General features: G+C 52.1%; 54 protein-coding genes, 4 tRNA genes and 4 pseudogenes (2 of these 62 running past the window's edge). 30 read left to right on the top strand and 32 right to left on the bottom strand.

The window, feature by feature from the left end; all coding sequences use genetic code 11:
- From C1192_RS22255 to C1192_RS22220, 7 genes are all read left to right on the top strand, one after another.
- Positions 1–1,174, top strand: the 3' portion of a protein-coding gene (locus tag C1192_RS22255) for an MFS transporter (protein WP_038356019.1). 11 nt of this gene lie to the left of the window's left edge; 1,174 of the gene's 1,185 nt are visible here — the last part of the coding sequence; the start codon falls outside the window, past its left edge; the stop codon is at positions 1,172–1,174.
- Between the two features lie 123 nt (positions 1,175–1,297).
- Positions 1,298–2,035, top strand: a complete 738-nt coding sequence (gene ygaZ / locus C1192_RS22250) for an L-valine exporter subunit YgaZ (protein WP_000254577.1) — start codon at positions 1,298–1,300, stop codon at positions 2,033–2,035.
- A complete protein-coding gene (gene ygaH, locus C1192_RS22245) occupies positions 2,025–2,360 on the top strand; it encodes an L-valine transporter subunit YgaH (RefSeq protein WP_001516926.1) in 336 nt (111 codons plus the stop codon). The genes ygaZ and ygaH overlap by 11 nt, the downstream gene beginning before the upstream one ends.
- A gap of 90 nt (positions 2,361–2,450) precedes the next feature.
- Positions 2,451–2,981: a multidrug efflux transporter EmrAB transcriptional repressor EmrR gene (gene emrR, locus C1192_RS22240; protein WP_000378441.1), complete on the top strand. Its 531-nt coding sequence runs from the start codon at positions 2,451–2,453 to the stop codon at positions 2,979–2,981.
- A gap of 126 nt (positions 2,982–3,107) precedes the next feature.
- Complete coding sequence (gene emrA, locus C1192_RS22230) at positions 3,108–4,280, top strand: multidrug efflux MFS transporter periplasmic adaptor subunit EmrA (RefSeq protein ID WP_038356018.1); 1,173 nt, start codon at positions 3,108–3,110, stop codon at positions 4,278–4,280.
- 16 nt (positions 4,281–4,296) lie between these two features.
- Positions 4,297–5,835, top strand: coding sequence for a multidrug efflux MFS transporter permease subunit EmrB (gene emrB, locus C1192_RS22225; protein WP_001516928.1), 1,539 nt, complete (start codon positions 4,297–4,299; stop codon positions 5,833–5,835).
- A gap of 718 nt (positions 5,836–6,553) precedes the next feature.
- Entirely contained in the window at positions 6,554–9,133 is a 2,580-nt protein-coding gene (locus C1192_RS22220) for an autotransporter outer membrane beta-barrel domain-containing protein (protein WP_370567172.1), read from the top strand.
- Positions 9,134–9,255: 122 nt separating this feature from the next.
- On the opposite strand, the gene luxS is transcribed toward C1192_RS22220, so the two are convergent.
- From luxS to pncC, 13 genes are all read right to left on the bottom strand, one after another.
- Positions 9,256–9,771, bottom strand: coding sequence for an S-ribosylhomocysteine lyase (gene luxS, locus C1192_RS22215; RefSeq protein WP_001516930.1), 516 nt, complete (start codon positions 9,769–9,771; stop codon positions 9,256–9,258).
- Between the two features lie 149 nt (positions 9,772–9,920).
- Positions 9,921–11,477 (bottom strand): glutamate--cysteine ligase, encoded by a 1,557-nt coding sequence (gene gshA / locus C1192_RS22210; RefSeq protein WP_038355656.1) that lies wholly within the window; start codon positions 11,475–11,477, stop codon positions 9,921–9,923.
- A 72-nt stretch (positions 11,478–11,549) separates the two neighbouring features.
- On the bottom strand, positions 11,550–11,978 hold the full coding sequence (locus C1192_RS22205) for a YqaA family protein (RefSeq protein ID WP_001287460.1): 429 nt from the start codon (positions 11,976–11,978) through the stop codon (positions 11,550–11,552).
- Positions 11,975–12,541: a fructose-1-phosphate/6-phosphogluconate phosphatase gene (yqaB, locus tag C1192_RS22200; protein WP_016249107.1), complete on the bottom strand. Its 567-nt coding sequence runs from the start codon at positions 12,539–12,541 to the stop codon at positions 11,975–11,977. Before yqaB ends, C1192_RS22205 begins: the two co-directional genes overlap by 4 nt.
- A 277-nt stretch (positions 12,542–12,818) precedes the next feature.
- Positions 12,819–12,895 (bottom strand) — tRNA-Arg (locus C1192_RS22195).
- A 198-nt stretch (positions 12,896–13,093) separates the two neighbouring features.
- Positions 13,094–13,170: transfer RNA gene (locus tag C1192_RS22190), tRNA-Arg, on the bottom strand.
- A gap of 199 nt (positions 13,171–13,369) precedes the next feature.
- Positions 13,370–13,446 (bottom strand) — tRNA-Arg (locus tag C1192_RS22185).
- 3 nt (positions 13,447–13,449) lie between these two features.
- Positions 13,450–13,542 (bottom strand) — tRNA-Ser (locus tag C1192_RS22180).
- A gap of 315 nt (positions 13,543–13,857) precedes the next feature.
- Entirely contained in the window at positions 13,858–14,043 is a 186-nt protein-coding gene (gene csrA / locus C1192_RS22175) for a carbon storage regulator CsrA (RefSeq protein WP_000906486.1), read from the bottom strand.
- 234 nt (positions 14,044–14,277) lie between these two features.
- Positions 14,278–16,908, bottom strand: coding sequence for an alanine--tRNA ligase (gene alaS / locus C1192_RS22170; RefSeq protein WP_016249108.1), 2,631 nt, complete (start codon positions 16,906–16,908; stop codon positions 14,278–14,280).
- A gap of 129 nt (positions 16,909–17,037) precedes the next feature.
- Positions 17,038–17,538 carry a recombination regulator RecX gene (gene recX / locus C1192_RS22165; RefSeq protein ID WP_038355657.1) on the bottom strand — a complete coding sequence of 167 codons (501 nt, stop codon included), beginning with the start codon at positions 17,536–17,538 and terminating at the stop codon, positions 17,038–17,040.
- Between the two features lie 67 nt (positions 17,539–17,605).
- Complete coding sequence (gene recA, locus C1192_RS22160; RefSeq protein ID WP_001516934.1) at positions 17,606–18,667, bottom strand: recombinase RecA; 1,062 nt, start codon at positions 18,665–18,667, stop codon at positions 17,606–17,608.
- Between the two features lie 79 nt (positions 18,668–18,746).
- Entirely contained in the window at positions 18,747–19,244 is a 498-nt protein-coding gene (gene pncC, locus C1192_RS22155; RefSeq protein WP_000132228.1) for a nicotinamide-nucleotide amidase, read from the bottom strand.
- A 181-nt stretch (positions 19,245–19,425) separates the two neighbouring features.
- Between pncC and C1192_RS22150 the strand changes: the two genes are divergently transcribed.
- Positions 19,426–19,665, top strand: coding sequence for a hypothetical protein (locus tag C1192_RS22150; RefSeq protein ID WP_016249109.1), 240 nt, complete (start codon positions 19,426–19,428; stop codon positions 19,663–19,665).
- Between the two features lie 39 nt (positions 19,666–19,704).
- On the opposite strand, the gene mltB is transcribed toward C1192_RS22150, so the two are convergent.
- The gene (gene mltB, locus C1192_RS22145; RefSeq protein ID WP_010380861.1) at positions 19,705–20,790 is read right to left on the bottom strand and encodes a lytic murein transglycosylase B; all 1,086 of its coding nucleotides are present in this window, start codon (positions 20,788–20,790) and stop codon (positions 19,705–19,707) included.
- 255 nt (positions 20,791–21,045) lie between these two features.
- Between mltB and srlA the strand changes: the two genes are divergently transcribed.
- The 7 genes from srlA to gutQ all read left to right on the top strand — a co-directional run bounded on the left by srlA (position 21,046) and on the right by gutQ (position 26,089).
- On the top strand, positions 21,046–21,609 hold the full coding sequence (gene srlA, locus C1192_RS22140; protein WP_000573320.1) for a PTS glucitol/sorbitol transporter subunit IIC: 564 nt from the start codon (positions 21,046–21,048) through the stop codon (positions 21,607–21,609).
- Positions 21,606–22,565 (top strand): PTS glucitol/sorbitol transporter subunit IIB, encoded by a 960-nt coding sequence (gene srlE / locus C1192_RS22135; RefSeq protein ID WP_038355658.1) that lies wholly within the window; start codon positions 21,606–21,608, stop codon positions 22,563–22,565. The genes srlA and srlE overlap by 4 nt, the downstream gene beginning before the upstream one ends.
- Before the next feature lie 10 nt (positions 22,566–22,575).
- Positions 22,576–22,947 carry a PTS glucitol/sorbitol transporter subunit IIA gene (srlB, locus tag C1192_RS22130; protein ID WP_016242534.1) on the top strand — a complete coding sequence of 124 codons (372 nt, stop codon included), beginning with the start codon at positions 22,576–22,578 and terminating at the stop codon, positions 22,945–22,947.
- Positions 22,948–22,950: 3 nt separating this feature from the next.
- Positions 22,951–23,730 (top strand): sorbitol-6-phosphate dehydrogenase, encoded by a 780-nt coding sequence (gene srlD / locus C1192_RS22125; protein ID WP_001077342.1) that lies wholly within the window; start codon positions 22,951–22,953, stop codon positions 23,728–23,730.
- Between the two features lie 201 nt (positions 23,731–23,931).
- The gene (gene gutM, locus C1192_RS22120; protein WP_000252920.1) at positions 23,932–24,291 is read left to right on the top strand and encodes a transcriptional regulator GutM; all 360 of its coding nucleotides are present in this window, start codon (positions 23,932–23,934) and stop codon (positions 24,289–24,291) included.
- Between the two features lie 66 nt (positions 24,292–24,357).
- On the top strand, positions 24,358–25,131 hold the full coding sequence (gene srlR, locus C1192_RS22115) for a glucitol operon DNA-binding transcriptional repressor SrlR (RefSeq protein ID WP_000804554.1): 774 nt from the start codon (positions 24,358–24,360) through the stop codon (positions 25,129–25,131).
- Complete coding sequence (gene gutQ, locus C1192_RS22110; protein ID WP_016262458.1) at positions 25,124–26,089, top strand: arabinose-5-phosphate isomerase GutQ; 966 nt, start codon at positions 25,124–25,126, stop codon at positions 26,087–26,089. The genes srlR and gutQ overlap by 8 nt, the downstream gene beginning before the upstream one ends.
- On the opposite strand, the gene norR is transcribed toward gutQ, so the two are convergent.
- A complete protein-coding gene (norR, locus tag C1192_RS22105; RefSeq protein ID WP_038355659.1) occupies positions 26,086–27,600 on the bottom strand; it encodes a nitric oxide reductase transcriptional regulator NorR in 1,515 nt (504 codons plus the stop codon). The two genes, gutQ and norR, sit on opposite strands and share 4 nt — an antisense overlap.
- A gap of 186 nt (positions 27,601–27,786) precedes the next feature.
- Between norR and norV the strand changes: the two genes are divergently transcribed.
- Entirely contained in the window at positions 27,787–29,226 is a 1,440-nt protein-coding gene (gene norV, locus C1192_RS22100) for an anaerobic nitric oxide reductase flavorubredoxin (protein ID WP_038355660.1), read from the top strand.
- Positions 29,223–30,356 (top strand): NADH:flavorubredoxin reductase NorW, encoded by a 1,134-nt coding sequence (gene norW / locus C1192_RS22095; RefSeq protein ID WP_001516940.1) that lies wholly within the window; start codon positions 29,223–29,225, stop codon positions 30,354–30,356. Before norV ends, norW begins: the two co-directional genes overlap by 4 nt.
- Before the next feature lie 553 nt (positions 30,357–30,909).
- Here the strand turns inward: norW and hypF are convergent.
- The 13 genes from hypF to hycA form a co-directional block, all read right to left on the bottom strand.
- Positions 30,910–33,162 carry a carbamoyltransferase HypF gene (gene hypF, locus C1192_RS22085; RefSeq protein WP_038355661.1) on the bottom strand — a complete coding sequence of 751 codons (2,253 nt, stop codon included), beginning with the start codon at positions 33,160–33,162 and terminating at the stop codon, positions 30,910–30,912.
- Positions 33,163–33,313: 151 nt separating this feature from the next.
- Positions 33,314–33,841 carry an electron transport protein HydN gene (gene hydN / locus C1192_RS22080; protein ID WP_001078778.1) on the bottom strand — a complete coding sequence of 176 codons (528 nt, stop codon included), beginning with the start codon at positions 33,839–33,841 and terminating at the stop codon, positions 33,314–33,316.
- A complete protein-coding gene (locus tag C1192_RS22075; RefSeq protein ID WP_071985576.1) occupies positions 33,819–34,151 on the bottom strand; it encodes a hypothetical protein in 333 nt (110 codons plus the stop codon). Before C1192_RS22075 ends, hydN begins: the two co-directional genes overlap by 23 nt.
- A gap of 21 nt (positions 34,152–34,172) precedes the next feature.
- Positions 34,173–34,928 (bottom strand): hypothetical protein, encoded by a 756-nt coding sequence (locus tag C1192_RS22070; protein ID WP_038355662.1) that lies wholly within the window; start codon positions 34,926–34,928, stop codon positions 34,173–34,175.
- A 42-nt stretch (positions 34,929–34,970) separates the two neighbouring features.
- Positions 34,971–35,441 carry a hydrogenase maturation peptidase HycI gene (hycI, locus tag C1192_RS22065; protein WP_038355663.1) on the bottom strand — a complete coding sequence of 157 codons (471 nt, stop codon included), beginning with the start codon at positions 35,439–35,441 and terminating at the stop codon, positions 34,971–34,973.
- Complete coding sequence (hycH, locus tag C1192_RS22060) at positions 35,434–35,844, bottom strand: formate hydrogenlyase assembly protein HycH (protein ID WP_001291934.1); 411 nt, start codon at positions 35,842–35,844, stop codon at positions 35,434–35,436. The genes hycI and hycH overlap by 8 nt, the downstream gene beginning before the upstream one ends.
- Complete coding sequence (gene hycG / locus C1192_RS22055) at positions 35,841–36,608, bottom strand: formate hydrogenlyase subunit HycG (protein WP_038355664.1); 768 nt, start codon at positions 36,606–36,608, stop codon at positions 35,841–35,843. The genes hycH and hycG overlap by 4 nt, the downstream gene beginning before the upstream one ends.
- Positions 36,608–37,150: a formate hydrogenlyase subunit HycF gene (hycF, locus tag C1192_RS22050; RefSeq protein ID WP_000493799.1), complete on the bottom strand. Its 543-nt coding sequence runs from the start codon at positions 37,148–37,150 to the stop codon at positions 36,608–36,610. The genes hycG and hycF overlap by 1 nt, the downstream gene beginning before the upstream one ends.
- 9 nt (positions 37,151–37,159) lie before the next feature.
- Positions 37,160–38,869, bottom strand: coding sequence for a formate hydrogenlyase subunit HycE (gene hycE, locus C1192_RS22045; RefSeq protein ID WP_016159605.1), 1,710 nt, complete (start codon positions 38,867–38,869; stop codon positions 37,160–37,162).
- A gap of 17 nt (positions 38,870–38,886) precedes the next feature.
- Positions 38,887–39,810, bottom strand: coding sequence for a formate hydrogenlyase subunit HycD (gene hycD / locus C1192_RS22040; protein ID WP_001516944.1), 924 nt, complete (start codon positions 39,808–39,810; stop codon positions 38,887–38,889).
- Between the two features lie 2 nt (positions 39,811–39,812).
- Positions 39,813–41,639 carry a formate hydrogenlyase subunit 3 gene (gene hycC, locus C1192_RS22035; protein WP_038355665.1) on the bottom strand — a complete coding sequence of 609 codons (1,827 nt, stop codon included), beginning with the start codon at positions 41,637–41,639 and terminating at the stop codon, positions 39,813–39,815.
- A complete protein-coding gene (gene hycB / locus C1192_RS22030) occupies positions 41,636–42,247 on the bottom strand; it encodes a formate hydrogenlyase subunit HycB (protein ID WP_001079169.1) in 612 nt (203 codons plus the stop codon). Before hycB ends, hycC begins: the two co-directional genes overlap by 4 nt.
- Before the next feature lie 124 nt (positions 42,248–42,371).
- The gene (hycA, locus tag C1192_RS22025; protein WP_038355666.1) at positions 42,372–42,833 is read right to left on the bottom strand and encodes a formate hydrogenlyase regulator HycA; all 462 of its coding nucleotides are present in this window, start codon (positions 42,831–42,833) and stop codon (positions 42,372–42,374) included.
- Between the two features lie 212 nt (positions 42,834–43,045).
- Here hycA and hypA point away from each other — a divergent pair, with 212 nt between their 5' ends.
- From hypA to C1192_RS21990, 7 genes are all read left to right on the top strand, one after another.
- Positions 43,046–43,396 carry a hydrogenase maturation nickel metallochaperone HypA gene (gene hypA, locus C1192_RS22020; protein ID WP_001516945.1) on the top strand — a complete coding sequence of 117 codons (351 nt, stop codon included), beginning with the start codon at positions 43,046–43,048 and terminating at the stop codon, positions 43,394–43,396.
- A gap of 3 nt (positions 43,397–43,399) precedes the next feature.
- Positions 43,400–44,272 carry a hydrogenase nickel incorporation protein HypB gene (gene hypB, locus C1192_RS22015; RefSeq protein ID WP_038355667.1) on the top strand — a complete coding sequence of 291 codons (873 nt, stop codon included), beginning with the start codon at positions 43,400–43,402 and terminating at the stop codon, positions 44,270–44,272.
- A complete protein-coding gene (gene hypC, locus C1192_RS22010; RefSeq protein WP_000334875.1) occupies positions 44,263–44,535 on the top strand; it encodes a hydrogenase 3 maturation protein HypC in 273 nt (90 codons plus the stop codon). The genes hypB and hypC overlap by 10 nt, the downstream gene beginning before the upstream one ends.
- Positions 44,535–45,656, top strand: coding sequence for a hydrogenase formation protein HypD (hypD, locus tag C1192_RS22005; protein WP_001212982.1), 1,122 nt, complete (start codon positions 44,535–44,537; stop codon positions 45,654–45,656). Before hypC ends, hypD begins: the two co-directional genes overlap by 1 nt.
- Entirely contained in the window at positions 45,653–46,663 is a 1,011-nt protein-coding gene (hypE, locus tag C1192_RS22000) for a hydrogenase maturation carbamoyl dehydratase HypE (RefSeq protein WP_001059917.1), read from the top strand. Before hypD ends, hypE begins: the two co-directional genes overlap by 4 nt.
- Positions 46,664–46,736: 73 nt before the next feature.
- Entirely contained in the window at positions 46,737–48,815 is a 2,079-nt protein-coding gene (flhA, locus tag C1192_RS21995; protein ID WP_038355668.1) for a formate hydrogenlyase transcriptional activator FlhA, read from the top strand.
- Positions 48,816–48,859: 44 nt separating this feature from the next.
- Positions 48,860–49,288 (top strand): TOBE domain-containing protein, encoded by a 429-nt coding sequence (locus C1192_RS21990; protein WP_001516948.1) that lies wholly within the window; start codon positions 48,860–48,862, stop codon positions 49,286–49,288.
- 40 nt (positions 49,289–49,328) lie between these two features.
- Here the strand turns inward: C1192_RS21990 and C1192_RS21985 are convergent, their stop codons facing one another.
- Positions 49,329–49,673, bottom strand: a complete 345-nt coding sequence (locus C1192_RS21985; protein WP_038355669.1) for a nitrous oxide-stimulated promoter family protein — start codon at positions 49,671–49,673, stop codon at positions 49,329–49,331.
- Positions 49,674–49,704: 31 nt separating this feature from the next.
- A pseudogene (locus tag C1192_RS25350) lies at positions 49,705–49,874 on the bottom strand (hypothetical protein).
- A gap of 75 nt (positions 49,875–49,949) precedes the next feature.
- On the opposite strand from C1192_RS25350, the gene mutS reads away from it, so the two are divergent.
- Positions 49,950–52,511 carry a DNA mismatch repair protein MutS gene (gene mutS / locus C1192_RS21980; protein WP_038355670.1) on the top strand — a complete coding sequence of 854 codons (2,562 nt, stop codon included), beginning with the start codon at positions 49,950–49,952 and terminating at the stop codon, positions 52,509–52,511.
- Positions 52,512–52,552: 41 nt separating this feature from the next.
- Here mutS and C1192_RS21975 read toward each other — a convergent pair whose 3' ends face one another.
- Complete coding sequence (locus tag C1192_RS21975) at positions 52,553–53,086, bottom strand: hypothetical protein (protein ID WP_016249118.1); 534 nt, start codon at positions 53,084–53,086, stop codon at positions 52,553–52,555.
- Positions 53,087–53,178: 92 nt separating this feature from the next.
- Between C1192_RS21975 and pphB the strand changes: the two are divergent.
- Positions 53,179–53,835 (top strand): annotated as a pseudogene (gene pphB, locus C1192_RS21970) (protein-serine/threonine phosphatase).
- A 50-nt stretch (positions 53,836–53,885) separates the two neighbouring features.
- Here pphB and ygbI read toward each other — a convergent pair.
- A complete protein-coding gene (ygbI, locus tag C1192_RS21965; protein WP_016249120.1) occupies positions 53,886–54,653 on the bottom strand; it encodes a DNA-binding transcriptional repressor YgbI in 768 nt (255 codons plus the stop codon).
- A 195-nt stretch (positions 54,654–54,848) separates the two neighbouring features.
- On the opposite strand from ygbI, the gene ltnD reads away from it, so the two are divergent.
- The 4 genes and pseudogenes from ltnD to C1192_RS21945 all read left to right on the top strand — a co-directional run.
- Entirely contained in the window at positions 54,849–55,757 is a 909-nt protein-coding gene (gene ltnD / locus C1192_RS21960; protein WP_038355671.1) for an L-threonate dehydrogenase, read from the top strand.
- Positions 55,754–57,020: pseudogene (otnK, locus tag C1192_RS21955) on the top strand (3-oxo-tetronate kinase). Before ltnD ends, otnK begins: the two are co-directional and overlap by 4 nt.
- Positions 57,017–57,655: a 3-oxo-tetronate 4-phosphate decarboxylase gene (otnC, locus tag C1192_RS21950; protein WP_001278988.1), complete on the top strand. Its 639-nt coding sequence runs from the start codon at positions 57,017–57,019 to the stop codon at positions 57,653–57,655. Before otnK ends, otnC begins: the two are co-directional and overlap by 4 nt.
- Before the next feature lie 4 nt (positions 57,656–57,659).
- Positions 57,660–57,671, top strand: a pseudogene (locus C1192_RS21945) (HPr family phosphocarrier protein); its annotated part runs 690 nt beyond the window's last position; the annotation flags it as partial.

Here is a 57,671-nt window from a genome sequence, read left to right as displayed (position 1 = left end):
CAATCATGAGCTTAGCCCGGCGCTGATCGTGCTGATGTCGATCGCCACCGGTCTGGCAGTCGCCAGCAACTATTACGCCCAGCCATTGCTCGACACCATCGCGCGTAACTTTTCTCTTTCCGCCAGTTCGGCGGGCTTTATTGTCACCGCCGCACAATTAGGCTATGCCGCTGGCCTGCTGTTTCTTGTCCCATTGGGCGATATGTTTGAACGCCGACGCCTGATTGTTTCCATGACCTTACTGGCTGCAGGCGGTATGTTGATCACCGCCAGCAGTCAATCACTCGCCATGATGATCCTCGGAACGGCATTAACCGGTTTATTCTCGGTCGTGGCGCAAATTCTGGTTCCACTGGCGGCAACACTGGCTTCACCAGACAAACGCGGCAAGGTGGTTGGCACCATTATGAGCGGTTTGCTACTGGGGATTTTGCTGGCACGTACCGTTGCAGGATTGCTGGCAAACCTCGGCGGCTGGCGCACCGTCTTCTGGGTCGCATCGGTGTTAATGGCACTGATGGCGCTGGCGTTATGGCGCGGCCTGCCACAAATGAAATCAGAAAACCACCTCAACTACCCACAGTTGTTAGGTTCCGTTTTCAGCATGTTTATCAGCGATAAGATCCTGCGTACCCGCGCGTTACTGGGCTGCCTGACCTTTGCCAACTTCAGCATTCTATGGACATCGATGGCTTTTTTGCTCGCCGCGCCGCCTTTTAATTACAGCGATGGCGTGATTGGTCTGTTTGGCCTTGCGGGAGCTGCCGGGGCGTTAGGCGCTCGCCCGGCGGGCGGTTTTGCCGATAAAGGAAAATCGCACCTCACAACAACGTTTGGTCTGCTGTTGTTGTTACTTTCATGGCTGTCAATCTGGTTTGGTCAAACTTCCGTACTGGCGCTGATTATCGGCATCCTGGTGCTGGATCTCACCGTCCAGGGCGTGCATATCACCAATCAAACCGTGATTTACCGTATTCACCCTGATGCGCGTAATCGCCTGACCGCAGGCTACATGACCAGTTACTTTATTGGCGGTGCTGCCGGTTCACTGATTTCTGCATCCGCCTGGCAACATGCGGGTTGGGCTGGCGTTTGTTTGGCTGGCGCGGTGATCGCCCTGGTTAACCTGGTGGTCTGGTGGCGAGGTTTTCATCGTCAGGAAGCCGCAAATTAAGCAATCAGCAACCGTTTTCGTGGCTTTACACTTATAAGGGTGTTAAGAAGCCCATCAGTCTGATAAGGTTAAGATATTCATTCAGTCTGTTTATAATATTAACAATCGTTAAGCGTACACTCTATGGTAAGCCCTACTCCTCTGCCAGCTTCTGGTCCGGCGACCTTCATGGAAGGATGCAAAGACAGTTTACCGATTGTTATTAGTTATATTCCGGTGGCTTTTGCGTTCGGTCTGAATGCAACCCGCCAGGGCTTCACTCCCCTCGAAAGTGTTTTTTTCTCCTGCATCATTTATGCAGGTGCGAGCCAGTTTGTCATTACCGCGATGCTGGCAGCCGGGAGTAGTTTGTGGATTGCTGCACTGACCGTGATGGCAATGGATGTTCGCCATGTTTTGTATGGCCCGTCACTGCGTAGCCGTATTGTTCAGCGTCTGCAAAAATCGAAAACCGCCCTGTGGGCGTTTGGCCTGACGGACGAGGTTTTTGCCGCTGCAACGGCAAAACTGGTACGTAATAATCGCCGCTGGAGCGAAAACTGGATGATCGGCATTGCCTTCAGTTCATGGTCATCGTGGGTATTTGGTACGGTAATAGGGGCATTTTCGGGCGGCGGTTTGCTGCAAGGTTATCCCGCCGTTGAAGCAGCATTAGGCTTTATGCTGCCGGCTCTCTTTATGAGTTTCCTGCTCGCCTCTTTCCAGCGCAAACAATCTCTTTGCGTTACCGCAGCGTTAGTTGGTGCCCTTGCAGGCGTAACGCTATTTTCTATTCCCGTCGCCATTCTGGCAGGCATTGTCTTTGGCTGTCTCACTGCGTTAATCCAGGCATTCTGGCAAGGAGCCGCTGATGAGCTATGAGGTTTTACTGCTTGGATTACTGGTTGGCGCGGCGAATTACTGCTTCCGCTATTTACCACTGCGCCTGCGGGTGGGTAATACCCGCCCAACCAAGCGTGGCGCGGTGGGTATTTTGCTCGACACCATTGGCATCGCCTCAATTTGCGCTCTGCTGGTTGTCTCTACCGCACCAGAAGTGATGCACGACTCACGCCGCTTCGTGCCCACACTGGTTGGTTTTGCAGTATTGGGTGGCAGTTTCTATAAAACACGCAGCATTATCGTCCCCACTCTGATAAGTGCGCTGGCCTACGGGCTGGCCTGGAAAGTGATGGCGATTATATAACCCACAAGAATCATTTTTCTAAAACAATACATTTACTTTATTTGTCACTGTCGTTACTATATCAGCTGAAATTAATGAGGTCATACCCAAATGGATAGTTCGTTTACGCCCATTGAACAAATGCTAAAATTTCGCGCCAGCCGCCACGAAGATTTTCCTTATCAGGAGATCCTTCTGACCCGTCTTTGCATGCATATGCAGAGCAAGTTGCTGGAAAACCGCAATAAAATGCTGAAGGCTCAGGGGATTAACGAGACGTTGTTTATGGCGTTGATTACGCTGGAGTCTCAGGAAAACCACAGCATTCAGCCTTCTGAATTAAGTTGTGCTCTTGGATCATCCCGTACCAATGCGACGCGTATTGCCGATGAACTGGAAAAACGCGGCTGGATCGAACGTCGTGAAAGCGATAACGATCGCCGCTGCCTGCATCTGCAATTAACGGAAAAAGGTCACGAGTTTTTGCGCGAGGTTTTACCGCCGCAGCATAACTGCCTGCATCAACTCTGGTCCGCGCTCAGCACAACAGAAAAAGATCAGCTTGAGCAAATCACCCGCAAATTGCTCTCCCGTCTCGATCAGATGGAACAAGACGGTGCGGTTCTCGAAGCGATGAGCTAACGCGTCATCTCGCTCAAAAATCCAGATTTATAAAAGAAAAACTGACCGGCCAGCATCGCAACGTGCTGGCCTTTTTGGCAAGCAGGTCGGCTCAGCCGATGAGTTAATAAGATCGTGGAGAATACTATGAGCGCAAATGCGGAGACACAAAGCCCGCAGCAACCGGTAAAGAAGAGCGGCAAACGTAAGCGTCTGCTCCTCCTTCTCACCTTGCTCTTTATTATTATTGCCGTAGCGATAGGGATTTATTGGTTTTTGGTACTGCGTCATTTCGAAGAAACTGATGACGCATACGTGGCAGGGAATCAGATTCAAATTATGTCTCAGGTGTCAGGCAGCGTGACGAAAGTCTGGGCCGATAACACCGATTTTGTAAAAGAAGGCGATGTGCTGGTCACTCTCGACCCGACTGATGCTCGCCAGGCGTTTGAAAAAGCCAAAACAGCACTGGCTTCCAGCGTACGTCAGACCCACCAACTGATGATTAACAGCAAGCAGTTGCAGGCAAATATTGAGGTGCAGAAAATCGCCCTCGCCAAAGCACAAAGCGACTACAACCGCCGCGTGCCGCTGGGTAATGCCAACCTGATTGGCCGCGAAGAGCTGCAACACGCCCGCGATGCTGTTACCTGCGCCCAGGCGCAACTGGATGTCGCCATTCAACAATACAATGCCAATCAGGCGATGATTCTGGGTACTAAACTGGAAGATCAACCGGCCGTGCAACAAGCTGCCACTGAAGTGCGCAATGCCTGGCTGGCGCTGGAACGTACCCGTATTGTCAGCCCGATGACCGGTTATGTCTCCCGCCGTGCCGTTCAACCGGGTGCGCAAATTAGCCCAACAACGCCGCTGATGGCGGTCGTTCCGGCGACTAATATGTGGGTGGATGCCAACTTTAAAGAGACCCAGATTGCCAATATGCGTATCGGCCAGCCGGTCACCATCACCACTGATATTTACGGTGATGACGTGAAATACACCGGTAAAGTGGTCGGCCTGGATATGGGTACGGGTAGCGCGTTTTCGCTGCTTCCGGCGCAAAACGCTACCGGTAACTGGATCAAAGTGGTTCAGCGTCTGCCTGTTCGCATCGAGTTGGATCAAAAGCAACTTGAGCAATATCCGCTACGGATCGGTTTATCCACACTGGTGAGCGTCAATACCACTAACCGTGACGGCCAGGTACTGGCTAACAAAGTACGTTCCACGCCGGTAGCAGTAAGTACCGCTCGTGAAATCAGCCTGGAACCCGTCAATAAACTGATCGACGATATCGTAAAAGCTAACGCTGGCTAATCCAGAGGTGCGTGTGATGCAACAGCAAAAACCGCTGGAAGGTGCGCAACTGGTCATTATGACGATTGCGCTATCGCTGGCGACATTCATGCAGGTGCTGGACTCCACCATTGCTAACGTGGCGATCCCTACTATCGCCGGAAACCTTGGCTCATCGCTCAGCCAGGGAACGTGGGTGATCACCTCCTTCGGGGTGGCGAACGCCATCTCGATCCCGCTTACCGGCTGGCTGGCGAAGCGCGTCGGGGAAGTGAAGCTGTTCCTCTGGTCGACCATCGCCTTCGCCATTGCTTCGTGGGCGTGTGGTGTTTCCAGTAGTCTGAATATGCTGATCTTCTTCCGCGTCATTCAGGGTATTGTCGCCGGGCCATTGATCCCGCTGTCACAAAGTCTATTACTGAATAACTACCCGCCAGCCAAACGTTCCATCGCACTGGCCTTGTGGTCAATGACGGTGATTGTCGCGCCTATTTGCGGCCCGATCCTCGGCGGTTATATCAGCGACAATTATCACTGGGGTTGGATCTTCTTTATCAACGTGCCAATTGGCGTGGCAGTGGTGTTGATGACGCTACAGACCTTGCGCGGACGCGAAACCCGCACCGAGCGGCGACGGATTGATGCCGTGGGGCTGGCGCTGTTAGTGATTGGTATCGGTAGCCTGCAGATTATGCTCGACCGGGGTAAAGAACTGGACTGGTTCTCATCACAGGAAATTATCATTCTCACCGTGGTGGCGGTAGTGGCTATCAGCTTCCTGATTGTCTGGGAGCTGACAGATGACAACCCAATAGTTGATCTGTCGCTGTTTAAGTCACGCAATTTTACCATTGGCTGCTTGTGTATCAGCCTCGCTTATATGCTCTACTTCGGCGCGATTGTTTTGCTGCCGCAATTGTTGCAGGAAGTCTACGGCTACACAGCAACCTGGGCAGGGTTGGCGTCTGCGCCGGTAGGGATTATCCCGGTGATCCTGTCGCCAATTATCGGTCGTTTTGCGCATAAACTGGATATGCGTCGGCTGGTAACCTTCAGCTTTATTATGTATGCCGTCTGTTTCTACTGGCGTGCTTATACCTTTGAACCCGGTATGGATTTTGGCGCGTCGGCCTGGCCGCAGTTTATCCAGGGCTTCGCGGTGGCCTGCTTCTTTATGCCGCTGACCACCATTACGCTTTCTGGTTTGCCACCTGAACGACTGGCGGCGGCGTCGAGTCTCTCCAACTTTACGCGAACGCTGGCGGGGTCTATTGGCACGTCGATAACCACTACCATGTGGACCAACCGCGAGTCGCTGCATCATGCGCAGTTGACCGAGTCGGTGAATCCGTATAACCCGAACGCCCAGGCGATGTACCATCAACTGGAGGGTCTGGGAATGACGCAACAGCAGGCTTCCGGCTGGATTGCTCAGCAGATCACCAATCAGGGGCTGATTATTTCCGCTAATGAGATCTTCTGGATGTCGGCCGGGATATTCCTCGTCCTGCTGGGACTGGTGTGGTTTGCCAGGCCGCCATTTGGCGCAGGTGGCGGCGGAGGCGGTGCGCATTAATGTTGTCAAAGGGAGCTGCGGCTCCCTTTTTATTTGCCTATTCTGCAAACGGTTGTTTTATCAATGCCAAATGATGCCATTATTCAGGGTTGCTTAATAAGCAGTTCATCAATCAAAAAAAACAGACAATATATTTATATTTTTCCTAATAGCGGCATATTTTATCTCATATTTTTATGCATTTTATCGATGTACGGAAAGCATATTTATATTATTTTTTTGACAATAATCCCGGTATTTACCAACTCTAAGTAAATGTGCAAACAATAAACATAAAATTAATTTGCCATCATTATTAAATTCAAGAAAAACATCGACAGAATATATCTTGATGATTTTTCTAACTTTTCTTTTTGTCACTTTTTACCACTTAATGTATTTAAAGATTTTTCCTATGGAAAATTATGCAACTTATTTTTTAGCACAACGCCTAAACCATCAAAACAAATTAATATTAAATTAATTACAAATTAAACTGGTTTATAAACATTGGTTTCACGCACTACTCTTCATTTGATAGAGCAGTAACCCTTTTCAGTGGTCTTAAAAATTAAGTCTTTACGTCGTTACTGTGGATTTGTTATTTATCTTAAAATAAATCATAAGGATGAGAAGGAACTTTATGAACATCAAAAAGCATCCCTTGTCAACGCTGGCAATAGCTATTTCGACCGTGTTATCAATACCCGTTTCACTGGCATGAGCACCACCTACCACTATCAGCAGCGATGTTATAATTAATAATAATGATGTCGTAACATTATCTTCATCAGAAAATAATTCGCCAGGATGGGATCAATTTCATTATCTTAATGTTGGTGCAACAAGTGAAGGAACGTTGAATATCGACGGAAGGGATCTGGCTACTGCTAAAATCACAATCGGTAATGCGACGTCAGGGACAATAAAATTAGAAAATAACTCTCATCTGACACTTAGCCATGCATCGCCTAATGAACGCGATATTTATTTGGGAACCAATGGTGGTTCGGGAACCTTAATGGTGCTTAGCGGCAGTACTATCACCGATTTAAATGAATTCAGAATCGGTGAATTTGATTACCGGGCACAAGGGCAAGTCATTATTGACGGTGCGGGTTCTTCCGTTTCTGCAACGTATGTGATGGTCGGCGATCAGGGAACAGGTAAACTCGAAATCACGCATGGCGGTCGTCTTACAGCATCAAAGGATGTGCTCATTGGTTTTACTGGAAGTACAGGGGATTTTCACGGGACTGGATACGGTGAAACGCTGGTTGATGGCGACAATTCTTCATTAACAGTGAATGAATATATCAACCTCGGGGGATTGAGTTCAGTGCAGAACGAGGCCAAGGGGATACTTACCGTTAGTAATAATGCCACGGTCAGTGCTAATCAATTTATCTGGCTTGGGATAGCAGAAACCAGCACCGGTATTCTAAACATTGGTGGAGCGCAGGGAGAAGCAGAACAGAAAGCGGGGATCATCAAGACGCCGATTATCCATATGGGAAGTAATGCCGGGGATAGTGCTGCACAAATTAATTTTAACCACTCCAGCGAAGATTTTATCCTGGCTGCAGATATAGTTGGCAAAGGCGAAGTTAACCAGGAAGGTTCCGGAGTCACGACGTTGACAGGCGCAAATACCTACTCTGGCCAAACGAATATAAATAAAGGCACCTTGCACGCCGGTGTCAACGATACCTTCAGCCCAAACTCCGATTATGTTGTCGACAGTGAAGGGAATATCGATTTAGACGGTTTTTCACAAACCTTAAATACACTGGATTTGGCGGGTACAGCAACACTATCTTCCTCAAAAAATGGCGACAAATTCACGCCTGCCACACTCACCATTAATGGCAATTACACTGCTAATAATGGTTTGTTAGTTATGCGTACCGAACTCGGCGATGATAATTCCGCGACTGATAAATTAATTGTAAAAGGCAACACGTCTGGTCATACCCGTGTGAGTGTTAGTAATGCCGGTGGTCAGGGAGCCGATACGCTTGAAGGGATCCGCATTATTGAAATAACTGGCGCATCAGAGGGAACGTTTAGTAAAGAAGGTCGTATTGTTGCCGGTCCCTATGACTACAACGTGGTAAAAAGCGACAACCAGAACTGGTTTTTAACCAGTGAAATTCCCGCAGGACCGTATACCCCACCGGAACTGCCCGTCATCCCGGAACCAGACCCTGAGCCACCTGTAACACCAGCCCCCCCTGTAACACCAGCCCCCCCTGTAACACCAGAACCGCCTGTAACACCAGAACCGCCTGTGACACCGGAGCCACCTGTTACGCCATCTGTTCCACAACCAGAACGAAAACATCTGTATCGCCCGGAAATTGGCAGTTATCTGGCCAATATTCAGGCGGCAAATACGCTGTTTAATACCCGACTGCATGACCGTCTGGGGGAAACACAATACACCGACCTGCTGACCGGCGAGCAGAAAGTGACCAGTCTGTGGATGCGTAACATTGGCGGACATAATCGCTTTAAAGATCGTTCGGATGAATTGAGCACCCAGAGCAACCGTTATGTTCTGCAACTGGGCGGTGACCTCGCACAATGGAGCACTAATGACCTTGATCGCTGGCATCTCGGCTTAATGGCTGGCTATGCCAACAGCAAGAGTCACACCCATTCCAACCTGACCGGGTACAGCTCACGTGGGCAAATCGACGGCTACAGTGTGGGGGTGTATGGCACCTGGTACGCTAACGAAGCGGACAAAACCGGGACTTATGTTGATAGCTGGTTGCTCTATAACTGGTTTGATAACACCGTCTCCGGCGAGTACCTGCCGGGTGAGAAATATCACTCTGACGGCATCACCGCTGCCATTGAAGCGGGTTATACCTTCCGTCTTGGTGAAAGCGCCGATGCGCGTACCAGCTACTGGTTGCAGCCAAAAATGCAACTGACGTGGATGGATGTGAAGGCAGACAATCATACTGAAGACAATGGCACTCTGGTTGAGGACAGCACCGAAGGCAACCTACAAACGCGTCTGGGGGTGAAAGCGTATCTGCAAGGCCATAATGCTCTTGATGAGCATAAAGAGCGTTCCTTCCAGCCTTTTGTGGAAGCCAACTGGATTTATAACTCCCGCAATTACAGTGTGAAGATGGATGGCATCAGCGATGAAATCATCGGTGCGCGTAACATCGGTGAGTTAAAAGTCGGGGTGGAAGGTCAGCTTAATCCGCGTCTGCAACTGTGGGGCAACGTCGCCCAGCAGTTGGGTGACAACGGTTACAGCGATACCCAGGGAATGCTGGGCATGAAATATCTCTTTTAATGCCACTTTGCCGCCCGTCGCGGTATACGGGTGGCGCGCTCCCTGCATCAACCTGATAAGCGTAGCGCATCAGGCAAGCCGGACGGTGCTACTGCATGTCCGGCTTCTTCTGCTTAAACTGACTAGATGTGCAGTTCCTGTAATTTCTCTTTCGGCAACGCCAGCTCTTCGTTGCTGTTGATACGCACACCACGTTCCAGGATGCTACGTGCAATATCCTGCGCTTCCTGCAACGAGTGCATCTGGTAAGTGCCACACTGGTAGACATTCAGTTCCGGGATCTGATTCTGATCCTGCACTTTCAGTACATCTTCCATTGCCGCTTTCCAGGCATCAGCGACACGCTTCTCATCTGGCGTACCAATCAGACTCATATAGAAACCGGTGCGACAACCCATTGGCGAGATATCGATGATCTCAACGCCGTTGCCGTTAAGATGGTTGCGCATAAAACCAGCAAACAGATGCTCCAGAGTATGGATACCTTTTTCTGGCATTACTTCTTTGTTCGGCACGCAAAAACGCAGATCGAACACAGTGATTGCGTCGCCATGCGGGGTGTTCATTGTTTTCGCCACCCGAACTGCAGGCGCTTCCATCCGGGTATGATCGACTGTGAAGCTATCTAACAACGGCATTTAGCCACCTCCGGTAATTTTTTTTAAAATATTCTGAACTCTTTGTTCCCAGGCGAGTCTGAGTATATGAAAGACGCGCATTTGTTATCATCATCCCTGAATTCAGAGATGAAATTTTGGCCACTCACGAGTGGCCTTTTTCTTTTCTGTCAGGCGTGTTTTTCCAGCCACACCTTGAACGGTTCGGTATCTGCAGCTTCCATTTCCTGCTGACGGCGTTTAGACGCTTCGCGTTCGGCAATAAAATCCTCTTCACGCAGAATTTCCAACGGCTCTTCACGCAGCAAATTGCGGTAAGTCTCACCAAATGCTTTACCAGTTCCGCCAATGCCAGTATCAATCATAGACCGTAAGATACGGGCAGAGAAAGTCAGATCGGGATTATCAAAGCAGGCTACCAGCTCATCACACACTTTCTGATACGCTTCGCCGCCGTTAATGCTGTCCAGGGTTTGCGCAACACGTTTCAGATCCCGGAACAGATCTTTGCCCACCTGCGGCAGCGGGAATTGTGCAGTTTCACAGCCAATTCCCAGCGTCAGCCCCGGCTTACGCCCTTCAAGGATCACCCGGTTCCAGTTAACGCGTGTACAGGCAAGTTCGCTACTGCTCATTTCCGGCGCGTCAGCTAACGCACACCAGACCATAAACAGGTCGAGGAAACGCACCTGCTGCTCATCAACACCTATCGGTGAGAAGGGGTTGATATCCAGCGAACGCACTTCGATATATTCAATGCCGCCGCGCAACAGCGCATCAGAAGGCGACTCACCGCTGCGAGTAACGCGTTTCGGTCGAATCGGCGCATACAGTTCATTTTCAATCTGCAGTACGTTACTGTTGATTTGCAGTCGCTTGCCGTCTTTCTCAAGACCAATCTTCGCGTACTCTTCCGACGGCGTTTTAATTGCCCGCTTCAGACCAGCTACGTACTCGTAGAGATCGTTAAAGGTAATACCAAGATTACTTTGCGATTTATTGGTATAGCCCAGATCGCTCAAACGAAGAGAGGTCGCATACGGAAGGTAGTACATGCCACTCTCGGTTTTCTCAAACGGTAGCGACGTCGGTTTACCTTGCAGGAAAGAAGAACAAATCGCCGGGGAAGCGCCAAACAAATACGGGATAACCCAACCGAAACGATAGTAGTTACGGATAGCACGGAAGTAGCCCGCTGAGATTTTCTCTTTGGCGTCAACGCCCGAGATATCACCACACTTCGCCTGCCAGAATGCCATTGGTAAAGAGAAGTTGTAGTGTACGCCGGAGATGGTTTGCATCAGCGCGCCATAGCGATTTTTCAGCCCTTCACGGTACAGCGTTTTAAAGCGACCGGTATTGGAAGTGCCATACTGCGCCAGTTCGATATCCTGACCTTCCGCGATGTAACATGGCATACTTAACGGCCACATCCGCTCATCGCCAATGTTACGCGCGGTATAGCGATGCAAATCGCGCATAAAGGTCAGCATATGTTCAATATCGCCATCGACCGGCGTAATAAATTCCAGCAACGCTTCGGCAAAATCGGTCGTGATCCATTTATGCGTCAGTGCGGAACCTAATGCTTCAGGATGACCCGTTGTTGCTAGTGTGCCATCTGGATTAACACGTAAAGTTTCGCGCTCAAGACCGCGCTGTATCCCCGTTAATGCCTGAGGATGTTTTTCCAGCCAGGCCAGCGCCTGTGATACGTCCGGGATCAAATTGACCTCCCGCCTGTCAAAATCGTTTTAATTAGCATAACTGTAATGGTGGCCATGTGTGCAGGCCTACAATTAGTGCCACCACATCATGCCCTGAACGGTGGCTACTGCAACCGCAACGTAGCGCAACGCTTTACCAAGGCACAAAAAAAAGATTACTGGTCCCCACGAGATGCGCATCCATCCCGCTAACAGACACAGTAAGTCGCCAATCACTGGCATCCAGCTTAATAAGAGTGTGACTGCGCCATAGCGTTTCAGCCAGCCAATGGCTTCTTCTTGCCAGCGCGATGTTTTGCGCAATGGAAAGAAACGCCCAAGGATAACGTTAGTTAACCCTCCAAGGCTATTACCCATTGTTGCTGTTAATACTAAAACCCAGGGATGACTCACCCCAGAAAGTAACATTGCCACCAGCACAACTTCCGAATTGCCGGGTAATAGTGTAGCGCTGAGAAAACTACTGGCAAACAACGAGAAGAGCGATAGCGCCTCACTCACAACAAGCGAACATCCACAACGTCCATGCCTGCGGCGCGAGCAGCCTGAATACCGAAATCAGCATCTTCAAAGACCACGCACTGTGTTGGTTGCACTCCCATACGCTGTGCGCACAACAAAAATGTGTCTGGCGCAGGTTTATGATGTTTGACGTGATCGGCAGCAACGACGGCGTCAAAATAACGGCGCAATCCCAGGTGCGCCAGCAATGCCTCAGCGATGGCACTTTCACTCCCCGTACCGACAGCCATTGGGCGACGACCATGCCAACTCTTCACTACGTCAACAAGAGGAAGCGGCTCGACGCTATCCAGCAGCATGCTTCTTACCGCCTCTGTTTTTTCACGCGCCAGAGCATGTGGGTCGAGATCGGCCTGGTTCAACTCAATGATCGCCTGGGCAATACGCCAGGTAGGCGAACCATTAAGTGCGATCATGGCCTGTACATCGTACTGAAGACCGTAACGTCCTAATACTTCGCGCCACGCTTTACGGTGCGTAGGCTCGGTATCCAGAATGGTGCCATCCATATCAAATATTAAACCAGCATAACGCTCGTACATGGCCTTCTCACAAATCGAAAAATATGACGCTACTTTAGCGTAATTGCTTGATTTTGTCGCTGATGGCGAAGGGGAAGATTATTCAGGAAATGGATAAAATCGTCATTTAGAAATGAAATATTTTTGAGGGGATCTTTTGGAGAAGATGGTGCATCCGGGAGGATGACTCACTGGCGTTCGCCCTTCGGGCCGTTGCTGGCGCAACGTTATCCTCCCTGGTGCTTGCGTCAATTTTGCAGACCATGAAGATTATCAATCGTGGATAATACGAAGAGAATGGTGCATCCGGGAGGATTCGAACCTCCGACCGCTCGGTTCGTAGCCGAGTACTCTATCCAGCTGAGCTACGGATGCATCGGGAAAGCTTATTTTACTGCTGATATTGATATCGCTACTAAAGCCATATCAAGCAAGAGATGGTGCATTCGGGAGGATTACTCGCCTTGCGGCTCGCCCTTCGGGCCGTTGCTAAAGCAACATTATCCTCCCTGGTGCCTGCGGTTAGTACCACCACCTCTTCGATACCTTCATCGCTGAAGGTTACGGAGAACATGGTGCATCCGGGAGGATTCGAACCTCCGACCGCTCGGTTCGTAGCCGAGTACTCTATCCAGCTGAGCTACGGATGCATCGGGAAACTTACTTTACTGCAGATTTTTTGACACCGCTGCTAAAGCCGTATCAAGCAAGAGATGGTGCATCCGGGAGGATTACTCGCCTTGTGGCTCGCCCTTAGGGTCGTTGCTAAAGCAACGTTATCCTCCCTGGTGCCTGCGGTTAGTACCGCCACCTCTTCGATACCTTCATCGCTGAAGGTTACGGAGAATATGGTGCATCCGGGAGGATTCGAACCTCCGACCGCTCGGTTCGTAGCCGAGTACTCTATCCAGCTGAGCTACGGATGCAAATGGCGGTGAGGCGGGGATTCGAACCCCGGATGCAGCTTTTGACCGCATACTCCCTTAGCAGGGGAGCGCCTTCAGCCTCTCGGCCACCTCACCACACGCCTCTTACGAGTGCTTCGAAGAACTTGTTTATCGCTCATCGTCGCTGCGTGGCGCACATATTACTTTCTGAGACTTATAAGTCAAACAATTTTTCCCACACTTTTATCGTTTGCACACTTCACGCTCAATTAGTCTGTAAAAACGCCAAAAAGAGTGTTTTATCAACAGAAAAACGGGCATCTGAAAGGTAGCGGTAATACAGAAAAAGGGAGACTAAAGATGAATGAACGGGTGTAACGCGAAAAGAAAATGAAGTGAAGGAGAAATTTTGAGGGTGCGTCTCACCGTTAAAGATGAGACGCGGAAAGATTAGTAACTGGACTGCTGGGATTTTTCAGCCTGGATACGCTGGTAGATCTCTTCACGGTGAACAGAAACTTCCTTCGGGGCATTTACGCCAATACGTACCTGGTTGCCCTTTACCCCTAAAACTGTCACGGTGACCTCATCCCCAATCATGAGGGTCTCACCAACTCGACGAGTCAGAATCAGCATTCTTTGCTCCTTGAAAGATTAAAAGAGTCGGGTCTCTCTGTATCCCGGCATTATCCATCATATAACGCCAAAAAGTAAGCAATGACAAACACATTACATGTAAGCAGTCATGGCATTACATTCTGTTAAACCTAAGTTTAGCCGATATACACAACTTCAACCTGACTTTATCGTTGTCGATAGCGTTGATGCGAATGCCGCAGACTCACTCTGCGGCATTGCCTGACGCTTATATTATTGCAATTTCGCGCTGACCCAGCCTTTCACACTGGCTAACGCTGCAGGTAAGGCCGCAGCATCCGTACCACCGGCTTGCGCCATGTCAGGACGTCCACCCCCCTTGCCGCCCACCTGCTGAGCGACCATACCAATCAGTTCCCCTGCTTTCACACGATCTGTGACGTCCTTAGATACGCCTGCAATCAGAGAAACCTTACCTTCGGCTACCGTTGCCAGCACGATAATTGTCGACCCCAGCTGATTTTTTAAATCGTCAACCATGGTACGTAACATTTTCGGCTCAACACCGCGAAGCTCGCTAACCAACAGCTTAACACCATTAACATCAATTGCCTTACTGGAAAGATTCGCACTCTCCTGCGCAGCAGCCTGTTCTTTAAGCTGTTGTAACTCTTTTTCCAACTGACGCGTACGTTCCAGCACTGAACGCACTTTATCAACCAGATTGTTGCTATCGCCTTTCAGCAGATGCGCGACTTCGCTTAAGCGATCGCTGTCCGCATGAACAGTGGTGATAGCACCTTCTCCGGTTACCGCTTCGATACGGCGAACGCCTGCAGCAGTACCCGATTCAGAGATGATGCGGAACAGGCCGATATCACCGGTGCGGCTGGCGTGAGTACCGCCACACAGCTCGGTAGAGAAATCGCCCATGCTCAGCACACGTACGCGTTCATCATACTTCTCACCGAACAACGCCATCGCGCCTTTCGCTTTAGCCGCCTCAAGATCCATGATGTTGGTTTCGATCGGCAGGTTGCGACGAATCTGTGCGTTCACCAGGTCTTCGACCGCTCGAATCTCTTCAGGTTTCATCGCTTCGTTATGCGAGAAGTCGAAACGCAGCACTTTGTCGTTAACCAAAGAACCTTTCTGGGAGACATGAGTACCCAGAACCTGGCGCAATGCAGCGTGCATCAGGTGCGTTGCGGAGTGGTTCAGACGAATACGGGCGCGGCGCGCTTCATCAACATCAGCCTGCACCGCGTCGCCCACTTTCAGAGAACCCGCAGCAAGTTTACCGATGTGACCTATCGCCTGGCCGTATTTTTGAGTGTCTTCCACCGCAAAAGAGAAGCTTGCGCCTTTCAGTTCGCCTTTATCGCCAACCTGGCCGCCTGATTCTGCATAGAATGGCGTTTGATCCAGTACGACAACCGCTTCCTGGCCTGCATTGATTGCATCAACAGCTTTGCCATCAACAAACAGTGCAGTCACTTTGCCGTTCAGTTCCAGATGGTCATAGCCTTTAAATTCAGAAGCGCTATCAACACGGATCATCGCGTTGTAATCAGCGCCAAAGCCACTGGCTTCACGTGCGCGACGGCGCTGCTCTTCCATTGCTGCTTCAAAACCGGCTTCATCGACTTTGATGTTGCGCTCACGACAAACGTCAGCCGTCAGGTCAACCGGGAAACCGTAGGTATCGTACAGACGGAAAGCCGTTTCGCCATCCAGCGTATCACCAGAAAGTTTCGCTAACTCTTCGTCCAGCAACGCCAGACCGCGCTCCAAAGTACGCGCAAACTGCTCTTCTTCAGTTTTCAGCACCTGCTCAACCAGCGCCTGCTGGCGTTTCAGGTCTTCACCCGCAGAGCCCATAACGTCGATCAGCGGACCAACCAGTTTGTAGAAGAAGGTTTCTTTCGCGCCCAGCATATTGCCGTGACGTACCGCGCGACGAATGATACGACGCAGTACATAACCACGGTTTTCATTGGATGGCATGACACCATCTGCAATCAGGAATGCGCAGGAACGAATGTGGTCAGCGATAACACGCAGCGATTTGTTGCTCAGATCGGTCGCGCCAGTGACTTTTGCAACCGCCTGAATCAGCGTGCGGAACAGGTCAATGTCATAGTTAGAGTTAACGTGTTGCAGCACCGCAGCAATTCGCTCCAGCCCCATACCGGTATCAACAGACGGCTTCGGAAGCGGTTCCATAGTGCCATCGGCCTGGCGGTTGAACTGCATGAAGACGATGTTCCAGATCTCAATGTAACGGTCGCCGTCTTCTTCTGCGCTTCCCGGAGGGCCACCCCAGATATGGTCGCCGTGATCATAGAAAATTTCGGTGCACGGGCCGCACGGACCAGTGTCGCCCATCTGCCAGAAGTTGTCAGATGCGTATGGCGCACCTTTGTTATCACCGATGCGAATAATACGTTCGCGTGGGATCCCAACTTCTTTTTCCCAGATTTCGTAGGCTTCGTCGTCGCTTTCATAGACGGTAACCCACAGACGCTCTTTCGGCAGGGCAAACCATTTTTCGCTGGTCAGCAATTCCCATGCAAACTGAATAGCATCGTGTTTGAAATAGTCACCGAAGCTGAAGTTGCCCAGCATTTCGAAGAAGGTGTGATGGCGTGCGGTGTAACCGACGTTTTCCAGGTCGTTGTGTTTACCACCCGCACGCACGCAGCGTTGGGAAGTGGTAGCGCGGGAATAATTACGCTTGTCGAGCCCAAGGAACACATCCTTGAACTGGTTCATCCCGGCGTTGGTAAACAACAAAGTTGGGTCGTTATGGGGAACCAGGGAACTGCTGGCAACTACCTGATGCCCCTTACTGTGGAAAAAGTCGAGAAACGCCTGACGGATCTCAGCGGTGCTCTTGCTCATAATTATCCTGAAATCAAGCTAAAGAAATATCGCTACCAGCAGCAACGTGTTGTTAACCGCCGGGCTGGTAACTGAAAAAGTGGGAATAAGATAAGTTTTCTTGACTGGGAAGTAAAATACCGTATGCGTTCAGTCGGCAAAATTTCGCCAAATCTCCTGGATATCTTCCATCAGATAGCCACGATAGAGCAGAAAACGCTGGATCTTAACTTTTTCTGAAAAGATGGTTGGCAAAGGTTCACCATATTTTCGCGTCGCTTGATCACGCGCCAGCGCGCACCAGTCGATGTCACATTCACGCATCGCTTTTTCTGTCGCCTCTCGGGAGAGCCCTTTCTGGCTCAGTTCCTGACGAATACGTGCCGGTCCATATCCTTTGCGACTGCGACTGGCGATAAAGCGTGCAACAAAGCGGCTGTCATCAAGATAACCGTGTTCATGACACCAGGCGATAACACGCTCATAATCTTCTGCCGTGGCATCAATCTCTTCCGGGCCATTTTTGCCAATAATCGGTGCGGCAAGTTTACGGCGCAGTTCCTGCTCACTGTGATCACGTACCGCCAGAATACGTACCGCGCGATCCAACAGGCGAGTATATATCGGGCGACGGGGCGTTAATTCGGTCATGGCATCCCCTTAAAACTTAAAAAGCAAAAGGGCCGCAGATGCGACCCTTATGTATCAAACAAGACGATTAAAAATCTTCGTTCGTTTCTGCTACACCTTCGCTGTCATCAACAGAGAAATCTGGCGTTGCATTTGGGTTGCTCAGCAGCAACTCACGCACTTTCTTCTCGATCTCTTTCGCAGTTTCCGGGTTGTCTTTCAGCCATGCTGTCGCATTTGCTTTACCCTGGCCGATCTTCTCGCCTTTATAGCTGTACCATGCACCCGCTTTCTCGATCAGCTTCTCTTTCACGCCCAGGTCAACCAGTTCGCCGTAGAAGTTGATGCCTTCGCCGTAGAGGATTTGGAATTCAGCCTGTTTAAACGGCGCAGCGATTTTGTTCTTCACAACTTTCACGCGAGTTTCGCTACCCACCACGTTTTCGCCCTCTTTCACCGCGCCAATACGGCGGATATCGAGACGAACAGAAGCGTAGAATTTCAGCGCATTACCACCGGTAGTGGTTTCAGGGTTACCGAACATCACGCCAATTTTCATACGGATCTGGTTGATGAAAATCAGCAACGTGTTGGATTGCTTCAGGTTACCCGCCAGCTTACGCATCGCCTGGCTCATCATACGTGCCGCAAGGCCCATATGAGAGTCACCAATTTCGCCTTCGATTTCTGCTTTCGGCGTCAGCGCCGCAACGGAGTCAACAACGATAACATCTACCGCGCCAGAACGTGCCAGAGCGTCACAGATTTCCAGAGCCTGCTCACCAGTGTCCGGTTGAGAGCACAGCAGATTATCAATATCGACGCCCAGTTTACGTGCATAGACTGGGTCCAGCGCGTGTTCAGCATCGATAAACGCACAGGTTTTACCTTCACGCTGCGCAGCGGCAATCACCTGTAACGTCAGCGTGGTTTTACCGGAAGATTCCGGCCCGTAGATTTCGACGATACGGCCCATCGGCAGACCACCTGCCCCAAGCGCGATATCCAGTGAAAGCGAACCGGTAGAGATGGTTTCCACATCCATGGAACGGTCTTCACCCAGGCGCATGATGGAGCCTTTACCAAATTGTTTCTCAATCTGGCCCAGTGCTGCCGCCAACGCTTTCTGTTTGTTTTCGTCGATAGCCATTTTTACTCCTGTCATGCCGGGTAATACCGGATAGTCAATATGTTCTGTTGAAGCAATTATACTGTATACTCATACAGTATCAAGTGTTTTGTAGAAATTGTTGTCGCAACGTCTGTAATGCATAAGCCGTCGCCTGACGTCGTACTGCATCACGGTCACCGCTGAAGCATTCCCGGCGGGTAATGCCTTCGCCGCTGGCAGAAGCAAACGCAAACCAGACGGTGCCTACAGGCTTCTCTTCACTGCCGCCATCCGGTCCGGCAATGCCGCTGATAGACACGGCATAATCAGCTCGAGCCGCTTTCAGTGCACCAATTGCCATTTCCACCACGACGGGTTCACTCACCGCGCCATGCTGCGCCAGCGTCTCTTCACGTACGCCGATCATCTGCGCTTTAGCCTCGTTACTGTAGGTGACAAATCCGCGTTCAAACCAGGCGGAACTGCCAGCAATATCGGTAATAACTTTCGCGACCCAACCGCCGGTACAAGACTCAGCGGTTGTGACGGTTGCGCCACGGGCTTTCAGTGCCAGCCCGACCTGTTCACTCAATTGCATCAATTCACTGTCAGTCATCACAACCTCTGTCAGTCAAAAATTTATGCCGGACAAGATAGCACTTTCCCGCAGAAGATGGGGACGAGCGATTCATTTTACGAGTCGCATTCCGAAATAAGACTGTTACGACCAACCGGTAAAGAAAAAAGGCTACCATGCCGCGTTCACATTGATATGTATTCACAGGGAGAGAAAAGCAATGGCAACAAAGAAAACGGATAACACCCCACAAAACGTGCTCAAACAGACCACGCAAATGCGCATGTGGGTCACCATTGGCGGCATCAGCGCCCTGGTTGCAGTGGTATGTAAGATTTTATCTTCTGGCTATCTTGAACCTTTCGACTTCGGTCAGGCTGCATTAGGCGTTGTCTGCCTGGGATATACGATATCGCTGTCGAAAAAAATCAAGCAATTACGTAATTCGAATAAACAGTAATAAAGCAGAGGGAAGTTTAAACTCCCCTCTTGTCAGTTGTTACTGTACGCGCGCCAGCGCCACAGCCTGTCCTAACTGCCAGACTGCCATTGCATAATGGGTGCTGTGGTTGTAACGAGTAATGGTGTAGAAGTTCGGCAGACCATACCAGTACTGGTAACCCGTCCCAACATCCAGACGCAGCAAGCTGGCCTGCTGATGATTCCCCAACGGCTGCTGCGGCGTCAAACCTGCCGCAGCAAGCTGCGAAACGCTGTACTTAGTTTTGAAACCATTTGGTAAACCTGGTGCCTGGCCGTTTGCCATCACCGCCACCAGGTCACCTTTCACCCAGCCGTGCGCTTTGAAATAGTTTGCCACACTACCAATAGCATCAACCGGATCCCACAGGTTGATATGACCATCACCGCTAAAGTCCACGGCGTATTGTTTGTAAGACGATGGCATAAACTGTCCATAGCCCATCGCTCCGGCAAAGGAACCTTTCAGATTGAGCGGATCATCCTGCTCATCGCGCGCCATTAGCAGGAAGGTTTCCAGTTCGCCAGAGAAATATTCCGCGCGGCGTGGGTAGTTAAATGACAGCGTTGCCAGCGCATCAAGGATGCGGGTTTTACCCATCACGCGTCCCCAGCGGGTTTCGACGCCAATAATTCCGACGATAATTTCTGGCGGTACACCATATACCTGCCACGCGCGATTCAGCGCATCTTCATATTGATTCCAGAAAACCACGCCGTTCTGCACGTTATCCGGAGTAATAAATTTTTTGCGATAACGCAGCCATGCACCGTTCGGGCCTGATGGCGGCTGCACCGATGTGGTCGGTGCCTGGTTATCCATCAACCGCAGTACCGAATCCAGACGTTTCGCCTGGGAAAGGATTTCTTGCAGTTGCTGACGATCGAAGCCGTGTTTGCTCACCATTTTATCGATGAACTGCTGGGCATTCGGGTTGTTGGCGAAGTCACCGCCCATCTGCATCACATTGTGCTGCGGCTCAAGCAGGAAGCCGCCAGACGGCGTTCCGGTGGTCGTTTCAGTCTCGGTAGGTTTTGGCTTGCTGCTGCAGGCGGCAAGCAACACAAAAAGGGGAAGCAATGTTACATAACGACGCTTGAACATGAGGAGTCCATTTAACAGATTCAACCTGGGGCAAGTATGGTAAAGCATCGCGCCCTGCACAAGGAAGCGGTAGTCGCTCCCCGATACGGACTTTACATAACTCAAATACCCTTCATCGACACACCTTCACCATAACTTTCAAATTAAAATATTTATCTTTCATTTTGCGATCAAAATAACACTTTTAAATCTTTCAATCTGATTAGATTAGGTTGCCGTTTGGTAATAAAACAATAAATTCTGAAGGAGAGAACAATGATAGAAACCATTACTCATGGCGCAGAGTGGTTCATCGGGCTGTTCCAGAAAGGCGGAGAGGTGTTTACCGGGATGGTGACCGGCATTCTTCCGCTGTTGATTAGCCTGCTGGTAATCATGAACGCACTGATTAATTTTATCGGTCAACATCGTATTGAACGATTTGCTCAACGTTGCGCCGGTAATCCTGTTTCCCGTTACCTGCTGCTACCGTGCATTGGTACGTTTGTCTTTTGTAACCCCATGACCTTAAGCCTCGGTCGCTTTATGCCGGAAAAGTACAAACCCAGCTACTATGCGGCGGCTTCTTATAGCTGCCACTCAATGAATGGCCTCTTCCCCCATATCAACCCCGGCGAATTGTTTGTTTATCTTGGAATTGCCAGCGGTCTGACAACGCTGAACCTGCCACTTGGCCCGCTGGCCGTCAGTTATCTGTTGGTAGGCCTGATCACTAACTTCTTCCGCGGTTGGGTGACCGACCTGACCACCGCCATTTTTGAGAAAAAGATGGGCATTCAACTTGAACAGAAAGTTCGTCTGGCAGGAGCAACATCATGACACGTATTCGGATCGAAAAAGGGACGGGTGGCTGGGGCGGCCCGCTGGAGCTGGAAGCCACTCCGGGGAAAAAAATCGTCTATATCACCGCCGGTACGCGCCCTGTAATTGTCGACAAACTGGCACAGCTTACTGGCTGGCAGGCTATCGACGGATTTAAAGAAGGTGAACCCGCAGAAGCGGAAATCGGCGTCGCGGTAATCGACTGTGGCGGTACACTGCGCTGCGGCATCTATCCCAAGCGGCGTATTCCCACTATCAATATCCACTCAACGGGCAAGTCCGGTCCGCTGGCGCAGTACATCGTGGAAGATATTTATGTCTCCGGTGTAAAAGAAGAAAACATCACTGTAGTGGGTGATGCTGCTCCACAATCCTCTACCGTAGGTCGTGACTACGATACCAGCAAGAAAATCACCGAACAAAGCGATGGCTTACTGGCGAAAGTAGGAATGGGCATGGGGTCTGCGGTTGCCGTGCTGTTCCAGTCTGGCCGCGACACCATCGACACCGTATTAAAAACCATCCTGCCGTTTATGGCGTTCGTCTCGGCGCTTATCGGCATCATTATGGCTTCCGGTCTTGGCGACTGGATAGCCCACGGTCTTGCTCCGCTGGCCAGTCATCCTCTGGGACTGGTGATGCTGGCACTCATCTGCTCCTTTCCGCTGCTTTCGCCTTTCCTCGGCCCTGGCGCGGTTATCGCGCAGGTTATCGGCGTATTGATTGGCGTGCAGATTGGTCTCGGCAATATTCCGCCGCATCTGGCTTTACCGGCGCTGTTTGCCATCAACGCGCAGGCGGCCTGCGATTTTATCCCGGTCGGTTTGTCTCTGGCGGAAGCCCGTCAGGACACGGTTCGCGTCGGTGTCCCTTCTGTACTGGTGAGCCGCTTTCTGACCGGCGCGCCTACCGTACTTATCGCCTGGTTTGTCTCCGGTTTTATCTATCAATAGAGGTTAAAACATGACCGTTATTTATCAGACCACCATCACCCGTATCGGCGCGAGTGCGACTGACGCTCTCAGCGATCAGATGCTCATCACCTTTCGTGAAGGCGCGCCTGCGGATCTCGAAGAGTATTGCTTCATTCATTGCCACGGCGAATTGAAAGGTGAACTCCATCCCGGTTTGCAATTTTCTCTCGGACAGCATCGCTATCCGGTAACCGCCGTTGGCAGCGTGGCGGAAGACAACCTTCGCGAACTGGGTCATGTCACCCTGCGCTTCGATGGTTTAAGCGAAGCGGAATTTCCGGGCACTGTCCATGTGGCAGGCCCCGTACCCGACGATATCGCGCCGGGATCAGTTTTGAAGTTTGAATCTGTTAAGGAGTAAAAAATGAATCAGGTTGCTGTTGTCATCGGTGGTGGGCAAACCTTAGGCGCGTTCCTGTGCCACGGTCTGGCTGCCGAGGGGTATCGCGTGGCGGTTGTCGATATTCAGAGCGACAAAGCTGCAAATGTGGCGCAAGAAATTAATGCAGAATATGGCGAAGGCATGGCATATGGTTTTGGTGCTGATGCCACCAGCGAGCAGAGCGTACTGGCACTCTCTCGTGGGGTAGATGAGATCTTTGGTCGTGTGGATTTACTGGTCTACAGCGCCGGAATTGCTAAAGCAGCGTTTATCAGCGATTTCCAACTGGGGGATTTTGACCGCTCGCTACAGGTAAATCTGGTGGGCTACTTCCTTTGTGCGCGTGAATTTTCGCGCCTGATGATCCGCGACGGCATTCAGGGACGGATTATTCAGATCAACTCGAAATCAGGCAAAGTGGGCAGCAAACACAACTCTGGTTACAGCGCCGCGAAATTTGGCGGAGTCGGTCTTACCCAGTCACTGGCGTTGGATCTTGCGGAGTACGGCATTACGGTGCATTCACTGATGCTCGGTAACTTGCTGAAATCACCTATGTTCCAGTCACTATTGCCGCAATACGCCACTAAGCTGGGCATAAAACCGGATCAAGTCGAGCAATATTACATCGATAAAGTGCCACTTAAGCGCGGCTGCGATTATCAGGACGTGCTGAATATGTTGTTGTTCTACGCCAGTCCAAAAGCGTCGTACTGCACCGGGCAGTCGATTAATGTCACTGGCGGTCAGGTCATGTTCTGATCAACAGCGGAGATCCTTTAAGGATCTCCGCGAGACTGCCTGATGCGCCACGCTTATCAGGCCTACGCCCCCATACAACACATTGAATTAACAGAACTTTTAAGACCTAATAAGGCGTTCACGCCGCATCAGGCATGAATAAAGCACACACTGTAAACATTCTCAGCGGAAATCCTCCGCCACCACATATAAGGAGAAGTTATGGTATCCGCTCTCATCACCGTCGCCGTTATCGCCTGGTGTACACAACTGGCCTTAGGCGGCTGGCAAATTTCTCGTTTTAACCGAGCCTTCGATGCACTTTGCCAGCAAGGCCGCGTTGGCGTGGGCCGTTCCAGCGGGCGCTTTAAACCGCGGGTCGTAGTCGCCATCGCCCTGGACGATCAGCAGCGCATCGTCGACACCTTGTTTATGAAAGGACTGACCGTTTTCGCCCGACCGCAAAAAATTCCCGCCATTACGGGTATGCATTCTGCTGATTTACGGCCCGATGTGATCTTTCCCCATGATCCATTATCGCAGAATGCTCTATCATTGGCGCTTAAACTGAAACGTAGATAATTTCGTTGTGAATGCTACTTGCTTGCGAAGTTATCATTTTGAAACCTAAATCAGGTAATCACGCCTATGAAACCTCGTCAGCGTCAGGCCGCCATTCTGGAGTATCTGCAAAAGCAGGGGAAATGCTCGGTTGAAGAATTGGCGCAATACTTTGACACCACAGGCACAACCATTCGCAAAGATCTGGTCATTCTGGAACATGCCGGAACCGTCATTCGTACCTATGGCGGCGTGGTGTTAAATAAAGAGGAATCCGATCCGCCAATCGATCATAAAACGCTCATCAACACCCACAAAAAAGAGTTGATAGCGGAAGCCGCCGTCAGTTTTATCCACGATGGCGACTCAATCATTCTCGATGCTGGCAGTACCGTATTGCAGATGGTGCCAATGCTCTCGCGCTTTAATAACATCACAGTGATGACCAACAGTCTGCATATTGTCAATGCGCTATCCGAACTGGATAACGAGCAAACCATCCTGATGCCTGGCGGAACATTTCGCAAAAAATCGGCCTCATTTCACGGGCAACTTGCCGAGAATGCCTTCGAACATTTCAGCTTCGATAAATTGTTTATGGGCACCGACGGCATCGATCTGAATGCAGGCGTAACGACTTTCAACGAGGTCTACACCGTCAGTAAAGCGATGTGTAATGCCGCGCGCGAAGTTATTTTGATGGCTGACTCATCGAAGTTTGGTCGTAAAAGCCCCAATGTAGTTTGCAGTCTTGAAAGCGTCGATAAACTCATTACCGACGCAGGCATTTCTCCAGCGTTTCGTCAGGCGCTGGAAGAGAAAGGGATCGACGTGATCATCACCGGAGAAAGCAATGAGTGAAGCACTACTGAACGCGGGACGTCAGACGTTAATGCTGGAGTTGCAGGAAGCAAGCCGTTTACCTGAACGTCTGGGCGATGATTTTGTTCGCGCCGCCAATATCATCCTGCACTGCGAAGGCAAAGTGGTGGTTTCGGGAATTGGCAAATCGGGCCACATTGGTAAGAAAATCGCCGCAACGCTTGCCAGCACTGGCACGCCTGCTTTTTTTGTCCATCCGGCAGAGGCACTGCACGGCGATCTGGGGATGATTGAAAGCCGCGATGTAATGCTGTTTATCTCGTACTCCGGTGGCGCAAAGGAACTGGATCTGATTATTCCGCGTCTGGAAGACAAATCTATTGCTCTGCTGGCAATGACCGGTAAACCGACGTCACCGCTGGGTCTGGCGGCAAAAGCGGTGCTGGATATTTCCGTAGAACGCGAAGCCTGCCCGATGCACCTTGCGCCGACTTCCAGCACCGTCAATACCCTGATGATGGGCGATGCGCTGGCGATGGCGGTCATGCAGGCGCGTGGGTTTAATGAAGAAGATTTTGCCCGCTCCCATCCAGCCGGCGCGCTGGGCGCTCGCTTGCTGAACAAAGTGCATCATCTGATGCGCCGTGATGATGCTGTCCCGCAGGTGGCGTTAACCGCCAGCGTGATGGACGCGATGCTGGAACTCAGCCGCACCGGGTTAGGGCTGGTGGCAGTGTGTGATGATCAACGACTGGTGAAAGGCGTCTTTACCGACGGCGATTTACGTCGCTGGCTGGTTGGCGGTGGTGCACTCACCACGCCCGTTAATGAAGCGATGACGGCTGGTGGCACCACATTACAGGCACAAAGCCGCGCCATTGACGCCAAAGAGATCCTGATGAAGCGCAAAATCACCGCCGCACCGGTGGTAGATGAAAACGGTAAACTCGCCGGCGCGATTAACCTGCAGGATTTCTATCAGGCCGGGATTATTTAATCCTTCAATCCCAGACGTTTCGCCAGCCGATGCAGGTTGGCGACGTCGATTTCCAGCATCCGCGCACAGGCGGCCCAATTGTGATTATTTTGTGCCAGCGCCTGGCGAATGGTTTCGCGCTGGAACTCTTCTGTCGCTTCACGCAGGTTTTGTTTAACGACGGGCACTGTCGTCACTTCTGGCGACGGCAACGTTACCTCAGGAAAAGCAAAATGTTGCGTCTCAAGAATCACTTCATCACCGCTGCGGGTCGCTCTCGCCAGCACTACCGCCCGATGAATAGCATGTTCCAGTTCGCGCACGTTTCCCGGAAAACGGTAGTGTTGCAATAAATTCCGCGCACTGGCGCTCAACACCACGCGAGAAAGTCCCAGTCGCAGACGGCACTGCTCGCAGAAATAACCCGCCAGCAAAATAACGTCATCGCCCCGCTCACGTAGCGGCGGCACGGAAAGCGGAAACACACTCAGGCGATGGAATAAATCGGCGCGAAATCGCCCTGCCAGTACTTCTTCGTGCAAGTCGCGGTTAGTCGCTGCCAGTACGCGCACATCCACCCGCAAACTGCGGTCATCGCCAACGCGCTGAATATCGCCATACTGCAACACCCGCAGTAGCTTGGCCTGCAATGCCAACGACAACTCACCGATCTCATCCAGAAACAGCGTACCGTTATCCGCCATTTCAAACTTACCACTGCGGTTACTGATAGCGCCGGTAAACGCCCCTTTCACATGCCCGAACAGCTCACTTTCCGCCACGCTTTCCGGCAGTGCGGCGCAGTTGAGATAAACCAGCGGATTCACCGCCCGCGGCGAGGCTTCATGAATCGCTTTCGCCACCAGCTCCTTACCTGTTCCCGTCTCACCGCTAATTAAGACGTTGAGATCGGACGCTGCCACAATCTCAATCTCTTTTTTCAGTTGCGTCATACCTGGCGACAGGCCAATCATCTGCATCTCTTTCACCGCTTCAAACGGCACGGCATGACCCGGCAACATATTCTGGTTTTCCAGTTGTTCAATCAGCAACGCATTGCTTAACGCCCCCGCCGCCAGCGCGGCAATCAGCCGTAACTCTTCATCGCTGAAAACATCGAATTGATCGGGCTGCATCCCGTCGAGCGTCAATGCGCCAATCAGGTTTTGCCCGGCAAACAATGGCAGACCAACACAGGCATGAACCTTCAGACTCTCCTGCCCGGGAATCAAACCGTCATAGGGATCGGGTAATTCGCTGTCTGCAGGAAAACGCACCACGTCCCCGGCGCGGGCAATCGCTTCCAGCCGCGGATGCCCTTCCAGCGCAAAGCGTCTGCCGAGCACATCTTTTGCCAGCCCGTCGATGGCGAGCGGAATAAATTGCCGCGAGTCGTAGCGCAGCAACGCTGACGCATCACACTCCAGCACCTGACGCAGCGTGGTAATCAGGCGTTGAAAACGATCCTGATGGCCAATCCCGCGCTGCAATTCGATGGCGATATTCGCCAGCACATCAACGGAAAAACTCATCTTTGCCTCACTGTCAATTTGACTATAGATATTGTCATATCGACCATCTGATTAATAGTCATTTTGACTACTCATTAATGAGCATAAATTAATTTATATAGTAAAAACAATTAGATAAAAAACTGGCGCGCAATCTGCAATTAACAAGACATCTTTTTAGAACACGCTGAATAAATTGAGGTTGCTATGTCTATTGTGGTGAAAAATAACATTCGTTGGGTTGGTCAACGTGACTGGGAAGTGCGTGATTTTCACGGCACAGAATATAAAACGCTGCGCGGCAGCAGCTACAACAGCTACCTCATTCGCGAAGAAAAAAACGTGCTAATCGACACTGTCGACCATAAATTCAGCCGCGAATTTGTGCAGAACCTGCGTAATGAAATCGATCTGGCAGATATCGATTACATCGTAATTAACCATGCAGAAGAAGACCACGCCGGGGCGCTGACCGAACTGATGGCGCAAATTCCGGATACGCCAATCTACTGTACTGCCAACGCCATCGACTCAATTAATGGTCATCACCATCATCCGGAGTGGAATTTCAACGTGGTGAAAACCGGCGACACGCTGGATATCGGTAATGGCAAACAGCTCATTTTTGTCGAAACACCAATGCTCCACTGGCCGGACAGCATGATGACTTACCTGACGGGCGATGCAGTGCTGTTCAGTAACGATGCCTTTGGTCAGCACTACTGCGACGAGCATCTGTTCAACGATGAAGTGGATCAGACCGAGCTTTTCGAACAGTGCCAGCGTTACTACGCCAATATCCTGACGCCGTTCAGCCGCCTGGTAACTCCCAAAATCACCGAGATTCTGGGCTTTAACTTGCCGGTCGATATGATTGCCACCTCTCACGGTGTGGTGTGGCGCGATAACCCGACGCAGATTGTCGAGCTGTACCTGAAATGGGCGGCGGATTATCAGGAAGACAGGATCACTATTTTCTACGACACCATGTCGAATAACACCCGCATGATGGCTGACGCTATCGCCCAGGGGATTGCAGAAACCGACCCACGCGTAGCGGTGAAAATTTTCAACGTCGCCCGGAGCGATAAAAACGAAATCCTGACCAATGTCTTCCGCTCAAAAGGCGTACTGGTTGGGACTTCGACGATGAATAACGTAATGATGCCGAAAATCGCCGGGCTGGTGGAGGAGATGACCGGATTGCGCTTCCGTAACAAACGCGCCAGCGCTTTCGGCTCCCACGGCTGGAGCGGCGGTGCGGTTGATCGTCTTTCTACGCGCTTGCAGGATGCAGGCTTCGAAATGTCACTTAGTCTGAAAGCCAAATGGCGACCGGATCAGGACGCGCTGGAGTTATGTCGTGAACACGGTCGTGAAATCGCCCGTCAGTGGGCGCTCGCGCCGCTGCCGCAGAGCACAGTGAATACGGTGGTTAAAGAAGAAACCAGTGCCACCACAACAACCGACCTCGGCCCACGGATGCAGTGCAGCGTCTGCCAGTGGATTTACGATCCAGCAAAAGGCGAGCCAATGCAGGACGTCGCGCCGGGAACGCCGTGGAGTGAAGTTCCGGATAACTTCCTGTGCCCGGAATGTTCCCTCGGCAAAGACGTCTTTGATGAACTGGCATCGGAGGCAAAATGAGCAACGGTATTGTGATCATTGGTTCGGGCTTCGCCGCCCGCCAACTGGTGAAAAATATTCGCAAACAGGACGCCAGTATTCCATTAACCCTGATTGCTGCCGATAGCATGGATGAGTACAACAAACCTGATCTCAGCCATGTTATCAGTCAGGGACAACGTGCCGACGACCTTACCCGCCAGACGGCGGGAGAATTTGCCGAACAGTTTAATCTGCGCCTGTTTCCACAAACCTGGGTGACGGATATTGATGCCGAAGCCCATGTGGTGAAAAGCCAGAATAATCAGTGGCAGTACGACAAGTTAGTGCTGGCAACCGGTGCCAGCGCCTTCGTCCCGCCGGTGCCTGGGCGTGAGTTAATGCTTACTTTAAATAGTCAGCAAGAGTATCGCGCCTGTGAAACGCAACTACGGGAAGCGCAGCGCGTGTTGATTGTCGGTGGCGGCCTGATTGGTAGCGAACTGGCGATGGATTTTTGTCGGGCAGGCAAAGCAGTCACGCTGATCGACAACGCCGCCAGTATTCTGGCATCGTTAATGCCACCGGAAGTAAGCAGTCGCTTACAACATCGGTTGACGGAGATGGGCGTCCATCTGCTGTTGAAATCTCAGTTACTGGCGCTGGAAAAAACGGATTCTGGCATCCGTGCAACCCTGGACCGCCAGCGCAGCATCGAAGTGGATGCGGTGATTGCCGCCACCGGGCTGCGCCCGGAAACCGCCCTGGCACGACGCGCCGGGCTGACGATTAATCGCGGCGTTTGCGTCGATAGTTATCTGCAAACCAGCAATGCCGATATTTACGCGCTGGGCGATTGCGCGGAAATTAACGGTCAGGTACTGCCGTTTCTGCAGCCGATTCAACTTAGCGCAATGATGCTGGCAAAAAATCTGCTCGGCGCTAATACGCCTCTGAAACTACCGGCGATGCTGGTAAAAATCAAAACGCCGGAGTTACCACTGCATCTGGCAGGGGAAACCCAGCGTCGGGATTTACGCTGGCAGATTTGTGCCGAAAACCAGGGAATGGTGGCACGCGGTCTGGACGATACCGATCAGTTACGTGCCTTTGTGGTCAGTGAAGATCGGATGAAAGAGGCGTTTGGATTGTTGAAAACGTTACCGGTGTAGGCGCATCTGGCTACTGTGCCCAAAATGCCAGCGTCGCATCAGGCAACACGGTTGTCGGATGCGGCGCGAGCGCCTTATCCGACCTACGGAGAGCGCATATGTTGATCACATAATGCGTTCATGACGCATCCGCCTACTGTGCCCAAAATGCCGGATGCGACGCTGGCGCGTCTTATCCGACCTACGGGGAGCGCATATGTTGATCACATAATGCGTTCATGTCACATCCGCCTACTGTGCCCAAAATGCCGGATGCGACGCTGGCGCGTCTTATCCGACCTACGGAGAGCGTATATGTTGGTCACATAATGCGTTCATGTCGCATCCGCCTACTGTGCCCAAAATGTCGGATGCGACGCTGGCGCGTCTTATCCGACCTACTACGGAGAGCGCATATGTTGGTCACATAATACGTTCATGACGCATCCGCCTACTGTGCCCAAAATGTCGGATGCGACGCTGGCGCGTCTTATTCGACCTACGGGGAGCACATGTGTAGGCCGGATAAGGCGTTTACGCCGCATCCGGCAATGGTGTCCAAATGCAACACGTTTTATCCGTTCTGGACTTCTTCCGCCAGCCAGCGAGCCGCAGCAATAACCCCCTGCCCCAGAGATAATCCACCATCACCCGCAGGTAAACTCTGCGGGAAAAGCAATGTGAAATCAACGAGATAATGCGCCAGACGTGCACGCAGCAGGCGGTTATGAATAACCCCGCCGCTGAATACCAGCCTAGTGATACCGCGCATCGTAGCCTGCTCGCGCATCAACTCGGCAAACCCCTGCGCCAGCGCATCATGAAACGCCCACGCCCGTTGATTAACCGGAGCTTGCCAGTTCAGCCACTGCCGCCAGAAAATGGCGAGATCCAGGTGATTATTGACCAACGGCATTGTCACCGGATGCTTCACGCCGTGGCATGAAGACGCCAGCGCCTCCAGCGTACAAGCCGCTTCCCCTTCATAACTTAACGTGGCTGGCGCACAGCCCAGCGCCGCCGCCACGGCATCGAACAAACGCCCGCACGATGACGCCAGCGGCGCGTTAATGCCTCGTTCAATGGCCCGCGCCAGCACGCTCCAGTTTTGCTGTTGCACACTTACCGTTTCAGGATAATTCTGCCACTCCGGCACAAAGCGCAGGCACTGCGCCAGCAGGTTACGCCACGGCTGCTTTGCGGCAAGATCACCACCAGGAAGCGCCACTGCAGGCAAGCCGCCCAGGCGCTCGCATTCACGATAGTTCACCCGCAGGCACTCGCCGCCCCACAAAGCGCCGTTCTCGCTCATACCGATACCGTCAAGCGTCAAAGCAATGACATCACCGCCATCCAGCGGCCAGTTATGCTCCGCCAGACACGCCGCCGCATGAGCATGATGATGCAACACCGTTTGCGTCGGCAGATTCATTTCACTCGCCCACTGGCTGGAGACATAGCCCGGATGCGCGTCATGCACAACACATTGCGGGGTGAAATCGTAGATGTTCTGCATCAGGCGTAACGCTTCGCGCCACTGCATCTGGATACCATCGTCGCTTAAATCGCCCAGATGCTGACTCAACACGGCTTGTTCACCGCGCACCAGGCTGAAGGTGTTTTTCAGATCTGCGCCAAGACACAGCATCGGCGGCACATTTTTAAAACCCGGCGGCAAAGCCAGCGCATCCGGTACATAGCCACGCGAACGGCGCAACATTTCGCCACTTTCGCGCACTACCGAGTCATCCATCCGCTGCACAATATCGCGGTTATGCAACAAGAATCCGTCGGCAATGTCCTGCAAATCCTCCAGCGCCTGTTCATTGCTGATAGCCGGAGGTTTGCCACTCAGGTTGCCGGAGGTCATCACCAGCGGGCATTGCAGTTCCTGCAACAACAAATGTTGCAGTGGATTCGCAGGCAACATCACCCCAACTTCGTTAAGGCATGGGGCAATATCGTCACAAAGTTCGGGAACGTATTTTTTATCCACCAGCACAATCGGCGCGGCAGGCGTGGTGAGCAACTGACGGACAGCCTCTGGTAGGTTTTCTACCGTTGGCAACATAACCGCCAGCGGTTTCGCCGGGCGATGTTTGCGCGCTCGTAGTGTTGCTATCGCGTCACTGTTACGTGCATCACAGGCGAGATGAAATCCGCCAATCCCTTTGATGGCGACGATTTTTCCCGCTTTTAACTGTGCTATAGCAGCCTGTAAAGCAGCCTCTTGTTTGGCATGTACATCATTACTTACCCATTCAAGATGCGGACCACATTCCGGGCAAGCCACCGGCTGGGCATGGAAGCGACGATCGAGCGGGTCGCGGTATTCTTTGTCACAGGCCGGACATAACGGAAACGCTGCCATCACGGTAAATGGGCGGTCATAAGGCATCGCGCGAATAATGGTGAAACGCGGGCCGCAGTGGGTACAGTTGATAAACGGATAACGATAACGCCGTTCGCCCAGGGTATTCATTTCAGCAAGACAGGCAGGGCACGTGGCGGCATCCGGAACAATTTGCGTATTCATGGTGCCGCCTGTGCTCTGGCGGATAGTGAACTCAGTGGGCAGTTGTGACCAGATAAACGGCTCACGCTCAACGCTATCAATACGCGCCAGCGGCGGGCAGTGTTGATGCAATTGAACAAGAAACGTTTGCGGATCTTCCAGCAGCCGGACTTCCACGCCATCGCCGTCATTACAGACATCGCCGTGAAGATTTAATTGCTGTGCCAGTTGCCAGACAAACGGACGAAAACCAACGCCCTGCACTTTGCCACGAATACGCAGTTGAACACCGCAAGATGTGTTTTTTGCCATTGAGTTATTCCCGCCATCATGAATCCATAACCCACCCTACCGGATGCGACAGCATCGCATCCGGTAGTCACAGGTCAGCAATATCGCCCGCTCCGTATTCTACGAATATTTCGGGGAATTCCTTTGATGCCAGAATAGTTATGTAAGATTTTTAGAACATCATCGCCGTGCGGCGGCGTTTTTCTGCGCTCAGTTGCTCAAGTTTATTACGATCGACACAAATCAGCGCATGCGTCGGGCACGCAGCCATACACGCAGGGCCGTCTTCACGATGGTTACACAGATCGCATTTATTGGCTTCGGCTTTATCGGCACGTACATTCAGCCCCGCGCCGCTGTTGCGAATCACCGGACGCACCACCACTTCCATCGCGCCGTACGGGCAAGCCACAACGCAGGTTTTGCAACCAATGCAGCGTTCCTGCATGACATGAACAAACCCTTTATCACGGCTGATAGCACCATTCGGGCAGACATTAGCGCACGGAGCATCTTCACACTGACGACAAACAGTAGCAGTGGAAATGTTCACACCTTTAATGACATGGATACGCGGTAAAAAAGTTTCCGGAGTCAGCGAAGCGCAATCCTGATTTTCCTGATGAGAAACCACGCACGCTACTTCACAGGTACGGCAACCAATACATTTACTCGCGTCAGCAATGATGAAACGGTTCATCAAATTCTCCAGCAATGACAGTTAATGCGCCGATACATTCATAAATCATGCCAGTTTTTAATTTGCTGTTATATAAGGAAAATAATTTTCTGGGGCCGACAAAAACACTGTCATCGACACTAGTGACGATGACATGTGATGACGGTAAGGCAATGAGAGAATCGCAGTGAATCAATTTTCTGATGAATGTTTTATCGTCGCCAGTATAAAAAAGTGATTGCCAGTAATGGTGAAGATTTAGATTAGGCAACCCTGCCGGATGCAGCTTACACGTCGCACGAACCATCCAGGCCCGATAAACGTAGCGCATCAGGCAATTTAGCGTTTGCTGTCAGAGCTGATTCACCCCATCAAGCACATCCCCCTTTATCAAACAACGCTGCGTCAGCGCCAGATCTTCCGTTTGCGGGTCGCGCCCGGCGATGGGTTTGATGATGAGTTTACGGTTGGGGGTATAAGCAAAACGCGTGAGAGCGGGATAGCTTAACTTGCCAAACCAGCCGTGAACGCGCTGCCATTTGGCGTCTTTTACCTGATACAGACTGGTTATCCAGTAACCAGAATCAAACTGCATATCCAGCAATTGCGTGTGACCATTGCCTTGCAAATCCAGCAAATCATCTACGCCAGTTTTGCTTGCGGTGTAAAAACCATCGACCTGGAAAACACACGGGCGACCTTGCTGATTAAAGGTCATCAGGATCAAAAACGAGGAAGGCGCCAGCCCGTTTCCCGAAACGCCTCGCCAGATAACCAAATCCTGAATGCCATTACGATCGAGGTCAGCACGGTAAAATTGCGCATTACCCGCCATATTTTGCAGCACACCCACAGGCACAAACCAGGATTTACCAGCGCGGTCTTTAGCGGTTAATTGCCAGTAATCCTCTTCATTTGGCATCTTCTCAAGCGTCACGCCAGCAACGCCCACTTTTCTAAAATGCCAGTTTTGAACGGTAAAATAAGGCATGGCCAGGAGAGATTTCAGCGCACGCTTTTGCGCGTATTCGCTGTCACTCATCGGCAGATATTCGGTAAAGCTGGTGGCCTGCGCAGGCAGCACAAAGCCCAATAAAAAAGCGCACATCCCTGTCCTGATTTTCAATTCCCTGAATTCCTTAACGAAGAACTACTCTTCTTCCGCCGCTAACTGCGCAAATCCGCCGTTTCCTTCCCAGCCTTCCAGCCGTTGATAAACGGTTTCCACCGCATCTTTAATCGGCTGGGTCATCGGGTAGTAAAAGCCGACGATATCCGGCTGGATACCGAGGAAAATCACTTCGCCAATATCTTCTTTCAATTGGTCGATAAGGTAATTCAACGGCATGTTATGGGTCGTCATCATAAACATCTCAGCGATGTCATCCGGGTCGATGATGCGGATCTCGCCGGGGTTTAGCCCCATATCAGTGGCGTCGACAATCAGCAGTCGTGTCGGGCGCAGCTCGCGGATGGCGACAATGTCGTTTTCCGGTGCGCTACCGCCGTCAATCACCACCCAGTTACCTTTCGGCGCGGCGGCGCACTTTTCTACCAGCAACGGGCCCGCGCCATCATCGCCCATCATGCTATTGCCAACACAAAGTAAAACGTCAGTCACGCAATCTCCTCACCATCAAATAGATGGCGTTTTCCTGATGAATATCATGCAGCATACTTAACAGCATTGTACTCCATTCCTTCTGCTGCGAAGTTTGCGCTGCCCGGGCTTTATCGAATGCATTGGCCAGCATCGGCACATGGTTAATGTCGATGACGATCTCACCGTATTTCGGCACGCCTTCCATTTTTCGGCGGGCTTCGCTGCCCGCCTCCAGTGTCGCAATCCATGCCAGGTATTCATCCCACGGGCAGGTAAGCGCCGCTTCCAGGCAATCGATAACCCCAAGGTGGTGACCAATCGCCAGGCTGTAATAGACCACCTGCTGCGCCTCAGAAGGCGTGGCATCGTTCTCATCAATAAATTTACGGCTCAGTTGACTGAACACCACCTTTTCACTCATCGGATACGCGCCTCTTCAACAACATGATTCAGATGGCTGACAATCTCGTTCAGACGCGGATCGTTTTCCGCCTCCAGCCAGCGTGCAACCTGCTCTTCGCCCTGCCCTAACTGCGTCAGGAAATCATCAGCAATCTGGCGACCGTAACGGTAACCCGCCAGGCGGCGCGCTTCGCGATCCACTTTTACGCGCAGCGGCTGCACCATTTCCGGGTGCAGGATTTCTGCCGGTTGTTCATCCAGTTCGCCGGGGCCACGGGCGTGGATTTTCTGTTCCAGCAAACCGAGCGCCATCGCAAAGCCGTACAGCGTGGCGGCAGGCGTTGGCGGGCAACCCGGAATGCAGACATCCACCGGGACGATTTTATCTGTACCGCCCCACACGCAGTAGAGATCGTGAAAAATGCCGCCGCTGTTACCGCAGGCACCGTAGGAGATACAGATTTTCGGGTCCGGCGCGGACTGCCACGCACGCAGCGCAGGGGATCGCATTGCACGGGTGACCGCGCCGGTAAATAGCAAAATATCCGCATGACGCGGGGACGGAACGACTTTAATGCCGAAGCGTTCTGCATCGAACAGCGGCGAAAGCGTGGCAAAAATTTCGATTTCACAGCCGTTGCAGCCGCCACAGTCCACGCGGTAAACGTAGGCAGAACGTTTGATTTTTTTCAGTAACGACGCCTTCATGCTGGCGATGGATTCATCCACCGTCATCGGGACCGGAATGCCGTTGGCGTCACGGGGGCCTAATAAATTGCTCATCAGATGGCCTCTTTCATATGGCGAGTCAGTTCAATACGGTCGGACGGCACCAGGCATTTCTGGCGCTTACATTCCGGGCAAGTCTCAAAGCTTTCGCGGTGGTTTTCCGCGCGGCTGTCGCCGTTGTGCTTAAGCAGCGCAATGGCGTAGTCGATCTCTTTCTGTACGGCGAAAGGACGATTGCAGACGCGGCAGTTGCACAGCGCGAAACGGGACTGTTGCAGGAAGTCTTCTTTCTTCCACACTGCCAGTTCGTACTCTTGCGACAGTTTAATCGCCGCTGTCGGGCAGACTTCTTCGCAGCGGCCACAGAAGATGCAACGACCAAGATTGAACTGCCACGCCAGCTCACCAGTGGCGAGGTCGGTTTCAACCGTTAAGGCGTTTGACGGGCAGGCATTAACACAGGCCGCACAGCCGATGCACTGCTGCGGGTTCTGCTCTGGCTTACCACGGAAGTTTTTATCAACCGCAATCGGCTCCAGCGGATAAGACGAGGTCGCCGTGCCGGTTTTGATGACTTTTTTGATAAAGGTAAACATGGCGATTCCTTATTTCAGCGGCGAGTTTTTACGCTCAATGCTGTAGCGCTCAAGTTCTTTGTACGGCACCACTTTGCTCTTCTTCTTACGCACATCGACCACGGTCATGCGGTCGGTACAGGAGTAGCAAGGGTCGAGGCTACCGATAATCAGCGGTGCATCAGAAACGGTGTTGCCACGCAGCATATAGCGCAGGGTCGGCCAGTTAGCGTAGGTTGCCGCGCGGCAGCGCCAGCGGTACAGCTTCTGGTTGTCGCCGGTCATGCTCCAGTGAATATCATCACCACGCGGCGCTTCGGCAAAGCCCAACGCAAAACGGTGTGGAATATAGGTGAATCCTTCCACCGCCAGCGGGCCACCTGGCAAGTTATCCAGGCCGTAGTCGATCATATTGAGCGAAGTAAAGACTTCGTTGATACGCACTTTCAGGCGCGAAATAACGTCACAACCCTGTTCGCTGTGTACTTCCATCGGCAGCAAGCCATAACCAACAAACGGGTGATCGGCACGGGTATCACGAGCGTGGCCGCTGGCGCGAACCATCGGCCCAACGTTACTGAAGTCGCGGGCGATTTCTGGATCAAGACGACCAATTCCGACGGTGCGCTGTTCCATGTTTGGCGTACTCAGCAGCACATCCACCAGTTCCCGCACTTCACGACGCATTTGCTGCGCCAGTTGGCGGGTCTGGATCATGTCATCTTTCAGTAGATCGCGACGAATCCCGCCGATCAAGTTCAGACCGTAAGTTTTACGCGCCCCGGTGAGGATCTCCGCCATTTTCATGGAGGATTCGCGCACGCGGAAGAACTGCATAAAGCCGGAGTCAAAGCCAGTAAAGTGGCAGGCAAGGCCGAGGTTGAGCAGATGCGAGTGCAGACGTTCCACTTCCAGCAGAATGGCGCGGATCATCTGCGCACGCTCTGGTACCTGAATGCCCATCGCGTTTTCCACCGACGTGGTGTAGGCGGTGCTGTGGGCGAAGCCGCAGATCCCGCAAACACGGTCAGAGAGGAACGTCACTTCGTTATAACCCATGCGGGTTTCCGCCAGTTTTTCCATACCACGATGGACGTAGAACAGGCGGTAGTCGGCGTCGATAATGTTTTCGCCATCGACGAACAGACGGAAGTGCCCCGGTTCGTCAGAAGTGACATGTAGCGGACCAATCGGTACAACGTTATTTTTCTTATCACCCAGTTCGTTGATGAACTCGTAGGTTTCAGCATCGGTGGTCGGTGCCGGACGCTGACGATAATCCATGCTGTCTTTACGCAGCGGGTAGAGTTCATCCGGCCAGTCATCCGGCAGCACCAGACGACGTTCATCCGGCAGGCCAACCGGAATCAAACCGTACATATCGCGCACTTCACGCTCGCCCCACACCGCCGCCGGAACGCGCGGCGTCACGGACGGATATTCTGGTTTGTTGGCGTCAACTTCGACACGCACGGTTATCCAGCACTTGGTGCCCTTCTCCATCGACAGCACGTAGTAAACGGCATAATGGCCATTCAGTTTGCGCTCGTCGTTACCAAACAGCACCGACAGCCAGCCACCCTGTTTGTAGTAGAGAAACTCCACCACTTCCGGCAGGTAGTTCACCTTTACGGTAACGGTAAGCTGATCTTTGGTCTGCCAGGCGTGGTCCAGCACGACGCCCGGAAATGCCTCATTCAGCGCGGCGAGATAATGTTGACCTAATTTTTCTTCAGACATGCTCAAACTCTCTTTAATCACGCCGCCAGCAAGGAGACGAACGCTAAAAATGCAAAGCCAAAACCAGCCCAGGTCATGCGCGGAGTAATATCAAGACGCAGACGGGCCATGCTGTTTTCGAATAGCGCGATAACCAGTACACCGACCACCAGTTTGACGATGGCAATCACCAATGCCAGCAGCAGCCCACCGGCGGTGAAGGTTTCCATTTGTCCCCACGGGATAAACACCCCGACGAACATCTGCAACACCACCAGTTGTTTCAGGCTGATACCCCATTTCATTACGCCAAAGCCGCTACCGCTGTATTCAGAGAGCGGCCCTTCCTGCAACTCCTGCTCGGCTTCCGCCAGGTCGAACGGCAGTTTGCCCATTTCGATAAAGGTGGCGAATGCACAGGCGCAGAGCGCCAGCACCAGTGGAATACTTTGGCTCAGCGGCCAGTGATAAACGGTGTCGGTGATGTTGCTGATGTTGGTGGAACCGGCAACCTGTGCGGCGACCCACAGCCCAAGCAGCAGCATCGGCTCAACCAGCACACCCAGCATCGCTTCACGGCTCGCGCCGATAGCGGTAAACGGGCTACCGGTATCCAGACCGGAAATGGCAAAGAAGAAACGCGCGATAGCGAAGAGATACAGTAAGGTGATCAAATCACCCAGTTGCGGCAGCGGAGAACCGACGGTCACTACCGGTAACGCAGTGGCGATAGTCAGCATGACGCCCACCATCACATACGGCGTCAGGCGAAACACCCAGCCAGAGGCATCCGGGCCAACGCTCTGGCGACCCAGCAGTTTGATAATGTCGCGATACTCCTGCAGCACGCCTGGTCCGCGACGGTTATGCAGACGGGCGCGCGCCACGCGGGTAATACCGGAGAGCAGCGGCGCAACGGCAAATAACACCAGCGCCTGAATTAACGGATACAAAACACTCATTCTCAGGCTCCTCGTGAAACAATAATCACCACCAGTACCACCAGTTCAACCAGCGCCATCCGGCGGAACAGCAACGCACTTCCCTCGCTCTGCCAGCCCGGCACCAGCGACACCGGATTCAGCACTTTGCGCAGTTTCAGCACCGGCGCAAACGCCTGTTTCACCGGCATGGCAAAACCGTGAGCAGTAATCACCATTGATTTTTCGTGGTCATAGCCACACACCCATGCCGCGCCACGGGAACGCGACGGCAGACGGTCGCCTTTGCAAATCGCCATAATGATGAATGGCAGCAGCGGGCAGGCAATCAGCAGCAACGTGATCATCGGTTGAGAAACGGTGGTGTTAGCAGGCTCCAACGGCAGAGGTACAGCAGCAGACAGCATCGGCAGCAGCCACGGCGCAGCAACACCGCCAATCACGCAGCAAATCGCCAGTGCCACCACACTTACGCTCATCAGGATCGGCGCACAGGTGGCGTTTTCGGCTTCTTTGGTACGCGGTGCGCCGAGGAAGGTTACGCCATAGACTTTCGCCATACACATCACCGCCAGCGCACCGGTAATTGCCAGACCCACAGCGAGCAGCGGCCCCAGCAGACGGGCAACAAACGCGCCGCTATTGCTCAGATTGAAGAAGGATTGATAGATAACCCATTCACCGGCAAACCCGTTCAGCGGCGGCAGCGCCTCCATTGCCATCAGCCCGACTAACATGGCGATGGAGATAACCGGCATTTTCTTGCCAATTCCGCCCAGTTTTTCGATATCGCGATGACCAGTACGGAACCAGACGCTACCCGCGCCGAGGAACAGTACGCTTTTGAACAGGCTATGGTTAAGCAGATGGTACAGACCACCGACCAGGCCAAGGGCAATCAGCGCCGGTTGTTCAAGCGCGATACCCGTTACACCAGCGCCCAACCCCAGCAGGATAATGCCGATATTTTCCAGCGTGTGGTAAGCCAGCAGACGCTGGATATTGTGCTCCATCAGTGCATACAGACCGCCGACGAACGCGGTGATCATGCCGAGCACCAGCAGCGCAATCCCCCACCACAGCGGTGCGTTCCCCCCCAGCAGCGACAGAGTTAAAATACCCAGCAGGCCAATTTTCATCACTACTGTGGAAAACAGCGCTGCCGCTGGCGCAGAGGCGTTGGCATGAGCCTGCGGCACCCAACCATGCAGTGGGATAATCCCGGCCAGCAGGCCAAAGCCAATCACGCCAAGCAGCCAGATATCGGAACCGAGCGGCAGTTGTTGCACGCGCATATCCAACAGGCGCAAATCCAGCGTGCCATAACGCTGCCACACCAGCCAGCAAGCGATCGCCAGCAGTAAAGTGCCAAGACGCCCCAGCGCAAACCACAGTTTGCCCTCTTTGCTATTACTGGTGAGGAACACCGCGCACAGGGCCATGATTTCAGCCATTACCACGAACATGCCCAGGTTACTGGCGATGACAGCGCACACGGGGGCAGCCATCAACATATTGATCTGCAAGCCGTTGCATTTCACCTGCGCATGGCGATGCCAGTCAATGTTGTAGAGGCTGACAAACAGGCCGCACAGACCAAGGGTAATCAGCCAAATCGCGTTAAGCGGGGAAATTTGGATATCAAAACTCACCAGCGACAGCGCACCGCTCACGCCGACCGCGCCAGTCAGCACGGTGAACCCTGCAGCAGCCGTGTACAGGCTACCGACCGCGCCGCCAATCCCGGCAATCCAGCCACTTAGCGCCTTATGAAAAGAAAAGAGAAATGCCAGAACAGCGGCGGCGGCAAACCACGCCACGCCGCTATTGATCAGTGAAATTGCGCTCATTTAGCCTCTCCACTTTGAGCCTGCTGAAACAAGGTGAGATCGCCAAAGTCCGTGTTAAAAGTCAGCTCACGCTTACGCTTGCTGACGCGGGCGATATCGGTGTTATCCACCAGATGCAGGGCTTTGGTCGGGCACATCCGCACGCAGGCCGGACCTTGTTCATCAAAACTACAGAGGTCACATTTGACGGCGATTGCGCGAATACCCGGCACCCAGTCAAGCAACGTGCTGACACGCGCCGGAGCAGGCGGTGCCGGTGGCGCTTTCGCGGTATTGGCGTTTGCCGGAATATCCAGCGGACGGCTGCCGGAAAATTCGATTGCGCCAAACGGACAGGCAATGCCGCACAGTTTGCAGCTTACGCACAGACTTTCATTAAGCTGGACTGCGCCATCAACGCGGGTGATAGCGTTAACCGGGCAGACCACCGCACAGGGCGCATCTTCGCAGTGATGGCAAAGCTGCGGTGCAGATTCTTTATCATTCAGCATCACTCGCAGGCGCGGCATAGATTGCAGGCCGTGCTGGCGATGCGTCTCTGAACAGGCTGCTTCACAGGTGTGGCAGCCGATACAGAGCGTGGAGTCAGCAATTACAAAACGATTCACCAGGCATTCCTCAGGTGATTGTCATTTTTGACGAAAACATGCCGATGAAATGTCATTTTCGACACTCATCGACACGCCCATCCCCAAACAGGCATGACGCCTGCAACACAGGCAAAGCCTCAGCTCATGCTGCCGAGCTTTGTCCCTTTACCAGTTGGCTTAAATTCACCGGGGTATTGTTTTCAATGGTGGTGTATAAGCTGTCGTAAACGCCAGCGATTTTTTCGAGATAGTGTTCCAGCACTTGTTCGCGATTGCGGATGTTGACCTTGCCATCAATCATGCCGTCAATGCCCAACTGAGCCTGTGCAATCTGCTGTTTATCTTCGCCGTCTTTCGTTTCAACGTAGTACTCGATGGTGTGGCTGTTAAAACCATCCCCGAGGGTGACGTAAATTCGAAAATGCTCAAAAAGAACGAAACAGAGTTCTTTATCTGGCGCGCAGCTCATAGCGTGATGCAAACGCGCTTTTGATAACGTGATCCCCTGAACCAGCGAATTGCAGTAAATATGCCACTGGTCCTGTAGGCGACGATGCCGCTGTGCGATGTAATCGGCTTTCTCGCTTATTTCCCAAATAGTCATTGTCAGGTTACCCGTTTAACAGAGATGCCCGCCCTCAAGCATTTTTTGTGCCAATTTTTAATCTGTTGTTATTTAAGTATTTTTTATGATTCCACTGAATTTCGACGCCGTGTCGACGTGTCATTTCGACATCATCGACATTATTCACCGCAGCGATAATCAACGCTGGCACAATTATTGCTTATAGCTGGCAATAGTTAATGGGAGGCGATATGCACGAAATAACCCTCTGCCAACGGGCACTGGAATTGATCGAACAGCAGGCCGCAAAGCATGGCGCAAAACGCGTAACTGGGGTCTGGCTCAAAATTGGCGCATTTTCTTGTGTCGAAACCAGCTCTCTTGCCTTTTGTTTTGATCTGGTTTGCCGCGGCAGCGTGGCGGAAGGTTGTAAACTGCACCTCGAAGAACAAGAGGCCGAATGCTGGTGTGAAACATGCCAACAGTATGTGACGCTACTGACCCAGCGCGTCCGCCGCTGTCCACAGTGTCATGGCGACATGCTGCGCATTGTGGCAGACGACGGTTTACAGATTCGGCGGATAGAAATAGACCAGGAGTGAGCGATGTGTACAACATGCGGTTGCGGTGAAGGCAACCTGTATATCGAGGGTGATGAACATAACCCTCATTCCGCGTTTCGTAGCGCGCCTTTTGCCCCGGCAGCACGCCCGAAAATGAAAATCACCGGCATTAAAGCGCCTGAATTTACCCCCAGCCAGACTGAAGAAGGCGACCTGCATTACGGTTACGGGGAAGCAGGCACTCACGCGCCGGGCATGAGCCAGCGTCGGATGCTGGAAGTGGAAATTGACGTGCTGGACAAAAATAACCGTCTGGCTGAACGCAATCGCGCACGCTTTGCTGCCCGCAACCAACTGGTGCTCAACCTGGTTTCCAGCCCTGGTTCCGGTAAAACTACGCTGCTGACCGAAACCTTAATGCGCCTGAAAGATAGCGTTCCGTGTGCGGTTATCGAAGGTGACCAGCAGACAGTTAACGACGCCGCGCGCATTCGCGCTACCGGCACACCGGCAATTCAGGTAAACACCGGTAAAGGCTGCCATCTCGACGCACAGATGATTGCCGACGCCGCACCGCGTCTGCCATTAGACGATAACGGTATTCTGTTTATCGAAAACGTTGGCAATCTTGTATGCCCGGCCAGCTTCGATCTCGGTGAAAAACACAAAGTGGCGGTGCTCTCGGTCACTGAGGGTGAAGATAAGCCTCTGAAATATCCGCATATGTTTGCCGCTGCCTCGCTGATGTTGCTCAACAAAGTTGATCTGCTGCCGTATCTCAATTTCGACGTTGAGAAATGCATCGCCTGCGCCCGCGAAGTCAATCCAGAAATTGAAATCATCCTGATTTCCGCCACCAGCGGCGAAGGGATGGACCAGTGGTTGAACTGGCTGGAGACACAGCGATGTGCATAGGCGTTCCCGGCCAGATTCGCACCATTGACGGCAACCAGGCGAAGGTCGACATCTGCGGCATTCAACGCGATGTCGATTTAACGTTAGTCGGCAGTTGCGATGAAAACGGTCAGCCACGCGTGGGTCAGTGGGTACTGGTTCACGTTGGCTTTGCCATGAGCGTAATTAATGAAGCCGAAGCGCGCGACACCCTCGACGCCTTACAAAATATGTTTGACGTTGAGCCGGATGTCGGCGCGCTGTTGTATGGCGAGGAAAAATAATGCGTTTTGTTGATGAATATCGCGCGCCGGAACAGGTGATGCAGTTAATTGAACATCTGCGCGAACGTGCTTCACATCTCTCTTACACCGCCGAGCGCCCACTGCGCATTATGGAAGTATGCGGCGGCCATACCCACGCCATCTTTAAATTCGGTCTCGACCAGTTGCTGCCGGAAAACGTTGAGTTTATCCACGGTCCGGGTTGCCCGGTGTGCGTACTGCCGATGGGCAGAATCGACACTTGCGTAGAAATTGCCAGCCATCCGGAAGTCATCTTCTGTACCTTTGGTGACGCCATGCGCGTACCCGGTAAACAGGGGTCGCTGCTACAGGCAAAAGCGCGCGGTGCCGATGTGCGTATTGTCTACTCACCAATGGATGCGTTGAAACTGGCGCAGGAGAACCCAACCCGCAAAGTGGTGTTCTTCGGCTTAGGGTTTGAAACCACCATGCCGACCACCGCCATCACTCTGCAACAGGCGAAAGCCCGCGATGTGCAGAACTTTTACTTCTTCTGCCAGCACATTACGCTGATCCCGACTCTGCGCAGTTTGCTGGAACAACCCGACAATGGCATTGATGCGTTCCTCGCGCCGGGCCACGTCAGTATGGTTATCGGCACCGACGCCTATAATTTTATCGCCAGCGATTTTCATCGTCCGCTGGTGGTCGCTGGATTCGAACCACTTGATCTACTACAAGGCGTAGTGATGCTGGTAGAGCAGAAAATAGCGGCTCACAGCAAGGTAGAGAATCAGTATCGCCGGGTAGTACCTGATGCCGGTAATCTGCTGGCGCAACAGGCGATTGCTGATGTGTTCTGCGTTAACGGTGACAGCGAATGGCGCGGACTGGGCGTGATTGAATCTTCTGGCGTGCACCTGACGCCGGACTATCAGCGGTTTGACGCTGAAGCGCATTTCCGCCCGGCTCCGCAGCAGGTTTGCGATGATCCGCGCGCGCGCTGTGGCGAAGTATTGACGGGCAAATGTAAGCCGCATCAATGCCCGTTATTTGGGAACACCTGTAATCCTCAAACCGCGTTCGGTGCGCTGATGGTTTCCTCCGAAGGAGCCTGTGCAGCGTGGTATCAGTATCGTCAGCAGGAGAGTGAAGCGTGAATAATATCCAACTCGCCCACGGCAGCGGCGGCCAGGCGATGCAGCAATTAATCAATAGCCTGTTTATGGAAGCTTTTGCCAATCCGTGGCTGGCGGAACAGGAAGATCAGGCACGTCTTGACCTGGCGCAACTGGTGGCGGAAGGCGACCGTCTGGCCTTCTCCACCGACAGCTACGTCATTGACCCGCTATTCTTCCCTGGTGGCAATATTGGCAAGCTGGCGATTTGTGGTACGGCGAATGACGTTGCGGTCAGCGGCGCAATTCCACGTTATCTCTCCTGTGGTTTTATCCTTGAAGAAGGGTTGCCGATGGAGACGCTAAAAGCGGTCGTCACCAGCATGGCAGAAACCGCCCGCGCGGCTGGCATTGCCATTGTGACTGGCGATACCAAAGTGGTACAACGCGGTGCTGCAGACAAATTGTTTATCAACACCGCAGGAATGGGCGCGATCCCGGCGAATATTCACTGGGGCGCACAAACTCTGACCGCAGGCGATGTATTGCTGGTTAGCGGTACGCTCGGTGACCACGGTGCAACTATCCTTAACCTGCGTGAGCAACTGGGGCTGGATGGCGAACTGGTCAGCGACTGTGCAGTGCTGACGCCTCTGATTCAGACACTGCGTGACATTCCCGGCGTGAAGGCGCTGCGCGATGCCACCCGCGGTGGAGTGAACGCGGTGGTTCATGAATTCGCGGCAGCCTGCGGTTGCGGTATTGAACTTTCAGAAGCTGCACTGCCGGTTAAACCTGCCGTGCGCGGCGTTTGCGAACTGCTGGGACTGGATGCCCTCAACTTTGCCAACGAAGGCAAGCTGGTGATCGCCGTAGAGCGTAACGCGGCAGAGCAAGTGTTGGCGGCGCTGCATTCCCATCCACTGGGACAGGATGCTGCGTTAATTGGCGAAGTGGTGGAACGTAAAGGTGTTCGTCTTGCAGGGCTTTATGGTGTGAAACGAACTCTCGATCTACCACACGCCGAACCGCTGCCTCGTATATGCTAATAAAAATCTAAAGCTCCTTTAATTTGTCATTTACCTTTTGCACCGCTTAGCGGTGCTTTCCTGGAAGAACAACATGTCGTATACACCGATGAGTGATCTCGGGCAACAAGGGTTGTTCGACATCACTCGGACACTATTGCAGCAGCCCGATCTGGCCTCGCTGTGTGAGGCTCTTTCGCAACTGGTAAAGCGTTCTGCGCTCGCTGACAACGCGGCGATTGTGTTGTGGCAAGCGCAGACTCAACGTGCGACTTATTACGCGTCGCGTGACAAAGAAACCCCAATAAAATACGAAGACGAAACCGTTCTGGCGCATGGGCCGGTGCGCAGCATTTTGTCGCGTCCTGATACGCTGCATTGCAGCTACGAAGAATTTTGTGAAACCTGGCCACAACTGGCCACAAGCGGTTTATATCCCAAATTTGGTCACTATTGCCTGATGCCACAGGCAGCGGAAGGGCATATTTTTGGTGGCTGTGAATTTATTCGTTATGACGATCGCCCGTGGAGCGAAAAAGAGTTCAATCGCCTGCAAACATTTACGCAGATTGTTTCTGTTGTCACCGAGCAAATTCAGAGCCGCGTCATCAACAACGTCGACTACGAACTGTTATGTCGGGAACGGGATAACTTCCGCATTCTGGTCGCCATCACCAATGCGGTACTCTCCCGCCTGGACATGGACGAACTGGTCAGCGAAGTGGCGAAAGAGATCCACTACTACTTCGATATCGACGATATCAGTATCGTCTTACGCAGTCATCGTAAAAACAAACTCAACGTTTACTCCACTCATTATCTTGATAAACAGCATCCCACTCACGAACAGAGTGAAGTTGATGAGGCCGGAACCCTCACCGAGCGCGTATTTAAAAGCAAAGAGATGCTGCTGATTAATCTCCACGAACGAGATGATTTAGCCCCCTACGAACGCATGCTGTTCGACACCTGGGGAAACCAGATCCAGACGTTGTGCCTGCTACCATTGATGTCTGGTAATACCATGCTGGGCGTATTGAAACTGGCACAGTGTGAAGAGAAAACCTTTACCACCACCAACCTGAGTTTACTGCGCCAGATTGCCGAACGTGTGGCGATTGCCGTGGATAATGCTCTTGCCTACCAAGAAATCCACCGTCTGAAAGAGCGGCTGGTTGATGAAAACCTCGCCCTGACAGAACAACTCAACAATGTGGATAGTGAATTTGGCGAGATTATTGGTCGCAGCGAAGCCATGTATAGCGTGCTCAAACAGGTTGAGATGGTGGCGCAAAGCGACAGCACCGTACTCATTCTTGGTGAAACTGGCACAGGAAAAGAGCTGATAGCCCGCGCAATTCACAATCTGAGTGAGCGAAACGGTCGTCGAATGGTGAAAATGAACTGCGCCGCCATGCCTGCCGGATTGCTGGAAAGCGATCTGTTTGGTCATGAGCGTGGCGCCTTTACTGGTGCCAGCACCCAGCGCATCGGTCGTTTTGAACTGGCGGATAAAAGCTCGCTGTTCCTCGATGAAGTGGGTGATATGCCGCTGGAGTTACAGCCGAAGCTACTGCGCGTGTTGCAGGAACAGGAGTTTGAACGCCTCGGCAGCAACAAAATTATTCAGACGGACGTGCGTTTAATCGCCGCGACTAACCGCGATCTGAAAAAAATGGTCGCTGACCGTGAGTTCCGTAGCGATCTCTATTACCGCCTGAATGTCTTCCCGATTCATCTGCCACCGCTACGCGAGCGTCCGGAAGATATTCCGCTGCTGGCGAAAGCCTTCACCTTCAAAATAGCCCGCCGTCTGGGGCGCAATATTGACAGTATTCCAGCCGAGACTCTGCGCATATTGAGTAACATGGAATGGCCGGGTAACGTCCGCGAACTGGAAAATGTCATTGAGCGCGCGGTGCTGCTGACTCGCGGTAACGTTCTACAACTCTCTTTACCCGATATCTCACTACCGGAACCTGAAACGCCGCCTGCCGCGACGGTCGTCGCCCAGGAAGGTGAAGATGAATATCAACTGATTGTCCGTGTACTGAAAGAGACCAATGGTGTAGTCGCGGGGCCGAAAGGAGCTGCACAACGTCTGGGGCTAAAACGCACCACCCTGCTGTCACGGATGAAACGGCTGGGAATTGATAAAGCGGCATTGGTTTGACAGATTTAGTTATACTCAGTCAACATTCAATGAAAGGAGGCAGTATGGCCGTTTCAGCAAGAAATCAATTAACCGGAACCGTTAGCGCAGTAGCAATGGGCGCGGTGAATGATGAAGTAGAACTGACGCTGGCAGGTGGCGCTAAGCTGGTGGCGATTGTGACCCACAGCAGCCAGCAAGCCCTGGGGCTGGCAAAAGGGAAAGAAGCGATTGCCCTGATTAAAGCCCCGTGGGTAACGCTGGCAACGGAAGACTGTGGACTGAAATTCTCCGCTCGCAACCAGTTTGCTGGCAGCGTGTCGAAAATCACCGAAGGCGCAGTGAATGCCACTGTCCATATCAAAACGGATGCGGGTTTTGAAATTGTGGCGGTGGTAACAAATGAAAGCCAGGATGAGATGAAACTCACCGCTGGCTCGCGCGTTATTGCGTTGATCAAGGCATCAGCAATCCTGATTGCGACCAAAGCGTAAGCGCCGTATTTGCCGGAGAATATAAACTCCTCCGGCAAATTTATTTCTTCGGGCGATATTTTTCTGGCAGTTCCGGCACCGGACGCTTGTCATCAATCAGATGACGCACGGTTAAGATCGGATGACGCCACAGCATTCGCGGCCCCGCCCAACGCATAATCTGCTTCATCTCTTCACGCTTCGCAGGCTGATAACAGTGCACCGGACACTGCTTACAGGCCGGTTTCTCTTCGCCAAACACACATTTATCCAGCCGTTTTTGCGCATAAGCAAACAACGCCTCGTAATGCTCCGCCTCCGCTGACGCCTGCGGGCATTTCGCTTGATAAAGATCGATCATTTTTTTAATCGTCAGTTTTTCACGAGAGATACGCTTGCCGGACATGCTGCCTCCACACTCTTAAGGTGCATTTATATTACAACTTAATTTTAAAGGGGACTATGGCTCTGAAGGAGGAGGTTTCTTCAACCAACGCAATGTTTTCATAATCAACACGCAAAAGCTGCAAAACAGCATCTTTCCCGGAACCAGCATCAAGAACTCACCGTTCGCGTCTTCCCCTGAAATGATTAACTCCGGTATCATGTGCGCCTTATGTGATTACAACGAAAATAAAAACCATCACACCACATTTAACATCAGGGAACCGGACCTAACTCCATGAGTGTAATAGAAAATTTCGAAGCCCATACGCCTATGATGCAGCAGTATCTCAAGCTGAAAGCACAGCATCCGGAGATCCTGCTGTTCTACCGGATGGGTGACTTTTACGAGCTGTTTTATGACGACGCGAAACGGGCGTCGCAACTGCTGGATATTTCGCTGACTAAACGTGGCGCTTCCGCGGGTGAGCCAATCCCGATGGCAGGTATCCCCTATCACGCGGTAGAAAACTATCTTGCCAAACTGGTAAATCAGGGCGAATCCGTCGCTATTTGTGAACAGATTGGCGATCCGGCGACCAGCAAAGGGCCCGTTGAGCGCAAAGTTGTCCGTATCGTCACGCCGGGTACTATCAGCGATGAAGCCCTGTTGCAAGAGCGCCAGGACAACCTGCTGGCAGCTATCTGGCAGGACAGTAAAGGTTTCGGTTACGCGACGCTGGATATCAGTTCCGGGCGTTTTCGTCTGAGCGAACCGGCTGACCGCGAAACGATGGCAGCAGAACTGCAACACACCAATCCGGCGGAACTGCTGTACGCAGAAGATTTTGCTGAAATGTCGTTAATTGAAGGTCGTCGCGGCCTGCGCCGTCGCCCGCTGTGGGAGTTTGAAATCGACACCGCGCGCCAGCAGTTAAACCTGCAATTTGGCACGCGCGATCTGGTAGGTTTTGGTGTTGAAAATGCGTCACGCGGTCTTTGTGCCGCTGGTTGCCTGTTGCAGTATGCAAAAGATACCCAGCGCACAACCTTGCCACATATCCGCTCTATCACGATGGAACGCGAGCAGGACAGCATCATTATGGATGCTGCGACGCGCCGTAATCTGGAAATCACCCAGAATCTGGCGGGTGGCGCGGAAAATACGCTGGCTTCCGTGCTTGACTGCACCGTCACGCCGATGGGTAGCCGTATGCTGAAACGCTGGCTACATATGCCAGTGCGCGACACTCGCGTGTTGCTTGAGCGCCAGCAGACCATCGGCGCATTGCAGGATTTCACCGCCGAATTACAGCCGGTACTGCGGCAGGTGGGCGATCTGGAGCGTATTCTGGCACGACTGGCGTTACGTACCGCTCGCCCACGCGATCTTGCTCGCATGCGTCACGCCTTCCAGCAACTGCCGGAACTGCGCGCACAGTTAGAAACTGTCGATAGTGCACCGGTACAGGCGCTGCGTGAGAAAATGGGCGAATTTGCCGAACTGCGCGATCTGCTGGAGCGGGCAATCATCGACACGCCGCCGGTACTGGTGCGCGACGGTGGTGTTATCGCACCGGGCTATAACGAAGAGCTGGATGAGTGGCGCGCGCTGGCTGACGGCGCGACCGATTATCTGGAGCGTCTGGAAGTCCGCGAGCGTGAACGTACCGGCCTGGACACGCTGAAAGTTGGTTTTAACGCGGTGCACGGCTATTACATTCAAATCAGCCGTGGGCAAAGCCATCTGGCACCGATTAACTACATGCGCCGCCAGACGCTGAAAAACGCTGAACGCTACATTATTCCGGAGCTGAAAGAGTACGAAGACAAAGTCCTCACCTCAAAAGGCAAAGCACTGGCGCTGGAAAAACAGCTTTATGAAGAGTTGTTTGACCTGCTGCTGCCGCATCTGGAAGCGTTGCAACAGAGTGCGAGCGCACTGGCAGAACTCGACGTGCTGGTTAACCTGGCAGAACGTGCCTATACCCTGAACTACACCTGCCCGACCTTTATTGATAAACCCGGTATTCGCATTACCGAAGGTCGCCATCCGGTGGTTGAACAGGTACTGAATGAGCCGTTTATCGCTAACCCGCTGAATCTGTCGCCACAGCGCCGCATGTTGATCATTACCGGTCCGAACATGGGCGGTAAAAGTACCTATATGCGCCAGACCGCGTTGATTGCGCTGATGGCCTATATCGGCAGTTATGTACCGGCACAAAGCGTGGAAATTGGTCCGATTGACCGTATCTTCACCCGCGTCGGCGCGGCGGATGATCTGGCTTCCGGGCGTTCAACCTTTATGGTGGAAATGACCGAAACCGCCAATATTCTGCATAATGCCACCGAGTACAGTCTGGTGTTGATGGATGAGATTGGTCGCGGGACGTCCACTTACGATGGTCTGTCGCTGGCGTGGGCGTGTGCGGAAAATCTGGCGAATAAGATTAAAGCGTTGACACTGTTTGCCACCCACTATTTCGAACTGACACAGCTACCAGAGAAAATGGAAGGCGTGGCGAACGTGCATCTTGATGCACTGGAGCACGGCGACACGATTGCCTTTATGCACAGTGTGCAGGACGGCGCGGCAAGTAAGAGCTACGGTCTGGCGGTTGCTGCGCTGGCGGGCGTACCAAAAGAGGTAATCAAGCGCGCGCGGCAGAAACTGCGTGAGCTGGAGAGCATTTCACCTAATGCGGCCGCTACGCAGGTTGATGGTACGCAGATGTCTTTGCTGTCATTACCGGAAGAAACCTCGCCAGCAGTCGAAGCACTGGAAAATCTCGATCCAGATTCACTGACCCCGCGTCAGGCGCTGGAGTGGATTTATCGGTTGAAGAGTCTGGTGTAAACCTGATATTCCCGACGGCACTATGCCGTCGGGTTGATTCACTACTTTTTCATTTGCACCCGGCAATACTGAGTCACCACATCTGAAATAGAGGGATATTTCACTTTCACCTGGTAATCAGGAAATGTCGTAAATGTGATATCCTCATGATCAATAAACACGGGGGCAGTTTTCCGTGCAGCTTCTGCTAAGATCGCTTCTTGCTCTGGTGCTAACGGATAAAATACCTTTACACTGTCAGGTACAATCTCTTCTTTTATCTTCGATTTTTCATGAGTAACAATGATATCCATCTCATGGCGGACAAAGGATATTGTGGAACCATTTAAACGATAATATTGTGTCGTGTGGTAGCGTTTTTCATTTTCTACCGAGTAAATGACTTTCATTATTCCCAAAATGCTAAGTTGATATTTTTCGTTATTCTCCGTCACACTGAAATCTGTTGTACACTTAACTACATCACCTTCAGTTATAAGTTTTTCAAAACGATTTATTTCTTCTATAGAAGCAGCTTGTACATTAGATGTAAAAAAACAGAAAGCTAACAGGAAAGCATAAAAATATCTAAGCATCTTAAAACATCCTTTTGTAATTTATTACTCCAAAGACTTCGACACTCTGGTCGGGTATAATAATACATTGCTATAATTTTGAGTCTATGCAAATGTCTACCACCCGCTATCAAAAAATTGATGCTCATAACTATCGCCATATATGGGCCGTTGGTGATATTCATGGTGACTATCAATTATTACAATCCCGCTTACATCAATTATCTTTTTGTCCCGAAACAGACTTACTTATTTCTACAGGCGATAATATTGATCGTGGGGCGGAGAGTCTTAACGTACTACGCCTGTTAAACCATCCCTAGTTTACCTCTGTTAAGGGCAACCACGAAGCGATGGCTCTTGATGCATTCGCGACTGGCGATGGCAATATGTGGCTGGCCAGTGGCGGTGACTGGTTTTTCGATTTAAATAAGACGGAACAAAAAGAGGCAATAGATCTGTTGCTTCGTTTTCATCATCTTCCCCATATTATTGAATTAGATAACGATAATATAAAATATATCATCGCACATGCGGATTACCCAGGAGATAAATATCAGTTTGGTAAAGAAATAGCGGAAAGTGAATTACTCTGGCCTGTTGATCGCGTGCAGAAATCGCTTAAAGGCGAATCACAAAAAATAAACGGTGCCGACCGCTTTATCTTTGGTCATATGATGTTTGATAACATTCAGACGTTCGCTAACCAGATTTATATTGATACCGGCTCACCGAAAAGCGGACGGTTATCGTTTTATAAAATAAAGTAATCTCATGCTTCCTCTGTGAAGCATGAGTATCCCGGTTTTATTTCAGGCCATTATTCGTTTTTCGCCAGCAGCAAAGAGAGATCAAGCTTCGCCAGCGTGCGGCTAGCGCTTTCCGGCAGACCGCCGTCAGTAATGATCTGATCAAACTCACTTAACGGTAACGCCAGCCATGTCGCCACCTGACCATATTTCGTGGCATCACAGACCAGAATCCGCTGGCGGCTGGCACTGGCAATCGCCCGTTTCACCGTGACTTTATCTTCCGCTGGCGTAGAGATCCCCCGCACACTCCATGACGATGCAGAAATAAAAGCCTGATCAATCATCAAGCTGCGCAGCATGGTCGCGGCGGCTTCTCCGACACAGGAACGGTTTTCCCGACAAACTGCACCACCAGTGTGAATAATTGTGCAATTACTGTTGTCGAGCAAGTAGTTTGCGATAACGAAATCGTTGGTGACAACAGTGAGTGGCTCCATGTGAATCAAATGCTGTGCAATCGCTAACGTGGTCGTTCCCGCATCCAGATAGATACAACTCCCCGGCTGAACGAGACTTGCCGCCAGCTTGCCAATAGCCGCTTTTTGCGTCATTGCCAGCGCAGTTTTTACCTGGTGAGAAGGTTCATGCGCCACACGTCCCGGCGACTGGACACCTCCGGACACCAACACAACAGCGCCCTGCTGCTCCAGTTTTTGCAAATCCCGACGAATGGTCATATGTGACACATTCATTCTGTCCGTCAGTTCAGCAATACTGACAATGCCTTTTTCAGCTACCATCTCAAGGATGATTTGGCGACGCTCTACGGGTATCAACTTTTGCTCCTTCCTTTGTCCTGCGGACATTCTACGCTATTTGCCTGCGAAACGTGCGCAACGCAACTATCGCTTAGTTCACATAAAATAACACGCCATGTTAATTTTTGTGAATCAGCTCACCATATCGTTATCGCCTGGCGCTTATATTCACAACATCAAACAAAATATCACTTAAATTAACAAGGAGAGCAGATGAAAACGGGATCTGAGTTTCATGTCGGTATCGTTGGTTTAGGGTCAATGGGGATGGGAGCGGCGCTGTCGTGTGTCCGCGCGGGTCTTTCTACCTGGGGCGCAGACCTGAACGCCAATGCCTGCGCTACGCTGAAAGAGGCTGGCGCTTGCGGGGTTTCCGATAACGCCGCGACGTTTGCCGAAAAACTGGATGCTCTGCTGGTGCTGGTGGTAAATGCGGCCCAGGTCAAACAAGTACTGTTTGGTGATAAAGGCGTTGCACAGCATCTGAAACCCGGCACGGCTGTAATGGTTTCTTCCACTATCGCCAGTGCTGATGCGCAGGAAATTGCCACTGCTCTGGCTGCGTTCGATCTGGAAATGCTGGATGCGCCAGTTTCTGGTGGCGCGGTAAAAGCCGCTAACGGTGAAATGACCGTTATGGCCTCCGGTAGTGATCTTGCCTTTGAACGCCTGACCCCCGTGCTGGAAGCCGTCGCCGGAAAAGTTTATCGCATTGGTGCAGAGCCGGGTCTGGGTTCGACAGTAAAAATTATCCACCAGTTGTTAGCTGGCGTGCATATTGCTGCCGGGGCCGAAGCGATGGCACTTGCTGCCCGTGCGGGGATCCCACTGGATGTAATGTATGACGTCGTAACCAATGCCGCCGGAAATTCGTGGATGTTCGAAAACCGGATGCGCCATGTGGTGGATGGCGATTACACCCCGCATTCTGCCGTAGATATTTTTGTGAAGGAGCTCGGGCTGGTTGCTGATACCGCTAAAGCCCTGCACTTTCCGCTGCCGCTGGCCTCAACAGCGTTGAATATGTTCACCAGCGCCAGCAACGCAGGTTACGGAAAAGAAGACGACAGCGCAGTCATCAAGATTTTCTCTGGCATCACTCTACCGGGAGCGAAATCATGATCAAGATTGGCGTTATCGCTGATGATTTTACCGGCGCGACGGATATCGCCAGTTTTCTGGTGGAAAATAGTCTGCCAACGGTGCAAATCAACGGTGTCCCGACAGGGGAAATGCCGGAAGCAATCGATGCCGTTGTGATCAGTCTGAAAACTCGCTCCTGCCCGGTGGCAGAAGCCACACAGCAATCGCTGGCGGCTCTGCGCTGGTTGCAACAACAAGGTTGCAAACAAGTCTACTTCAAATACTGCTCCACTTTCAACAGTACTGAGAAAGGCAATATCGGCCCGGTGACTGATGCATTAATGGATGCACTCGACACGCCGTTTACGGTCTTTTCCCCGGCTCTGCCAGTCAACGGGCGCACGGTTTATCAGGGTTATTTGTTCGTGATGAATCAACTGCTGGCCGAATCCGGGATGCGGCATCATCCAGTAAATCCTATGACCGACAGCTACCTTCCGCGTCTGGTTGAAGCACAATCCACAGGGCGCTGCGGCGTCGTTTCGGCGCATATTCTCGAAAAAGGTGTGGAAGCCATGCGTCAGGAACTGGCCCGTTTACAGCAAGAGGGCTATCGCTACGCGGTGCTTGATGCCCTGACCGAACGCCATCTGGAAATTCAGGGTGAAGCCTTGCGTGATGCCCCATTAGTAACCGGCGGTTCTGGCCTTGCGATAGGTCTGGCCCGGCAGTGGGCGCAAGAAAACGGTAACCAGGCACGCGAAGCAGGGCGTCCACTCGCAGGGCGCGGCGTAGTGCTCTCCGGTTCATGCTCACAAATGACCAATTGCCAGGTGGCACATTACCGTCAGATTGCGCCAGCCCGTGAAGTTGATGTGGCACGTTGTCTCACAACAGAAACACTGGTCGCTTATACACACGAACTGGCGAAATGGGTTCTGAGTCAGGAAAGTGAACTTGCTCCGCTGGTTTTTGCCACCGCCAGCACCGACGCGCTGGCCGCTATTCAACAGCAATATGGCGCACAAAAAGCCAGCCAGCCAGGCAGTGGAAGCGCTGTTTTCGCTACTGGCTGCCAGGTTAGCGGCGGAAGGTGTAACACGTTTTATTGTCGCAGGCGGTGAAACTTCCGGAGTGGTCACGCAGAGTCTGGGCATAAAAGGGTTCCATATTGGCTCAACAATTTCCCCCGGTGTGCCGTGGGTTAACGCACTGGATAAACCTGTCTCACTGGCCCTTAAATCCGGCAATTTCGGTGACGAAGCCTTTTTTTCACGAGCCCAAAGAGAGTTTCTACCATGAGCGATTTCGCAAAAGCAGAGCAGTCTTTGCGAGAAGAGATGACGCGGATTGCCAGTTCGTTCTTTCAGCGCGGCTATGCCACCGGTTCGGCTGGCAATCTGTCGCTGCTTTTGCCTGACGGGAATTTACTGGCAACGCCGACAGGTTCATGCCTGGGTAATCTCGATCCGCAGCGGCTTTCCAAAGTCACCGCGGATGGCGAATGGCTAAGTGGTGACAAACCCTCAAAAGAAGTGCTCTTTCATCTGGCGCTGTATCGCAATAATCCGCGCTGTAAAGCTGTCGTGCATTTGCACAGTACGTGGTCGACGGCACTTTCCTGCCTTCAAGGGCTGGACAGCAGTAACGTTATTCGTCCGTTCACACCGTACGTGGTGATGCGGATGGGGAACGTCCCGTTGGTGCCCTATTATCGCCCGGGCGATAAACGCATCGCACAGGATCTGGCGGAACTGGCAGCAAATCATCAGGCCTTTTTGTTAGCAAATCATGGCCCAGTGGTTTGCGGTGAAAGCCTGCAAGAAGCTGCCAACAATATGGAAGAGCTGGAGGAAACGGCCAGGCTAATTTTTATTCTCAGCGACCGCCCGATCCGCTATCTGACCGCAGATGAAATTGCGGAATTAAGGAGTTAATGCAATGCCTCGTTTT

Source organism: Escherichia marmotae (assembly GCF_002900365.1).
Taxonomy (GTDB): domain Bacteria; phylum Pseudomonadota; class Gammaproteobacteria; order Enterobacterales; family Enterobacteriaceae; genus Escherichia; species Escherichia marmotae.
The sequence above is the reverse complement of the archived record's forward strand: the minus strand, read 5'-3'. Positions and strand labels throughout refer to the sequence as shown.

Coding starts and splice junctions, on each gene's coding strand:
- ltnD (WP_038355671.1), top strand. CDS start 54,849: ATGAAAACGGGATCTGAGTTTCATGTCGGTATCGTTGGTTTAGGGTCA.
- hycF (WP_000493799.1), bottom strand. CDS start 37,150: ATGTTTACCTTTATCAAAAAAGTCATCAAAACCGGCACGGCGACCTCG.
- recA (WP_001516934.1), bottom strand. CDS start 18,667: ATGGCTATCGACGAAAACAAACAGAAAGCGTTGGCGGCAGCACTGGGC.
- yqaB (WP_016249107.1), bottom strand. CDS start 12,541: ATGTACGAGCGTTATGCTGGTTTAATATTTGATATGGATGGCACCATT.
- gutM (WP_000252920.1), top strand. CDS start 23,932: ATGGTATCCGCTCTCATCACCGTCGCCGTTATCGCCTGGTGTACACAA.
- alaS (WP_016249108.1), bottom strand. CDS start 16,908: ATGAGCAAGAGCACCGCTGAGATCCGTCAGGCGTTTCTCGACTTTTTC.
- hypB (WP_038355667.1), top strand. CDS start 43,400: ATGTGTACAACATGCGGTTGCGGTGAAGGCAACCTGTATATCGAGGGT.
- ygaH (WP_001516926.1), top strand. CDS start 2,025: ATGAGCTATGAGGTTTTACTGCTTGGATTACTGGTTGGCGCGGCGAAT.
- C1192_RS21985 (WP_038355669.1), bottom strand. CDS start 49,673: ATGTCCGGCAAGCGTATCTCTCGTGAAAAACTGACGATTAAAAAAATG.
- C1192_RS22070 (WP_038355662.1), bottom strand. CDS start 34,928: ATGTGCGCTTTTTTATTGGGCTTTGTGCTGCCTGCGCAGGCCACCAGC.
- pncC (WP_000132228.1), bottom strand. CDS start 19,244: ATGACTGACAGTGAATTGATGCAATTGAGTGAACAGGTCGGGCTGGCA.
- hypA (WP_001516945.1), top strand. CDS start 43,046: ATGCACGAAATAACCCTCTGCCAACGGGCACTGGAATTGATCGAACAG.
- srlD (WP_001077342.1), top strand. CDS start 22,951: ATGAATCAGGTTGCTGTTGTCATCGGTGGTGGGCAAACCTTAGGCGCG.
- C1192_RS21990 (WP_001516948.1), top strand. CDS start 48,860: ATGGCCGTTTCAGCAAGAAATCAATTAACCGGAACCGTTAGCGCAGTA.
- hycC (WP_038355665.1), bottom strand. CDS start 41,639: ATGAGCGCAATTTCACTGATCAATAGCGGCGTGGCGTGGTTTGCCGCC.
- srlE (WP_038355658.1), top strand. CDS start 21,606: ATGACACGTATTCGGATCGAAAAAGGGACGGGTGGCTGGGGCGGCCCG.
- gutQ (WP_016262458.1), top strand. CDS start 25,124: ATGAGTGAAGCACTACTGAACGCGGGACGTCAGACGTTAATGCTGGAG.
- mltB (WP_010380861.1), bottom strand. CDS start 20,790: ATGTTCAAGCGTCGTTATGTAACATTGCTTCCCCTTTTTGTGTTGCTT.
- norW (WP_001516940.1), top strand. CDS start 29,223: ATGAGCAACGGTATTGTGATCATTGGTTCGGGCTTCGCCGCCCGCCAA.
- emrB (WP_001516928.1), top strand. CDS start 4,297: ATGCAACAGCAAAAACCGCTGGAAGGTGCGCAACTGGTCATTATGACG.
- norR (WP_038355659.1), bottom strand. CDS start 27,600: ATGAGTTTTTCCGTTGATGTGCTGGCGAATATCGCCATCGAATTGCAG.
- csrA (WP_000906486.1), bottom strand. CDS start 14,043: ATGCTGATTCTGACTCGTCGAGTTGGTGAGACCCTCATGATTGGGGAT.
- recX (WP_038355657.1), bottom strand. CDS start 17,538: ATGACCGAATTAACGCCCCGTCGCCCGATATATACTCGCCTGTTGGAT.
- C1192_RS22075 (WP_071985576.1), bottom strand. CDS start 34,151: ATGCGCTACGTTTATCGGGCCTGGATGGTTCGTGCGACGTGTAAGCTG.
- srlA (WP_000573320.1), top strand. CDS start 21,046: ATGATAGAAACCATTACTCATGGCGCAGAGTGGTTCATCGGGCTGTTC.
- emrR (WP_000378441.1), top strand. CDS start 2,451: ATGGATAGTTCGTTTACGCCCATTGAACAAATGCTAAAATTTCGCGCC.
- luxS (WP_001516930.1), bottom strand. CDS start 9,771: ATGCCGTTGTTAGATAGCTTCACAGTCGATCATACCCGGATGGAAGCG.
- hypF (WP_038355661.1), bottom strand. CDS start 33,162: ATGGCAAAAAACACATCTTGCGGTGTTCAACTGCGTATTCGTGGCAAA.
- ygaZ (WP_000254577.1), top strand. CDS start 1,298: ATGGTAAGCCCTACTCCTCTGCCAGCTTCTGGTCCGGCGACCTTCATG.
- norV (WP_038355660.1), top strand. CDS start 27,787: ATGTCTATTGTGGTGAAAAATAACATTCGTTGGGTTGGTCAACGTGAC.
- hydN (WP_001078778.1), bottom strand. CDS start 33,841: ATGAACCGTTTCATCATTGCTGACGCGAGTAAATGTATTGGTTGCCGT.
- hycD (WP_001516944.1), bottom strand. CDS start 39,810: ATGAGTGTTTTGTATCCGTTAATTCAGGCGCTGGTGTTATTTGCCGTT.
- mutS (WP_038355670.1), top strand. CDS start 49,950: ATGAGTGTAATAGAAAATTTCGAAGCCCATACGCCTATGATGCAGCAG.
- srlB (WP_016242534.1), top strand. CDS start 22,576: ATGACCGTTATTTATCAGACCACCATCACCCGTATCGGCGCGAGTGCG.
- hypD (WP_001212982.1), top strand. CDS start 44,535: ATGCGTTTTGTTGATGAATATCGCGCGCCGGAACAGGTGATGCAGTTA.
- otnC (WP_001278988.1), top strand. CDS start 57,017: ATGAGCGATTTCGCAAAAGCAGAGCAGTCTTTGCGAGAAGAGATGACG.
- hypC (WP_000334875.1), top strand. CDS start 44,263: ATGTGCATAGGCGTTCCCGGCCAGATTCGCACCATTGACGGCAACCAG.
- emrA (WP_038356018.1), top strand. CDS start 3,108: ATGAGCGCAAATGCGGAGACACAAAGCCCGCAGCAACCGGTAAAGAAG.
- hycG (WP_038355664.1), bottom strand. CDS start 36,608: ATGAGCAATTTATTAGGCCCCCGTGACGCCAACGGCATTCCGGTCCCG.
- flhA (WP_038355668.1), top strand. CDS start 46,737: ATGTCGTATACACCGATGAGTGATCTCGGGCAACAAGGGTTGTTCGAC.
- C1192_RS21975 (WP_016249118.1), bottom strand. CDS start 53,086: ATGCTTAGATATTTTTATGCTTTCCTGTTAGCTTTCTGTTTTTTTACA.
- hycH (WP_001291934.1), bottom strand. CDS start 35,844: ATGAGTGAAAAGGTGGTGTTCAGTCAACTGAGCCGTAAATTTATTGAT.
- C1192_RS22150 (WP_016249109.1), top strand. CDS start 19,426: ATGGCAACAAAGAAAACGGATAACACCCCACAAAACGTGCTCAAACAG.
- hycA (WP_038355666.1), bottom strand. CDS start 42,833: ATGACTATTTGGGAAATAAGCGAGAAAGCCGATTACATCGCACAGCGG.
- hycE (WP_016159605.1), bottom strand. CDS start 38,869: ATGTCTGAAGAAAAATTAGGTCAACATTATCTCGCCGCGCTGAATGAG.
- srlR (WP_000804554.1), top strand. CDS start 24,358: ATGAAACCTCGTCAGCGTCAGGCCGCCATTCTGGAGTATCTGCAAAAG.